Source organism: Streptomyces sp. CCM_MD2014 (assembly GCF_000772045.1).
GTDB lineage: Bacteria > Actinomycetota > Actinomycetes > Streptomycetales > Streptomycetaceae > Streptomyces > Streptomyces salinarius.
Window position 1 is genome coordinate 2057713 of record NZ_CP009754.1, and the last position, 56568, is coordinate 2114280.

Sequence of the window (56568 nt, forward strand, 5' to 3'; positions counted from 1 at the left end):
CGGCGAGTTCGTCACCCTCCTGGGCGCCTCCGGCTGCGGCAAGTCCACGCTGCTGAACCTGGTGGCCGGCCTGGACCGGCCCAGCGCGGGCGCCATCAGCACGGACGGGCGGCCCGCCCTGATGTTCCAGGAGCACGCCCTGTTTCCGTGGCTGACCGCGGGCAAGAACATCGAACTCGCCCTGAGACTGCGGGGCGTGGCCAAGTCCGAGCGCCGCGACAAGGCGGAGGAGCTGCTCGAACTCGTCCGTCTCAAGGGCGCGTACGGCAAGCGCGTGCACGAACTGTCGGGCGGGATGCGCCAGCGGGTAGCGATGGCCCGGGCGCTCGCGCAGGAGAGCAAGCTGCTGCTGATGGACGAGCCGTTCGCGGCGCTGGACGCCATCACGCGGGACGTGCTGCACGACGAGCTGACCCGCATCTGGCGCGAGACGCGGCTGTCCGTGCTGTTCGTGACGCACAACGTGCGCGAGGCCGTGCGGCTGGCCGAGCGGGTCGTCCTGCTGTCCTCGCGTCCCGGACGGGTGGCGCGCGAGTGGACGGTCGGCATCGAGCACCCGCGCCGTATCGAGGACACCGCCGTGGCGGAGCTGTCCGTCGAGATCACCGAAGAACTGCGTGGGGAGATCCGCCGCCATGGCCAGCACTGACACGACCCGCCCCGCGAAGGAGAGCGGCGATCTCGCCGGTCTGGAGGCGGGCCTGGACGCACTGGAGACGGTGCAGCAGGGACGCAAGCCCTTCCGGCAGACCTTCGTGGAGAAGATCCTGCCCCCGGCCGTCGCCGTGCTCCTGGTACTGGCGGTCTGGCAGGGCCTGGTCTCCTTCGGGATCGTCGACGACCCGACCAAGCTGCCCGCCCCCTCCGACGTGTGGGACGTGGTGCACCAGGCCTGGCTCCAGGGCGAGTTGCTCGGCTACATCTGGACCAGTGTCTCGCGCGGCCTGCTCGGCTTCTGCTTCGCGCTGCTCATCGGCACGCCGCTGGGCCTGCTGGTGGCGCGGGTGAAGTTCGTGCGCGCCGCGATCGGCCCGATCCTCTCCGGCCTCCAGTCGCTGCCGTCGGTGGCCTGGGTGCCGCCGGCCGTGATCTGGCTGGGCCTGAACAACTCGATGATGTACGCCGTCATCCTGCTCGGCGCGGTTCCCTCCATCGCCAACGGCCTGGTGTCCGGGGTCGACCAGGTCTCCCCGATCTTCCTGCGGGCGGGCCGCACCCTGGGCGCGACGGGGCTGAAGGGCACCTGGCACATCGTGCTGCCTGCCGCGCTGCCCGGCTATGTGGCGGGGCTCAAGCAGGGCTGGGCGTTCTCCTGGCGCTCGCTGATGGCCGCCGAGATCATCGCCTCGTTCCCGGACCTGGGCGTGGGCCTCGGGCAGCTGCTGGAGAACGGCCGCAACGCCAGCGACATGGCCATGGTCTTCGAGGCCATCCTGCTGATCCTGATCGTCGGAATCGCCATCGACCTGCTGATCTTCAGCCCGCTGGAGCGCTGGGTGCTGCGCAGCCGCGGTCTGCTGGTGAAGGGCTGAGGTACGCCATGTCCGCGCCGGTGCTTCTCGTCGTCGCCCACGGCAGCCGCGACCCGCGGCACGCCGCGACCGTGCACGCCCTGGTCCGCCGGGTGCGGGCACTGCGTCCGGACGTACGGGTGGAGACCGGTTTCCTGGACTTCAACGTCCCCTCCGTGCAGGGGGTGCTGGAGTCCCTGGAGACCGAGGGCGTGCGGGACGTGGTGGCCCTCCCGCTGCTGCTGACCCGCGCCTTCCACGCCAAGGCGGACATCCCCGCGGTCCTAGCGGCGGCGCCGCCGCGCCTGAGGATCCGGCAGGCCGAGGTGCTCGGTCCCTCGCCGCTGCTGCTGTCGGCGCTGGAACGGCGGCTGTACGAGGCGGGCCTGACGCCCGCCGACAAATCCTCGACCGGGGTCGTGCTGGCCTCGGCGGGGTCCTCCGACCCGGAGGCGATCGCAGTGATCGCTGAAATCGCGCGGGAGTGGCGGCACACCGGTTGGTGCGCCGTGCGGCCTGCGTTCGCCTCCGCATCCCTTCCGCGCACCGAGGACGCGGTCCGGCACCTGCGTGCGCTGGGCTGCGCGCGCGTCGCCGTCGCCCCGTACGTCCTGGCGCCCGGTTTCCTGCCGGACCGTATCGCCCGGGGCGCGGCCGGGGCGGACGTGCTGGCGGACGTCCTGGGTCCCGCGCCGGAGGTGGCGCGGGTCGTGCTGGAGCGGTACGACGCGGCGCGGGTGCCGGTGGCCCTGGCGGTCGGGGCCTGAGGCCTCCGGGGGCTCGTCAGGCGCGCGTCAGCTCCACCAGTTTGGTGACCGTGTTCCAGTTGCGGCTGGTGGCGATCAGTCCCTTGTTGACGCGGGGCTTGCCCAGGGCCTCGGCGAGCTTGGAGCGGCCGAGCCCGTCCGGTGCGTAGAGGTACAGGGCGCGGTCGCCGAGGCGGAACTCCTCCGGGTGGAAGGCCGGTGCGTCGATCGCCGCGAAGCGGTCCGCGTCGACCGGCGCGGAGAAGTAGGTGACGTGCAGCTGCCTGGCCTCCAGTTCGGCGGCCGGGAAGGGGCACGCCTCGACGACCCCCTTCAGATAGGCGTGGTTGCGCACGATCACGTCCACCGGGAAGCCGAACCGCTTCTCGATCGCCTCCGCCAGTTCCGCGGCCAGGGACTCCTCGCCACCGTGGTCGGACGCGAAGACGGCCTGTCCGCTCTGCAGATGGGTGCGTACGGCGTCGTGTCCGAGGGAGGTGAGCAGCGCGCGCAGGTCGGCCATCGGGACCTTGCGGCTGCCGCCCACGTTGACCCCGCGCAGCAGCGCCGCGTACATCGTCGTCATCCGCACACCATAGAACGGCCGTCGTGCCCCGTGGGGGCGGGCACGACGGCCGGGTCCGCGCGCCGGGCGCACGTGCGCGTCACTCTCGCCGATGCGGTGCGCGGGGTTCAACCACTACACACGCCTGTGACTTAATCAACAACTCTTCCCATAACTGCGGCGCGCCACCGAACCCTGATCGCGGCCCCTGGCAGCCCCCGGTAGATGTAAGGGGCCGGGATCCTCCTCAGCGGTGAGTGCGGCGGTACGGAGGGATGAGGGCGGCGCCGTCGCACGTCACCGGAGAGCACGACGCCACGGCCTTACGCGGCCCATACCTTCGAATCGCAAGGTGGCGGCAGGGGGCCGGCACCGCTCAGGAGGGGGCAGGCCGGTCATGCGGAACCAGGAGACACGGGTGCGGGGCATAGCAGCCCGGGCGGGAGGCTGGAGCGCCCGGCACCGATGGGCCGCCGTCGGGATCTGGGTGCTGTTCGTCGTCCTGGCGACGGGCCTCGGTTCGGCGGCCGGCCGGGTCGACGTCAAGGACAGCGACCAGATGGGCGGCGAGACGCACACCGCCGCCAGGATCGTCGAGGAGGCGGGGATCGACGAGCCGGCCAGTGAGTCGGTGCTGGTCCAGGCGAAGTCGGACGGACTGAAGGCCACGGACGCCGAGTTCCGGGCCGCCGTCGGCGCGGTCGTCACGGCGGTGGAAGAGACCGGGGAGGTCACGGGCGTCACCTCACCGTACGACGCGAAGACCATCTCGAAGGACGGCCGCAGCGCGCTGGTCCAGTTCGACATGCGCGGCGAGGCGGACACCGCGGGCGACCGGGTCGAACCGGTGCTGAAGGCGGTCGAGGGCGTCCAGAAGGAGCACGAGTCGCTGCGGATCGAGGAGATCGGCGGCGCCAGCATGATGAAGACGTTCGACGACGCCTTCGGCGACGACTTCAAGAAGGCCGAGTACTCGGCGGTGCCGGTGGCCCTCGGGATCCTGCTGGTGGCGTTCGGCGCGCTGGTGGCGGCGCTGGTCCCGGTGGCGCTGGCGATCACCGCGATCATCGCGACGATGGGCCTGATGGGTCTGGTCAGCCACTTCCAGCCGATGAGCGAGACCGCCAACTCCGTGATGCTGCTGGTCGGTCTGGCCGTCGGTGTCGACTACTGCCTGTTCTACCTGCGCCGTGAGCGCGAGGAGCGGGCCGCTGGACGGGACGCGCGGACGGCCCTCAGGATCGCCGCCGCCACCAGTGGCCGGGCGATCGTCGTCTCCGGCGTCACGGTGTGCGTGGCGATGGCGGGCATGCTGTTCACCGGCATCGCCGAGTTCGAGGCGATGGGCCTGGCCTCGCTGATGGTGGTCGCGGTCGCCATGGTCGGCTCGGTGACGGTGCTGCCGGCGCTGCTGTCCCTGCTGGGCGAGCGGGTGGAGAAGGGCCGCGTGCCGTTCCTGCGCCGGCGCCGGCCGAGCGGCTCGACGGGTGAGGGAAGCCGGTTCTGGACGGCCGTGCTGAAGCGCGTACTGGCCAGGCCGCTGCTCGCCGCCGTGGTCGCCGTCGGCGCGCTGCTGGCCGTCGCCGCGCCCGCCCTGGGCATGAAGACGCAGAACCTCACGCTGGACCAGGAGTTCGGCGACTCGCTGCCCATCGTGCAGACGTACAACCGGGTCAACGAGGCCTTCCCCGGCGGTTCCGACCCGGCCGAGGTGGTCGTGAAGGCCGACGACATCAACGCGCCCGAGGTGCGGGCCGCGCTCGCCGACTTCCGGGAGCGGGCGATCGGTTCGGGCGCCTCGCGCGGCCCCGTGGACATCACGGTGCACGACGAGCAGAACGTCGCGCTGGTGTACGTCCCGCTGGTCGGCGGCTCCGACCAGGACGAGGCGGGCGAGAGCCTGGACAAGCTGCGCGACGACGTACGGCCCGCGACGCTGGGCAAGGTCGACGGCGTCGAGGCCCCGATCACCGGTCAGGTGGCCGGCAACAAGGACTTCAACGACCAGCTCGTCGGGTCGGTCCTGCCGGTCTTCGCCTTCGTCGTGGTCTTCGCCTTCCTGCTGATGCTGCTGTCCTTCCGCTCCCTGACGGTCGCGATCACCTCGATCGTGCTCAACCTGCTGTCGGTGGGCGCGGCGTACGGCATCCTGGTCGCCGTCTTCCAGCACGGCTGGGGCGCCTCGCTGGTCGGCGCGGAGGGCGTGGGCGCCATCATCACGTGGCTGCCGCTGTTCCTGTTCGTGATCCTGTTCGGCCTGTCGATGGACTACCACGTGTTCGTGGTCTCCCGGATCCGCGAGGCCCGGCTGCGCGGGCGTTCCACCCGGGACGCGATCCAGCACGGCGTGGTCACCACGGCGGGGGTCGTCACCAGTGCCGCCGTCATCATGGTCGCGGTGTTCGCCATCTTCGGCACGCTGTCCATGCAGTCGATGAAGCAGATGGGCGTGGGCCTGGCGGCGGCGGTGCTGATCGACGCCACGATCATCCGGGGCGTCCTGCTGCCGGCCGTGATGTCCCTGCTCGGCGAGCGCAACTGGTACCTGCCGAAGTGGCTGCACCGGCTGCCGGACCTCACCCACGACGAGTCGCCCGAGGCGATCGCGCCGGCGGTGCGGGACGGCGAGCGCGGGGAGCGGGGCGAACCGGTCGGGGTCTGACCGGCACGGCGCCACACGACGGCCGCAGGGCCCGTCGGTTCCGGGGAACCGACGGGCCCTGCGCCGCGTGCTACCGGGTCAGCCGCGCGCGGCGGCCAGTTCGGCCTCGATGAGGTCGGCGGCCCGCCGGGTGCCGCCCTCCTGGGCCATCTGCGCCTGGGTCGCCTTGAGGCGCCCTGCCACCTCAGGGTCGTCGACCAGGGCGAGGGCGGCGGTGCGCAGCGCCTCGGCGGTGGCCTCCTCGGTCGGCAGCGTGCGGGCGACACCGAGGCCCTGGAGCATGTCGGCGTTGCCGAACTGGTCCGCGGCCTGCGGTACGGCGATCATCGGCGTGGCCGTCGCCAGGCCCTCCTGGCTGCCGCCGGCCCCCGCGTGGGTGACGAACAGGTCGGCCTGCTGGAGGATCGCCAACTGCGGCACCCACGTGCGTACTTCCACGTTGTCGGGTACGTCGCCCAGCTCGGCGGTGTCGATGTGCCGCCCGACCTGGAGCACGGTGTGCCAGCCGGGCAGCTCGCCGAAGGCCTTGACGCACTCCCGGTAGAACGCCGGCTGCTTGGTGAAGGCGGACCCGAGGGAGACGAGGACGACCTTCTCCGCGCCCTCGGGCCGTGTCCAGTCGCCCTCGGCGGTGCGGTCCCCCTGGCAGGCGCCGACGAAGGTGTACGCCTTCTCGTCGACCCGCTCGGCGTTGGGCTGGAGCGCCTTGGGGATCAGTACCAGGGAGCGGTCGGGGCGGCCGACGAACGGGTCGGGGTGGTCGGTGATCCCGTTCTCCTCCAGCCAGGCGTGGAACCGGGCGTAGTACGCCTGTCCGCGCTCGGTCTTCAGCGGCTCCTCCCACATCGGCTCGGCGACCTCCTGCTCGTATCCCTCCCAGGCGACCATGCAGGGTGACAGGGAGATGACCGGCACGTTCCAGCGGCGGCCGAGGACGCGGGCGGCGTAGGAGCCGATGTCGTGCAGGATCAGGTCGGGCTCGTCGCCCTCGTACGCCTCGGCGAGCTGCGGGAGCGCCTGGATCGCGTCGTCGAGGAAGGGCTCGACGTTGTCCAGCAGGGTGCTCCCCCACGCCTCCGGGTCGGCGTCGGGGCCGGGCAGCGTGCTGTTCCACAGCTTGGGTTCGGCGCCCGTCTCGGCGACCTTGTCCGCGAGGAGCGGCGGGATCGCGTACGTCACCCGGTGCCCTCGCGCGACGAGCTCGCGGATCACCTCCAGGCTGGGGTTCACGTGGCCGTGCGCGGCGATGGAGAACATGGCGATGTGGGCGGGTCGGCTGGTCATGCGACGACCGTACGCGAGACGAGACGTCTCGTGCAACTCTTTTCGGTTCATCTCCTGGGACTCCTTCGGGTTCATCTCCCGGGACCTCTTCCGGTTCATCAGGTGGGGCTCCTTCCGGTTCACGCCGTCAGCTCCTCGTGCAGCCGGAGCCAGCGGTCGGGCGCGACCTCGCCGACGAGCAGGGCGGGGTCGAGCCGGGCGGCACGGAACGCCGCGTCCACCCGGCGCCTCGGATGGGCGCGGCGCAGGGACGCGTGCAGCGAGCCGCCGACGCCCGAGAAGCCCAGTTCGACCAGGTCCGCCCAGCTACGGCGGGCGACGGGACCGGTGAGCAGCGGGGCGGGGCGGCGCTCGATGCGGAGGATGCCGGCGTCGACGCGCGGCGCCGGGCGGAAGCGGAGGCGGTCCACCCGGCCCACCAGCCGCCATGCGTGGTGCGGCCAGGTCAGGACCGTGAGCAGGGTCCAGCGGCCGTAGTCGCCGGTGCGTTTGCGGGCGTACTCGAGCTGGGTGATGAGGGTGGCGTCGGTGAGGGCGGGTGCGCTCAGGCACCAGTCGACGATGTCGGCCGTGCGCGAGAAGGGCACGTTCCCGGCGACCGAGAACGGCGTGCGCGGGGGCCGCGCGGCGAGGAAGTCGCCGAGGACGACGCGGACGTGCGGGCTGTGCGCGAAACGGGCGCGGAGTCCGGGGACGAGCCGGGGATCGATCTCGTAGGCGTGCAGTTCGCGGCTGCGGCGGGCGAGCGGCTCCGTGAGAGCCCCCTTGCCCGCGCCCACTTCGAGCACGAGCGGAGGGGAGGCGCGGTCGGGGGCGGCGAGCCGGGCGACGTGGTGCGCGGTGGCGCGGTCGGCGAGGAAGTTCTGCGAGAGCGTGCGGGCACGCTGGGTGGGGCGGGCCATGGCCTGCGGTCCTTGTCTTCCGTGACAGGGGGGAGAAGGGCAGCCGAAGGCCCTGACCGGAAGACGAAGGCAAAAAGGGAATGCGGAGGCTCAGCCCCGCCGCGCGCGCCCGGGACGCGTCGAACGCGTCCGGTGCGTCAGCGGCGGGGGGACCCCGGGCCGGTCAGGGCTCCGGGGCCACGACGCATCCTGATGGCGTACGTGCAGCCCCGGCCGAGACCGGAGTTGAAGATCGCGTTGAAAGCTGCCACGGACGCGACGTTAGGCGGGCGGGCACCCGGCGGGCAACCGGTTTTCCCGCGGCCCGTCGCGGGGTGGGCGGCGGTCAGCGCTGGTAGCGGGCGAGTACGAGGTTTCCGTCCTCCTCCAGTCTGTGGCGCAGTTCGTCCATGTCGATCGCTCCGCTGTAGTACTCCTGGAGCGCCGGTGTCGCCACCTTGTCCTTCCACTCGGCGTACCCCCGTACGGACTGCGCGGGCGCCGAGCGCAGGTGGGCGGCGAGGGCGGTGCCGGTGGCCCAGCCGCCTTCGGACGTGTGCAGGGCGGGGTCCTTCAGGGCCTGCTCTCCGGTGGGCAGCATCCAGTCGCCGAGGGCGAGACGCACCATGTTGTCCGGCTGGAGCAGGAAGTCGACGAAGGCCGCCGCCGCCTTCTTGTGCGGGCTGTCCTCGGCGATGGACAGGGTCTGCGGGCTGACGCCCTGGACGAGCCCGTCGGCGCCGGCCGGGGCGGGCAGCACCTGCCAGTCGAAGCCCTCGGGTGCCTGCTGCTCGATCTGCTGACGGTAGGAGAAGCCCAGCGGCACCATCGCGTACTTGCCCGCGAAGAAGCCGGGCAGCGTGTCGGAGCCGCCGCTGCCCAGGGTGGTGGGCGAGGCACTGTGGTCGGTCTCGACCTGGTCGTGGACGGTGCGGGGAACCACCTGGTCGCCCGCCTCGAAGCGGACGGTCACCTTGCCGTCGGCGCCCCGGTGGAACAGCTTGCCGCCGGCGGACAGGGAGAGGTTGAGCGTGGCGGAGACGGGCTCCTTCAGCGGCCAGGCCACTCCGTACGTGCCGTCGCCGCTCAGCTCCTTCGTCACCTGCCGGAACTCCGCCCAAGTCCAGGGGTGTTCCGGTGTCGGGATCCGCACGCCCGACTTCTTCAGCAGGGTGGCGTTGGCGATCAGCACCCGTGGTTCCTGGAGGAAGGGCACGCCGTAGACGCCGTCGCCGAAGGTGACCGTCTCCCAGCTGTGCCGCGGGATGTCCGACTTCAGCCGCGCGGGGAGCAGTTCCGTGAGGTCGGCGAGGTAGCCGCCGTAGGCGAAGTCGGCGAGGTCGTCGGAGGCGTCGTGGATGATGTCGGGCGCCTCGCCGCCCTCGAAGGAGGTGAGGAGCTGGTCGTGGACGCTGTCCCAGCTGCCCTGGACGTACTCGACGCGCACGTCCGGGTGGGTGGCGTTCCACTCCCGCACCAGTTCCTTGTTGGCCTGGACCGACTCGTCCTGCCAGGCCAGTGACTGGAAGCGGAGGGTGATCCGGCCGTCGTCGCCGTCGCCGCCCCCTCCCGCGCAGCCGGAGACCAGCAGGACGAGGGCGAGGAGCAGGGTGGTGGTCCTGGCGCGCATCAGCTCTTCACCGCCCCGGCGAGCATGCCGCCCGTGATCCGCCGCTGGATGAGGGCGAAGACCACCAGCGAGGGCAGCGTGGCGAGGAAGGCCGCCGCGGCGAGCGGTCCGAGGTCCGCGACGCCCTCGGCGCCGATGAAGTGGGTGAGGACCACGGGCAACGTCTGTTTCTCCGGCGTTTTGAGCAGGACCAGCGCGAAGAAGAACTCGTTCCACGCGGTGATGAACGCGAAGAGAGCCGTCGCCACGATCCCCGGCGCGAGCAGCGGCGCGGTCACCGAGACCAGGGTCCGCAGCCGCCCGGCGCCGTCGACCGCGGCCGCCTCCTCCAGCTCGCGCGGCACGGCGCGGACGTATCCGGCGAGCATCCACAGCGCGAACGGCAGCGACCACACGACGTACACCATCACCAGCCCGGCCACCGAGTTGATCAGGCCGAGGTTCTTGAGGACCAGGAACAGCGGGATGATCAGCAGGACGAAGGGGAAGGCCTGGCTGACCACGACCCACCCGGTGGCCGCCTTGGCCAGCCGGCCGCGGCGGCGGGCCATGACGTACGCCGTCGGGGTCGCGATCAGCACCGCGACCACGGCGGCGCCGAGGGCGGCGACCAGGGAGTTGAGCCCGGCGTGCAGCAGTGGCTGCTCGTCGAAGGCCTGCCGGAAGTTGTCGAGGGTGGGGTTCTCCGGGATCCAGGTGGGGTGCAGGCTCGCCAGCTCGCGCGGTGGTTTGAAGGCGATGGAGATCAGCCAGAGGAAGGGGAAGGCCAGGAAGACCAGGTACGCGAACAGCGCGGCGTACTGGCCCACACGGGCGCCGGTCGAGGTCCTCACGCCTCGTCACCTCCCTTGTCCCCGCCGCGGAGCCGGCCCACGAGGAAGACGGCCAGCAGCAGCGAGACGACCGCGACCATGACGCAGCCCATCGCCGCCGCGTAGCCGAACTGGCCGTAGCGGAAGGCCTCCTCGTAGGCGAAGAGCATGGGCAGCCGGGTGCGTCCGCCAGGTCCGCCGTTGGTGAGCACGTAGACCAGGGCGAAGGAGTTGAAGTTCCAGATGAGGTTGAGCGCGGTGATGGCGAGGGCGACCGGTCTGAGGGTCGGCCAGGTGACCGTCCGGAACCGGCGCCAGGCCCCAGCGCCGTCCACCGCGGCCGCCTCGTGCAGCTCGCGCGGGGTGTTCTGCAGTCCGGCGAGCAGCGCGACCGTGGTCTGCGGCATGCCGGCCCAGACGCCGACGACGATGACGGCGGGCAGTGCGGTGCCCAGGCCGCTGAGCCAGTCGTGGCCGTCGCCGAGGCCGAGGTCGCGCAGCGTCTCGTTGAGGATGCCCGCGTCCGTGTTGTAGACCAGCCGCCACATGATGCCGACGACGACCTCGGGCATCGCCCAGGGGATGATCGCGAGGGCCCTGGCCAGCCAGCGCAGCCGGAGGTTCTGGTTGAGCAGCAGGGCGAGACCGAACGCGAGCAGGAACTGCGGCACCGTCACCCCGACCGCCCACACCAGACCGATGCGGAACGACTCCCAGAACAGCGTGTCGTGCAGCAGGTCCCGGAAGTTCAGGGCGCCGATCCACCGGGTGGGCTCCGTGCGGCCCGACTGGGCGTCGGTGAACGCCAGCAGGATGCCGTAGAGCAGCGGTCCCACGCTGAGGACGAGGATCGGGATCAGCGCGGGCAGCACCAGGAACCAGGCGCCGTGGTCCGGTCCGCCCCGTGGGGCGTCCGGCGCGGGCGCACGGCGCGCCGGTCTCCTCGGCTCGGTCACCAATGTCACGCAATCAACCCCTTTGCGCTGCTTGAACGGGCCTCGTCATGGTCGTGAAGTGACCGCGTCCCGTCAAGAGGCCGCGTACACGCTCCCACCTGTGCGAATGCGACACTGGCCCCCGGCACGGCCGGAACGGGTACGGACACGGAGGCGCGAGGCGATGGACGAGGCACGGGCGCGGGAGGTGCTGGCCGCGGCGGGAGTGCTGCCCGGTGCGGCGCGGGAGGCGCGGCTGCTGGCCCTCGGCGAGAACGCGGTGTTCGCCGCCGGCGACCTGGCGGTCAAGGTGGGCCGAGACGCCGAACTCCTCGAGCGGGCGCGCCGGGAACTGGCCGTCGCGCTCTGGCTGGAGGAGGCCGGCGTACCGGCGGTGCGGGCGGCCGAGCCGGCGGCGCTGATCGTCGACGGCCACCCGGTCACCGTGTGGCACCGGCTGCCCGACCCGGTGCGGCCCACCGAGCCCAGGGACGTGGCCGCGCTGCTCCGGCTCGTCCACGAACTCCCCCTCCCCGCTTCCTTCGAGCTGCCGCCCCGCGAACTGCTGGGCGGTGTGGAACGCTGGCTGCGCCTCGCGGGCGACGTGATCGACCCCGCGGACGCGGCCTATCTGCGCGAGCGCCGGGACGGCTTCGCGTCGGCCGCCGCCGCGCTGACCCCGCACCTGACGCCGGGTCCCATCCACGGGGACGCGCTGCCCCGCAACGTGCACGTCGGCCCCGACGGGCCGGTCCTGATCGACCTGGAGACCTTCTCCGCCGATCTGCGCGAGCACGACCTGGTGGTGATGGCGCTGAGCCGGGACCGCTACGGGCTGCCCGCCGAGGCCCACGACGCCTTCACCGCGACCTACGGCTGGGACGTGCGCGAGTGGGACGGCTGCGCGGTGCTGCGCGGCGCCCGGGAGACGGCGAGCTGCGCCTGGGTGGCGCAGCACGCGCCGAGCAACCCGAAGGCGCTGGCCGAGTTCGAACGTAGGGTGGCGTCGCTGCGGGACGGGGATCCGACCGTGCGGTGGTATCCCTTCTGACGCGAGGTGCCTTCCGGCCCGGGAAGGTGCCCGGACGGCCGGCCGGGAACGGCTGACCCGGGCGCGCCGAGCCGGACCGGCGGACCCGGGAAGGATGGCTCAGACCCGCTCGTCGGCCGGTGCCCCGGACGGCTCGCGCAGCGGCCAGGTCCCGTCGACGACGGCCGTGGCGTCGCCCTTGCGGCGCAGGAAGCTCTGGAAGTCCGCCGCCCACTCGGCGTACCACTCGACCTGGCGGCGGTGCAGGTCCGCCGGGCCGAGGGCCGCGACCTTGGGGTGGCGGCCGGCTATCGCGCAGGCCAGCCGGGCCGCGGCGAGGGCGTCGGCCGTGGCGTCGTGGGCGGCGTCGAGCGGGACTCCGTACTCCCGGCAGACGGCTTCCAGGTTCCGTTTGCCCCTGCGGTAGCGGTCGACGGCACGGTCGATGGTGTACGGGTCGATGACCGGGGCGGGGTCGAGGCCGCCGAGGCGCTCGCGCAGGGACGGCAGCCCGTGGCGCCGCAGTTCGGCGGAGAGCAGGGTGAGGTCGAAGGCCGCGTTGTAGGCGACGACCGGGACGCCGGCCTTCCAGTGGTCCGCGAGGACTTCGGCGATGGCGTCCGCGACCTGGTCGGCGGGGCGGCCCTCACCGGCCGCGCGTTCGTTGCTGATGCCGTGGACCGCCACCGCGTCCGCCGGGATCTCCACGCCGGGGTCGGCCAGCCACTCCCGCCGGCCGAGCGGCTGCGAGCCCCTGACCTCGATCACGGCTCCCGTGACGATGCGCGCCTCGCGCGGATCGGTGCCCGTCGTCTCCAGGTCGAAGCCGATCAGCAGCTCGCGGTGCCAGCCCATGGGCGGTCCCCCTTCTTGGTGGTGCGTTCCCCCAGTGGTCTCCACCTTCCCATGGGCCACTGACAATCAGAGGATCGCATTCCGCTTACGCGCCCGTGGGCCACGTTCAGGACACCGGCCGCGAATCCGCCCACATCAGTTCGAACTCCTCACGATAGGTGGGGAAGAGTCCGCCTTCGTCGAGCCGGTCCGACTTCACCACCTTTCCGCCGTTGCGCCCGTTGCGCAGGACGAGCACCGGCGCCTCCATGCCGCGCGTGCGGCGCAGATAGGACTGCACGACCGCGATGCCGTCGGCGCCGTCCCCGTCGACGAGGTAGGCGGTGAAGCGGGGCGTCTCGTCGAAGACCTGGATCTCGAAGGCACCCGGGTCCCGCAGCCGGGCGCGCACCCGGCGCATGTGCAGGATGTTCATCTCCACCGCGCGGCTCAGCTCGCCCCGCTTGATGCCCAGTTCCCGCTCGCGGCGCTTGATCGCGCTGGAGGCCGGGTTCAGGAAGAGCAGCCGCACCCGGCCGCCGGCCTCGGCCATCCGCAGCAGGCGGCGGCCGGAGAAGTTCTGCACGAGCAGGTTGAGGCCGATGCCGAGGGCGTCCACGCGGCGGGCGCTGCCGAACAGGTCCTCGGCCGGGAACTGGCGCAGCAGCCGCACCCGGTCCGAGTGCACGGCGACCACGTCGGCGTAGCGGTCCCCGACCAGGTCCTCCACGGCGTCCACCGGGAGCCGGCGCGCGGACGGCACGTCGCTGCCCGCGCCCAGGACCTCGAGCAGCCGCGCGGAGGCCCGTTCCGCCTGGTTCAGGACCGCCTCGGACAGCGCCCGGTTGCGGGAGACGACGTTGCGGGTGACCTCCAGCTCGTCGAGGGCCAGTTCGACGTCGCGGCGCTCGTCCACGTAGGGCTCGAAGCAGGGCCAGTGCTGCACCATCAGCTCGCGCAGCTGGGGCAGGGTGAGGAAGCTGAGGACGTTGTCGTCGGCCGGGTCGAGCAGGTAGCCCTTGCGGCGGCTGACCTCGCGGACCGCGACCGCGCGCTGCACCCACTCCTGTCCGGCGGGTCCGGCGGCGGCGACCACCCAGTCGTCGCCGTGGACCGGTTCGTAGACCGGCCGCAGGACGGCGGCCACCACCGCGCGCAGCCGCTGCTCGACGAGGTTCAGCCAGATGTAGGCCCGGCCCGCCCGCTGCGCACGGGTGCGCACCTCGTGCCAGGCGTCGGAGTCCCAGTCCAGCTCCGGACCGATGGCGCCCGCGTTCATCGGCCGCGCCAGGGACACCGCACCGGGCGGGACGTCCGTGGAGTTCCCCTGATGACCCTCGTCACCAGGAGGCAGCTCCAGCCCTCCCGAGCCCACCCGAGTACCGCCTTCCGCTCCCCCGGACACTGCCGGGGACACCCCGTCCCAACGATCAAGGAAGGGTACTCCGCCGACGGTCCGCGGTGCAGCCCGATGGACGGGCCGGTTTTCACCAACCTCCTTGGTCCACGGGCGTGTTCCACCGCGGCTCACACCGGGGGGTGAGCGGTTTCATAGCGGTGACGCGGCCGGGTGGCGCGACGACGGCTCCGCACCCCTCGCAGGGGCCCGCGCTGAGGGAACGCCTCCTGGGTGGGTAGGAGGACGTACGTGCTAGGTGGTCGCCTCACTTTCGGGGAGACTTCCGGGGGACTCGGAGCCAAGGCGTCCGCAGCGGCGCCCCACACCTGAAAGAGTCGTGCTCATGCAGGTCTGGCCTGGAGAGGCGTATCCACTGGGTGCCACGTACGACGGCGCCGGCACCAACTTCGCGGTCTTCACGGAGGCCGCCGACCGAGTAGAGCTGTGTCTGCTGCACGACGACGGCTCGGAGACGGCGATCGAGCTGCGGGAGAGCGACGCGTTCGTCCGGCACGCGTACGTGCCGGGCGTGATGCCGGGGCAGCGGTACGGGTACCGCGTGCACGGCCCGTACGCCCCGGAGCGCGGGCTGCGCTGCAACAGCGCCAAGCTGCTCCTCGATCCGTACGCGCGTGCGATCAGCGGGGCGGTCCAGTGGGGCGAGGAGGTGTACGGCTACCACTTCGGCCAACCCGAACGGCGCAACGACCTCGACTCGGCCCCCCACACGATGACGTCGGTCGTCGTCAACCCGTACTTCGACTGGGGCGACGACCGGCGCCCCCGTACGGAGTACCACCACACGGTGATCTACGAGGCCCACGTGAAGGGCCTGACGATGCGGCACCCGGGCCTCCCGGAGGAGCTGCGCGGCACCTACGCGGCCCTCGCGCACCCGGCGCTCATCGAGCACCTCACCGGGCTCGGGGTGACCGCGCTGGAGCTGATGCCGGTCCACCAGTTCGTCAACGACCACCGCCTGGTGGACATGGGTCTGAACAACTACTGGGGCTACAACACGGTCGGCTTCTTCGCCCCGCACAACGCGTACGCCTCCTGGGGCGACCGCGGCCAGCAGGTGCTGGAGTTCAAGTCGGCGGTCAAGGCGCTGCACGAGGCCGGGATCGAGGTGATCCTGGACGTCGTCTACAACCACACCGCCGAGGGCAACCACCTGGGCCCGACGCTGTCCTTCAAGGGGCTGGACAACCCCTCCTACTACCGGCTGGCCGACGACCCCCGCTACTACATGGACACCACGGGCACCGGGAACTCGCTGCTCATGCGGTCCCCGCACGTCCTTCAGATGATCATGGACTCGCTGCGCTACTGGGTCACCGAGATGCACGTCGACGGCTTCCGTTTCGACCTCGCGGCCACCCTGGCCCGGCAGTTCCACGAAGTGGACCGGCTGTCGTCGTTCTTCGACCTGGTGCAGCAGGACCCCGTGGTCTCCCAGGTGAAGCTGATCGCCGAGCCGTGGGACGTGGGCGAGGGCGGCTACCAGGTGGGCAACTTCCCGCCGCTGTGGACCGAGTGGAACGGCAAGTACCGGGACACGGTGCGGGACCTGTGGCGGGGCGAGCCGCGCACGCTGGCGGAGTTCGCCTCCCGGCTGACCGGGTCGTCCGACCTCTACCAGGACGACGGGCGCCGCCCGCTCGCCTCGATCAACTTCGTGACCTGCCACGACGGCTTCACCCTGCACGACATGGTGGCCTACAACGACAAGCACAACCACGCCAACGGCGAGGACAACCGGGACGGCGAGAGCCACAACCGCTCCTGGAACTGCGGCGTCGAGGGCGACACCGACGACCCGGCGGTGCTGGAACTGCGGGCGCGGCAGATGCGCAACTTCATCGCCACCCTCCTGCTCTCCCAGGGCGTCCCGATGATCAGCCACGGCGACGAGTTCGCCCGCACCCAGCGGGGCAACAACAACGCCTACTGCCAGGACAACGAGCTGGCGTGGGTGGCGTGGCCGGAGGACGACCCCGACCTGCTGCGGTTCACCCGCGCGATGGTGTGGCTGCGCAAGGACCACCCGGTCTTCCGCAGGCGCCGCTTCTTCCACGGGCGCCCCGTGCAGGGCACCCACGACGAGCTCTCGGACATCGCCTGGTTCACCCCGGAGGGCGCGGAGATGACCCAGCGGGACTGGAACTCGGCGCGGGCCTCGGCGCTCACGGTGTTCCTGAACGGCAACGCGATCTCCGAGCCCGGCACCCGCGGGGAGCGCATCGCCGACGATTCGTTCCTGCTGATGTTCAACGCCTCGCCGAAGCCGCTCGACTTCGTGGTGCCGGTCGACCACGGCCGGCAGTGGGAGGTGGTCGTCGACACCGCCCTGACGGAGGGGGTGCCCGCGGGCACGGGCCCGAAGGTGCAGGCCGGCGACCGGCTGACCCTGCTGGACCGGAGCCTGACGGTGCTGCAGCGGCCCGTGTAGGGCCCGGGCCGGGGCCGGCCTCCTGCATCCGTGCAGGGGGCCGGTGACAGGAATGGCGGCGGGGCGGGTACACAGCTTTCCATGACACCTGAGCGACCCGACCCGGTGCCGTCCCCGGCCTCCCCCGCCCCCGCCGCCCCTCCCTGGGCGCCCGTCCCCTCGGCCACCTACCGGCTCCAGCTCCAGCCGGACTTTCCCTTCGGGGCCGCCGCCGCGGCGGTGCCGTATCTGGCCTCGCTCGGCGTGTCGCACCTGCACCTGTCCCCGGTCCTGGAGGCGGTCCCGGGCTCGCCGCACGGCTACGACGTCGTCGACCACGCGCGCGTGCGCGCCGAACTGGGGGGCGAGGAGGGGCTGCGGGCGCTGTCGCGCACCGCGCGGGAGCACGGTCTGGGCCTGGTGGTGGACATCGTGCCCAACCACATGGCGATGTCGCCGCGCCACAACCACCCCCTCTGGGAGGTGCTGCGCGAGGGTCCCGGGTCGCCGTACGCGCGGTGGTTCGACATCGACTGGCAGGCGCAGGGCGGCCGGGTGCTGCTGCCGGTGCTGGGCGGCCCGGTCGGCGAGGTGCTGGGCGACCTCCGGGTCGACGGCGACGTGCTGCGCTACCACGAGCACGCCTTCCCGCTGCGGGACGGCACCGCGGACCTGCCGCTGCCGCGGCTGCTGGACGCGCAGTGGTACCGCCCGGTGTGGTGGCGGCTGGCCCGTACCGAGCTGAACTACCGGCGCTTCTTCAGCATCTCGGAGCTGATCGGCGTCCGCGTGGAGGATCCGGAGGTGTTCGAGGCCACCCACGGGACGGTGCTGCGGCTGCTGCGCGAGGGCGTGGTCGACGGCCTGCGCGTCGACCACCCCGACGGCCTCGCCGACCCCGATGCCTATCTGGAGCGGCTGCACGAGGCCAGTGGCGGCCGGTGGACGGTGGTGGAGAAGATCCTCGCGGACGGGGAGCGGCTGCCCGCCGCCTGGCAGGTCGCCGGCACCACGGGGTACGACGCCCTGCGGCACGTCGACGGACTGTTCGCGGACCCCGCCGGGTACGGGCAACTGCTGGACGAGTACCGCCGGTTCTCCGGTCCCGGGCCGGACCGGGGCGGGGACTGGGCGGCGACGGTGCGCCGCGCGGCGTACGAGGTGCTCGGGCACGAGCTGGCCGCCGAACTGGACCGGCTGACCCGGGTCGCGCACCGCCTGTGCGCCACGGCCCCGGACCTCGCGCTGCGCGACCGGGCGCCCTGGGCACTGCGCACGGCGCTGCGCGAGCTGCTGGTGCGCATGGAGGTGTACCGGCCGTACGCGTCGGTGGACGCGGCGACGGTGGTCACCGAGGAGGCCGCGGCCGAGGCCCGGCTCGTCTTCGCGGTGCCCGAGGAGGCCGGCGCCGTGGACGTCGTACGGGACCTGGTCCTGGGGCGGTACGGCGACGGGCCCGAGCACGTGGAGTTCCGGACGCGGTTCGCGCAGACCGCGTCGGCGCTGCGCGCGAAGTCGGTCGAGGACACGGCCTTCTACCGCTACGTGCCGCTGCTGTCGGCGACCGAGGTGGGCGGCGACCCCGGCAGGCCGGCCGTGTCGGCCGGGGAGTTCCACGCGTACTGCGCGCGCGTGCAGCGCGACTGGCCCGCGACGGGCACGGTGGTCTCGACCCACGACACCAAGCGCAGCGCCGACGTGCGCGCCGCGCTGGCGGTGCTCACCCAGTGCCCGGCGCGGTGGGCGGACGTCCTGGCACAGGCCACGGAACTCGCCCGGACGGGCGGGGAACCGCTGGACGGACAGGTTGCCTGGGCGGCCTGGCAGACGGTGTTCGGTCTGGGCCCGGCGGACGAGGAGCGGGTGCGGGAGGCGCTGCTCAAGCACGTGCGCGAGGCGGGCCTGCACACGAGCTGGACGGAGCAGGACCCCGCGTACGAGGAGGCGGTGGCCCGTTTCGTGGCGTCGGGGCCGTGCGGCGCGCCGGGCGAACGGATCGCCGCCCTGCGCAAGGCGCTCGAGCCGCACGTCCGGGCCAACGTCCTCGGCACGGCCCTGGTCCATCTGACCATGCCGGGGGTGCCGGACCTCTACCAGGGCACCGAGCACGAGTACCGGGCACTGGTGGACCCGGACAACCGCCGACCGGTGGACTTCCCCTCCGCCGGGGCCGGCGGCGCGGGCGTGGGCATCGGGGAGCGGGGGGAGAAGGCGGCGGTGACCCGGGCGGCGCTGGCGCTGCGGGCACGGCGGCCCGGCGCCTTCGGCGACGCGGCGGCGTACGCGCCGCTGTCCGCCGAGGGCCCGGCGGCGGAGCACTGCGTGGCGTTCGCCCGCTCCGGCGAGGTCGTGACGGCGGTGACCCGGCTGTCGCTGCGGCTGGCGGAGGCGGGGGGCTGGCGCGGCACGACGCTGGCGCTGCCGCCCGGCCGGTGGGCCGGCGTTCTGGCGCCGGAGCGGGAGTTCGCGGGGCACGTGCGCGTGGCGGACCTGTTCGCGGACCTGCCGGTGGCGCTGCTGGAGCGGGTGGATGCGGCGGAGCAGTAGAAGGGCGGCCGAGCTGTGAGGGGCGGCGGAGGGGCGAGGGCCGCGAGGACGCGGCCCGCGGGTCCGGGCGGACCGGGTCAGTCCCGGTGCATGGGCACCGCGGCCTCGGTCTCCCGGCCGGGACCGCCCGCGCGGGAGCCCGCGCCGGGACGCCGCCCGGCCAGTTCGAACGCGGCGAGTACGACCCGCGTCTGGTACTCCACCTGGCGCCCGACCGGTATCCACTGCGCGGCGCAGCCGTCGCGGTAGTCGGCGCAGCCCTCGTCGACGATCCGGTCCAGCTCGGGCAGGACGTCCGCCGGATCGCCCCCGGTGCGGGTGACCAGCTGGTGCAGCAGTCCCGCGGTCCGCAGGGACAGGCGCCGTCCGGCCAGCCGCAGCGCGACGAGGTGGGACGTGTTCATCGGCGGCAGTGAACGGCCCGTTCCGTCGTCGGTGTCGGGGTCCCACGCGTCGGCGAGCCGGGGGCAGACCAGCAGGTAGTCGTCGACCGGTGCGAGCAGGTGCGCCGCCTCCGGCACGGTGGCGAGGTGGGGCCTGAGGCGGGCCAGGACGCGGTGCAGGCGCCGGGTGTCGTGGCGCAGGGTGCTGCTCACGGTGCGCAGCACGGCGTCGCGGTCGGCCGGGGGCGAGCCGTCCGCGACGGCCGCCACGCCCCACATGGGTGCCTCGACGACGGCGGTGACCGTGCCGTAGCGGCGCGGGTGGCACCAGGTCGAGTCGACGGCGGCCTCGGTGATGGCCGCGGTGAAGTCGCCGCGGCGGGGCGGGGGGATGCGGTAGACGGCGGGACCCAGGTCGGGCCAGTACAGGGTGTCGTAGGCGCCGAGCTCGCGGGGTACGGCGAGCCGGGCGGCGATGTGGGAGATGCGCTGGGCCAGGCCCGGCAGGTCGTGGGTCAGCTCGACGAAGCCGCCGCCGACGTCCACACCGTGCAGGGAGCACTGCAGGAAGGGCCGCAGCTCCTCCTGGAGGGCGAGCAGGGTGCGGGTCTCCGGGAGCGTGGCGCGGTCCGGACCGTCGGGCAGCCACTCGGGCTGTTCCAGGAAGCCGGGCCGGAAGAAGTTCCGGGCGTAGCGGCCCAGGGTGTAGGGGCCGGTCAGCCAGCCCTCGTTGCGGCGCAGCCCGTCGGGGTCGGCACACAGCAGCAGGTTCCAGGTGGCGTCCGCGCCGTCGGTGAGCCGGGGGTCGGCCACGGCCCGCTCGGCCAGCCGCAGGGCGGTGGCGCCGCCCACGGGTTCGTTCGCGTGCGGTCCGGCGACGACGAGGACGTGACGGCTGCCGTGGCCGACGGACAGCAGCAGCAGCGGATGGCCCGCGCGGGAGGTGCCGACGCGGCGCAGCCGGGCGTGCCGGGGATGCCGGGCGACGAATGCGGCGGCCCGGGCCCCCAGCTCGTCCACGGTCGGGTAGCGCAGGAGGGGCGGCAGGGCACACCTCCACGAAGCGGTCCGTCGGTTCACCTGGTGTGCGCGGTGTACGCACAGTCAGTCACGAGTTGGGGGGTACGTCAACACCGCGAAAAGCAAAGAGGATCCGGGCCCGGTCAGTTCGCCGACAGGCGGAAGGTCATCCGGCCGAAGCCGATCTGGTCGCCCTCGCGGACGACGGCCGCGCCGATGACCCGCCGTCCGTTGACCGTGGTGCCGTTGGTGGAGCCCAGGTCGCGCAGGACCCACATGCCGCCCTGCCGGCTGAGCTCCGCGTGCACGCGGGAGACCGTCTCGTGGCTCAGCCGCAGCCCGCTCGCCGGGTCGCGCCCTATGCGCAGCGGATGGCCGGCGCCGGGGTGGGGCAGCAGCAGCTTGGGCAGCCGCTCGGCCCGCCACGCCCGGCCGAGCCGCACGCCGAACCCGGACACCGCCGACACGGTGCCGAACACCATCCGCGACAGCCTGCTCTCGGTGTGCAGGTCGGCGGTGAGCACGGCCAGCTCCTCCACGCGGCGGGCGGCGAGTGCCAGTTCCATCCGGCGGACGAACGTGTCGTGCGACAGGCGCCCCATGGCGACGCCGTCCCGCAGCACGCTCAGCGCCTTGTCGCGCTCCGCGTCGGACAGCCGCGCGGGGTACGTGTGGAACTCGAAGGACGACGTCACGCAGCTGATTGTCGGTCAGCGGCGCCGAAGAGTCCAGAAAACGGCACCCCGTCCTCGCGCGCGTGCGGCACGACACTCGCCGCGAGCCGGGGCAATCCCCAGCGGAACGATCTCTTATGCAGGACCATGTACGGGCTACATCACGGTGAGCAGACGAAGGGGAACCGTCCGTGCAGTTCGAGGTGTGGGCACCGCAGGCCGGCCGGGTGACGTTGCAGTGCGACGGCGCCACGCGCGCGTTGGAGCGCGATCCGGAGCGGCCGGGGTGGTGGTGCGGTGAGGCTCAGGCGCGGGACGGCTCGCGGTACGGCTTCGCGGTGGACGGCGGGCCGGTGCTGCCGGACCCGCGCTCGCGCCGCCAGCCGGACGGCCCCGACGGGCTGAGCGCGGTCGTCGACCACGGCCGGTACGCGTGGCGGGCCCGCTGGGCGGGGCGTCCGCTGCCCGGTGGCGTCCTGTACGAGCTGCACGTGGGGACGTACACCCCCGAGGGCACCCTCGACGCCGCCGCCGAACGTCTCGAGCACCTGGTGCGACTGGGCGTCACGCACGTCGAGCTGATGCCGCTGTGCCCCTTCCCCGGGCGGCACGGCTGGGGGTACGAGGGGGTCTCGCCGTGGGCGGTGCACGAACCGTACGGCGGGCCCGAGGCGCTGAAACGGTTCGTCGACCGGGCCCACGAACTCGGCCTCGGCGTGGTGCTGGACGTGGTGCACAACCACCTGGGCCCGTCCGGCAACCACCTGCCCGCCTTCGGCCCGTACTTCACCGACACCCACCACACGCCCTGGGGTGCCGCCGTGAACCTGGACGCGCCCGGCTCCGACGAGGTGCGGGCGTATCTGGTGGACAGCGCGCTGGCCTGGCTGCGGGACTACCGGCTCGACGGGCTGCGCCTGGACGCGGTGCACGCCCTCGTCGACACGCGCGCGTGCCACTTCCTGGAGCAGCTGTCGGCCGCCGTGGACGGCCTCGCGGCCGACCTGGACCGGCCGCTGTTCCTGATCGCCGAGTCCGACCTCAACGACCCGCGGATCGTCACCCCGCGCGCGGAGGGCGGTCTGGGGGTGCACGCGCAGTGGAACGACGACTTCCACCACGCGCTGCACACCGCGCTGACCGGGGAGTCTCAGGGCTACTACGCCGACTTCGCACGCGATCCGCTGGCGGCGCTCGCCAAGACGCTGACCCGGGGGTACTTCCACGACGGCACCTACTCCAGTTTCCGGGGCCGCTCGCACGGCCGTGCGCTGGACCGCGGCCGCACGGCCGCGCACCGGCTGACCGGCTACAGCCAGACCCACGACCAGGTCGGCAACCGCGCCCAGGGGGACCGCCTGGCGTCCCTGGTGTCCCCGGGTCTCGCCGCCTGCGCGGCCACGCTGACGCTGACCGCGCCGTTCACGCCGATGCTGTTCATGGGCGAGGAGTGGGCGGCGGGCACGCCGTGGCAGTTCTTCACCGACCACACCGACCCGCAGCTCGCCGAGGCGGTGCGCAGCGGCAGGCGGCGGGAGTTCGCCGCGCACGGCTGGCGCGAGGAGGACGTGCCCGACCCGCAGGACCCGGCGACGCGCGAGCGCTCCTGCCTCGACTGGTCGGAGCCCGAGCGCGAGCCGCACGCGCGCGTACTGGACTGGTACCGGCGGCTGATCGCCCTGCGCGCCGAGCAGTCGGACCTGACCGACCCGGACCTGGCCGACACCCGGGTGGCGTACGACGGCACGGCGCGCTGGCTGGCCTTCCGGCGCGGCGACATCCGGGTGGCCGTCAACCTGGGCATCGAACCGGCGGCGATCCCGCTGGGCAACCGCCCCGCGCGCGTGCTGGCGGCGTGGGAACCGGTGGAGGGCCCGGGCGAGAACGGGGTACTGCGCGTGCCGGGCGAGTCGAGCGTGGTGCTGGTGCAGGAGTGAGCGCGGGACGCGGGGCCGTCAGACGGCGTCGTCCGGACCGGTGCCGTCCGGGGCGGTGTCGTCCGGGGCGGTGTCGTCCGGGGCGGTGTCGCGCAGCTCTGTCACGCGTTCCAGGAGGATCGGTTCCCAGGCGCGTCGCAGCCGGGTTCTGAGCAGGGGCAGGGACGGGCGGCTGCCGGAGCCGTCCTCCAGGGCCCGGGCGAGCCTGACGACGGCGTCGCAACGGGCCAGCCACAGGCCCCGCAGGCAGGGCCGGGCTCCGTAGCCGGCGAGGGTGGCGGCGCGGACGGCGGCCGGTGAGCCGACGGACAGGGCGAGGCCGGCGATGTCCTCGGCCGGGTCGCCGAGGACCGCCTCGCTCCAGCCCAGGACGCCGCGCACCCGGCCGTCGGCGCTGACGACGAGGTGGTCGCCGGTCAGCCCGTGGTGGACGAGGACCACCGCGCCCGGCTGGACGCCGAGCTGGGCCGCCGCCTCCCGGGTGAGCCGCTCCGGCCGCGCGGTGTCGAACTCGTCGGCCGAGGCGAGGCGGCGGGCGGCGCGCTCGGCGGACTGCCGCAGGGTCTCCAGGGCGCGCGGAGCCGCCCGCGGCACGCCGAGCGTCTCGGCCTGCCGCAGGGGCACCTCGCGCAGGCCGGTGAGCAGCGCCGCGAGGTCCGCCTCGCCCAGGGCGGACACGGCGTGGTCCTCACCCGACCCTCCGGCCACCTTGGCGTCCAGCGTGTAGGTGAGGCCCGGGGCCCACTCGCCGTGCGCCACGCTGTTCGGCAGCGTGACCGGGACGTGGGGCCGGACCAGTTCGCGCAGGCGCAGTTCGCGGCGTCCGCGCACCGCTGCCTCCCGGTCCGTGGCCAGCCGCAGGACGTGCCGGGCGCCGACCCACCACGTGCCGGGTTCGCCGGCCTCGGCGACCGGCCGCACGTCGGGCTCCGTGTTGCCGCCCAGCAGGGAACGGACCAGTCGGCGGACGGTGTCCGCGGTGGGTGTCGGTGCCTGGGTCATCTCGCGCCGTCGTCTCCCGGGTCTGCCGCGGTCTTCGGGGTCCGTCCGGCACCGGTCACTCGACCAGGACCAGCTCCCGCGTGGTGTCGTTGAACCGCCTGCCACCGTCCTCGGTGACGGTGACGATGTCCTCGATGCGTACCCCGAACCGGCCGGGCAGATAGACGCCCGGCTCCACGGAGAAGCACATGCCGGGCTCGAGGGGCTGCTCCTCCCCCTCGATCATGTACGGCGGCTCGTGGGTGGTGACGCCGATGCCGTGCCCGGTGCGGTGGATGAAGTACTCGCCGTACCCGGCGTCGGCGATGACGGCGCGGGCGGCCCGGTCGACGTCCTGGCAGGCGGCGCCGGGCCGCACCGCCCGGAAACCGGCCTCCTGGGCCTCGCGGACCAGGTCGTGCACCCGGCGCTCCTCGTCCGTGGGCTCGCCCACGTGGACGGTGCGGGAGGTGTCGGAGCCGTAGCCGTCCTTGAGGCCGCCGAAGTCGAGGACGATCATGTCCCCGTCCTCGATGACGCGGTCGCCGGCCTCGTGGTGGGGGTTGGCGCCGTTGGGGCCCGAGGCGACGATGGTGAAGTCGACCTGGGAGTGCCCGAACCGGCGCAGCAGGCCGGCGAGGTCGGCGGCCACCTCGGACTCCCGGCGTCCGCCGAAGCGGACCTTCCGGACCTCCTCGAAGGCGGCGTCCGCGGCCGCGCCCGCCGCCGCCAGCAGCTCCAGCTCCGCCGTGTCCTTGACGGCGCGGAGCATGGGCAGCGCCTCGGTGAGGGAGGCGTAGGACGTGCCGGGCAGGGTGCGCTGGAGGGCCAGCAGGTGCATCGCCCAGGCGTTGTCGCTGATGCCGAACCGTCCGGACCCGTCGAGGAGGGCGGCGGTGGCCGCGTAGGGGTCCTTGCCGTCGGTCCAGTCGCGCAGGGTCAGGGCGGGCGCGCCGGCCGCCTTCCCGGCGTCGGGGGCCTCCAGCGTCGGGACGACGAGCACCGGGTCGCGGCCGGGGGCGAGGACGAGCAGGGTGAGCCGTTCGGTGTCCGCCGTCGGCGCGTAACCGGTGAGCCAGACCAGATCGGGGCCCGGGGCCACCAGGAGCCCGGCCAGCCCCGCGTCGGCGGCCGCACGCGCGGCGCGTTCCATGCGGGCCCGGTAGTCGTCGGCGGTGAAGGGGACGGCGGGCCTGCTGCCGGTCATGCGCGCCTCCCGGGGCGGAAGAGTGAAGGGACCACGGGCAGCATCCTGCCCTCAGGACGGGGGCGACGCGAGCCGATTGGCGTTGATCCCCCCTCGCCGCTAATGGTTGGATGGCACGCAAGCATTAACATCGGGGGCGTTGCGGTCCGGGCGCCCGGAGGAGGGCCGGCACCATGCTCGTACTCGCGCACATCAGCGATCTGCACCTGGACGGAAGCCCGCGGGCCACGGAGCGCGCCGAGCGGGTGCGCGACCGGCTGTGGCGGCTGCCGGGGCGGGTGGACGCGCTCCTGGTGACCGGGGACATCGCGGACCACGGCACCGAGGCGGAGTACGAGGAGGCCGCTCGCATCCTGGGACTGCGTGACGGCTCCGCGCCGTTCCCCGTGCTCACCTGCCCGGGCAACCACGACAGCCGCGCTCCCTACCGCAAGGCCCTGCTCGGCCGCCCCGCCGCCGACGGCCCGGTCAACGGCATGCACGTCTTCGACGGCGGCGCGGTCCTGATGTGCGACTCCAGCATCCCGGGCAGCGACGAGGGGGAGCTGGACGAGGAGACGTACGGCTGGATCGAGGCGTCGCTCGACGGACTCGACGGCGGCCGGCCGGCCTTGCTCGCCTTCCACCACCCGCCCGCGGCCCTGCACCACCCCCTGCCCGACTCCTACCGGCTGCGCCACTCCGGGCGCCTGGCCGCGCTGCTGGCACGCAGGCCGGGGATCGCCGGGCTGATCACGGGTCATGCCCACACGCCCGCGGCCACCGTGTTCGCCGGGCGGCCGCTGGCGGTCGGCCCCGGGGTGACCTGGACGCTGCGGCTGCCCTGGGAGGGCGATCAGGTCGCGGACCGGGACGCGCCGGTCGGGCTGGCCTACCACGTGCTGGACGACGCCGGCCGCCTCACGAGCCACTTCCGCACGGTCACGTGACGACGCCCGGTACGGCCGTCAGCTGCTGGTAGCCGCCGCTCTTGTGGCGCACGGTGATGTTGACCTCCTTGCCGGGCTCGGCGCGGGCCACGGCGCGGGCGAGATCGGCGGCCGAGTCGACACGGGCCGTTCCGAAGGCCAGCAGCACGTCGCCCCGCACCAGACCCGCCGCGTACCCCGGACCCGGCACGTGGACGCCCACGACCCGGGCCCCGGGCCTCTCGTCGTCGACGGCCTCCACGCCGAGCGTCGCGCCGACTGGCGCCGCAGAGGGGGACGCCTCGGACGAGGGGCCCGCCGGGGCGGCCCGCGTGTCCGTCCCCCTGTCCGTCCCGGCTTCCCCTCCCTTTCCTCGCCCGTCTCCGGCTGCCCCGCCGGGTCCCGGCGCACCCGCCTGCCGCTGCAGCTCGGCCAGTTTGCTCATGCCGATCACCGTGGCGCCCACCGTGCCGAGCCCCACGCCCGCGAGGACGAGGACGGTGGCGGTGAGCACACCGAGCAGCACGGTGACGAGCCGCCGGCGGCGGCGCCCGGCGCGGGGCCGCGCGCCCGTGTCGGGCTCGGTGCCGGGCCCCGGGTCCCGGCCGGGCATCGGCTTGGGACGCAACGCTGTCTGTTCCATGGATCGCCTCCGGCAGGTGCTCTACCCGGCGCATCGGCGCGTGACGAGCCACGAAAGAGTGAGACTGAACGTCGGTCAGGGCGTGGGAACGGGGCTGCTCCCCGGCACCGGGACCGGCATGGACTGCACGGGCGCGGCCGGAATCCGGTCCGGCAGGAAGCCGTGGGTGCGGCTCGCCAGGTACTCGGCCTTGTAGCGCGGGACGTTCCGGTGCCAGTTGAGGATGCCGGCCATCCAGTTCTGCAGGTCGGTGACGTAGCCGTGCATGATGGCCCGTGCCTCCTCCGACAGCTGGAAGTCGTCGTAAACGACGGGGAGTTCGTGCGCCACGACGTGCTCGAACTGGCGCATCCGCTGGTTCATCAGGTCCTGCACGACGCCCAGGGCGGCCGGGTAGTCGACGCCGAAGAAGTTCTGCACGACGAGGACCGCGTTGTGGATCTCGCCCTCGTACTCGATCTCCTTCTGGTAGGAGAAGACGTCGTTGAGCAGGCAGGCGTAGTCGATCGCCGCGTTCTCCAGGGAGCGGACGGGACCGCTGCGGTAGACCTCGGGCGGCACCGCCGGGCCGTGCCCCGCGCGGCACAGGCCCAGGGTGAGGTCGGACCCGAAGGTGGCGCGCCGCATCTCCAGGTAGTCCACGGGGTCGGGGACGCGGTTCTGGATCTGGTTGGACAGCTCCCACACCCAGGCCTCGGTCATCGTGTCGACGGCCGTCTTCAGCGGGCGCCGCTCCTCGGGCGTCATGCCGGCCGTCGTGCGCGCCCACAGGTCGATCAGGGAGCGTTCCATGGCGTTGACGGGCGGCGGGACGGGCTCGCCGTCGAGCGGCATGCAGGCCGACAGGCGGGCGGTGGTCAGCCGGGCGGCGGCGAGGTCCCGGCGGTGGCCGTAGACGAGCGGGTAGTAGTCGTCGCCGTAGGTGCCGAAGGCCAGCCAGCCGGAGGCGAGGTCGAGTTGGTCCTGGGTGGCGTCCGGGTCGAGGCCGGCGGCGCACAGGGGGAGGTCGCAGCTGGCGAGCTTGTCCTCGTCCCAGACGCCCTCGCTGAGCATCCCCATCCGTGCGCACCATTCGAACAGGTGCCGCCGCGCTCCCTCGAGGGCGGGGCTCAGCTCCAGCGGGTAGGGCATGCGGATGTCGGGGATGATCGACGGGCCGACCTTCCGGAAGGGCACGTTGGTGTAGGGGCGGGCCCGCTGGGCGACCGCCGTGGCCAGGAGCGCGCCGACGTCCGCGGCGGAGGTGCCGGGGCCGGTCAGCGCCTGCCAGCCCGCCGCCGGACGCTCGCCCTTGTTCATGTAGCGGCTGGAGCGCATGTGCCATTCGTGGCCGCCGGACTGCCAGTCCTGCAGCCCCTTCGTGTACGCGGCGACGGCGGCGAGCTCCGGCGGGGTCAGGCCGTTCTCCAGGGCCACGGCCGGCACCTCGGTGAACGCGGTGTGCTCGAACTGGTGCAGCCGGGAGGTGAGGACGTCGTTGACCAGCTCGGCGGCCTCCTGGGTGGTGCAGCCGAAGAAGGTCTCCAGGACCAGGACCCCGTTGCTCAGCTCGCCCTCGTCCTCGACCTCCCGCTGGTAGGAGAAGAGGTCGTTGCGCAGGTGCACGGCGTCGGAGAACGTCTCCATGAGCACCCTGAGCGGCCGGGACCCGGCGACGGCGGCGGGCACTTCGGCGGTCGCGTACTCCACGAGCCCGGCCGACCAGGGGGCGCCGCCCACCTTGCGGCGCATCTCGATGTACTCGACGGGGTTGGCGACGCGCCCCTCGTTGATGTTGGACAGCTCCCACATGGACTCGTTGAGCAGGTGCTCGGTGGCGACGGCGAAGCGGCGGCGCCAGTCGGCCGACATCGCGGGCACCGTGCGGGTCCACAGGTCGGCGAGGCCGGCCTCGACCGGGTTCTCCGGCTCGGGCATCTCCGTGGCGTCGTCGAGCGGCATGAACAGGGGGAGCCGGTCCAGGTGGGCCTTGCCGGCGAGGCGGTCCTGGCTGCGTTTGAACTTCTCCAGGAAGTGGTCGTCGAAGAAGAAGACCCACACGTACCAGTCGGTGATGAGGGAGAGCGCCGGCCCGTCGCAGTCGGGGTGGGTGTAGGCGCACAGCAGGCCGTAGTCGTGGGCGTCGAGGTCGGACTGCTCCCAGACCCCGGATCCCTCCAGCATGCCCATCTCGCGCGCCCACGTCGTCGAGTGGGCGCGGGCCTCGTCGAGATGCGGGTTGAGCCGCGCGGGATGCGGCAGGTAGAAGTGCGGGAGTCGGAAGGGCTGTTGCGTCATGGCCGGGCACTACCCATGGCCCTCCGGGGGCATCCACCGGGCGACACATGATCACACCATCGCGTGAATCAGCCCGGAATGCGGGAACTTCTCCCCCGGTCCTCGCTCAGCGCCTGACCTGGATCAGCGCGTGTGTCCCGCCCGTTCGCCAGCGCCGCTCGCCGCTCGCCTCCAGCGCGGCCTCGGTCTTCGCGTCGAGCCCGGTGACCACGTCGGACTTGAGGGTGCGCAGCGCGGCGACCGGGCCGGGGAAGTACGCGGTGACGTCCGCGAAGGAGGTGGTCGGCGGCCACCACCGGTCGCCCACCAGGCGCCGGTAGTTGAGGTCTCCCTTGAGGACGGTCACGGTGGCGGCCGCGAAGTCCTCTCGCAGGTCCCCGGGCATGTCCGCGTACGGCAGCGGGGCACACGAGAAGGGGTGGGCGCGGACGCCGATCCGGCCGTCGGTGAGCGCGGTCCACAGCCGCTCGCCGTGCCCGGCCGCCGTACCGCCCGCGGCGACGAGCCGCCGCAGGGCGTCGAGCACGTCGGTGGGCGTGGCGTCGGAGACGTAGTACGGGTACGGCTTGACGTGCAGGACGACCCGGTCGACGCGGCCCTCGGCGAGGAGGTGCGAGATCAGGAGCAGGTCGGGGACGAGTTCGCGGCCGGCGTTGTCGGCGACCAGGCACAAGGTGGCCGGGTCCCGCCGTGAAGCTCCCCTCCCGCGGGCCGGGAGCAGGGACCACAGGGTGTCGCTGTCGTCGGCGACGAGGGGTTCCGCCTCGCCCCGGGGGCCGGCGCCCCGGTCGGAGAGGCGGAAGCCGAGGTCGGCGCGGTTGCCCCAGAGCGAGCCGTGCAGCAGGGCCCGGCCGCGCTCGTCGGCGGGCAGTTCGTCGAGCGCGGCGAGTTCCTCGTCCGTCTCCGGCGCGTCGAGTTCGGCGAGCTTCGCGGGCCGGAACGGGTCCACGCCCTGCCAGGGGCCGGGGCCGAAGTAGCCGACGGCGTCGAGGAGCCGGCGGTAGAAGTGGCTCTCGGCCCACAGCCAGGGCACGTCGTACCAGGAGCGGCCGGCGTACGCGTCCATGCCCCAGTGGGCCCAGCGGTCCCGGTCGCGTCCGGTGGGGTCGGCCGCGGCGGGCAGCGGTTCGACCACGCCGTCGGCGCAGCTCTCGAGCAGCGCGTCGAGCGCCTCGCACCGGCCGGGGTCGAGGGGGAAGGCGTCCCGCACCTGCCGCACGATGGCGGGGTGCCGCTCGGCGAGCACGCCGTGCGGGAAGGACCCGGGTTCGTTGCCGAGGATGACGGGGGCGGGCACGGACGGGGTGTCGGGCATGCACGTCACCGTACCGGTCGGACCACGCCCGGCTCCGTACCGCTCGGACCGCGCCCGGCTCCGTACCGCTCGGACCACGCCCGGCTCCGTACCGGTCAGGCCGCGCCCGGCTCACGTTCCAGGCGGGACGCGAGGGTCACGTAGCGGGCGCGCCGGGTCACCGGGACCATGCCCCGGATCAGGACGTACCACATCCCCGCGAGGCGGCGGGGCTCTCGCTCGGCCGGTTCGAGGGTGCGGCTCACGACGCGGGTGCCGACGATGGAGCAGACGAGGGTGTGGGCGACGGAGTCGACGTCGAGGTCCGGGTGCACGTCGGACTGCCGCACGGCGTTCAGCAGCCGTGCCGTGGCGATCTCCCGCCACTCGGTGAAGGGGTGCGGCAGCGGCGGCCGCACCGGGACACCCGCCGTGGCGAGCCGCAGCCCGGCGCGCAGCACCGGTCCCTCGTCGCAGAGCCGGGCCATGCCGAAGGTGAGGCGCATCAGCGTCTCCAGCGAGGAGTAGCCCCGGCCGTCCAGGTCCTTCGCCAGCCGGCGGGAGGCACGGGACTGCATCTCCATGATGGCGTGGGCGAGGTCTTCCTTCGCGGCGAAGTGGAAGTACAGGGCGCCCTTGGTGACCCCGGCGTGGGCCACGATCTCGCTCAGGCTCGTCGACTCGTAGCCGTGGCGGTCGAACAGGTCGGCCGCGGCACCGATGATCGTCGCGCGGGTCTGCTCGGCGCGTAGCTGCCTCGCCATCGGCTGAACTCTCCTGGGCTGGAACTCAACAGACCGTGCCGCCTGTCTTAACCCCCTGTACACGATAACTCAATGACTAACTGTCCGTCAGATCCGCCTCGGTGCGGCCGCCGTACACCGCGGCCACCGCGGCGCGCACACTGCCGGCACCGCGCGGCATACCGCCCGGCATTCCGCTTCGGCCCGCTTTCGCCGCCCCGATCATCACGATGCGGCACCGACAACTGACAACGGTTCGCTGGTCACTTGACTACCAGCGGTCACACACGGTTTGCTCCGGCCAGGCGAGTTTCACCCGGTTGACGCACCGACCCGCTGATCCGGGCCACCTCGCTCCGTTCCTCCTGCTCGGCCGCACAGCGAGGTGCCCCCGCCCCCATGAGTACAGCTCCCCCGCCCTTCCGCTCCTCCGCGCCCCTGCGCATCGCGGCCCTCGCGACCGCCGTCTGTCTGCTGGGGGCCGGCTGCTCCGCCCTCGGCGGGGACGAGGACGGCTCGGCGGCCAACGCCGCGGGCGGGCCGGGCGGCGAGCGGATGAAGATCGTGATGGTCACCCACGGCGGTGAGGGCGACGCGTTCTGGGACCGGGTGCGCAAGGGAGCCGAGGCGGCGGCCGCCAAGGACGGCGTCGACCTCACCTACGCCGGTGACGCCGACACCGCCGACCAGGCCGACCTGGTGCGGGACGCCGTCCGCGACAAGGCCGACGGCATCGCCGTGACGCTGGCCAAACCGCAGGCGATGAAGGCGCCGGTCGCCGAGGCCAAGGCGGCCGGGATTCCCGTGGTCGGCCTCAACTCCGGTATGGACGCCTGGCGTTCCACCGGGCTCCTGGAGTACTTCGGGCAGGACGAGAGCGTCGCGGGACGGGCCGTCGGCGACAAGCTGAACGACCTGGGGGCCAAGCACGCCCTGTGCGTCATCCACGAGCGCGGCAACGTCGCGCTGGAGGCCCGCTGTGCGGGGGTGAAGAAGTCCTTCGAGGGCGAGACCGAGATGCTCTACGTCGAGGGCACCGACATGAAGGCGGTCGGCGCTGCGGTCACGGCCCGGCTGCGGCAGGACACGAGCATCGACGAAGTCGTCATGAACGGAGCGGCGTTCGCCCTCACCGCGGTCGAGTCCGTGGACGAGGCGGGCAGCAAGGCGCACGTCGCCACCTTCGATCTCGACGAGGACCTGGTCGCCGCCGTCAAACGCGGGGACGTCCAGTTCGCGGTGGACCAACAGCCGTACCTCCAGGGCTATCTCGCCGTGGACGCGCTCTGGCTGTACCGCACCAACGGCAACGTCAGCGGCGGCGGGGTGGCCCCCGTGCTGACCGGCCCGGCGTTCGTGACCAAGACGAACGCCGACTCGGTCGCCGAGTTCGCCGCGGGCGGCACCCGGTGACCGGGTCCCGCGGCCGACGGCGTCCGCCCGTGTCCGCTTCCCTTCCCCACCTGATCGCCTAGGACGACGATGTCTGCACGCAAGACACGGAAGACGCAGGAGACACGGGAGACGCCGGCGGGGCGGGAGACGCGGAGAGCGCGGAGGACAGGCGTCCGGCGCCGTCTCGGCTCCATACGTCTCTCCCTGATCCTCCTGGCCCTGGTGCCCGGCGTCACCCTCGCGGCCGTGTGGGGCGTCACGACGGTCCAGATCTTCTCGGAGGGCCTGCGGCTGCGCGCGCAGACGGAGTTGAGCCGCGACACCGGGGCCATGGGCACCGAGGCCACCCTGGCCCTGCAGAAGGAGCGCAGTCTGTCGGCCGCCTGGCTGGCCGCGCCGGACGGCGACCGTGCGGCGCTGGACGCGCAGCGCAAGAAGACGGACGAGGCGGTGGCCCAGCTCGTGGGCCAGTCGGACGCGATCGAGAGCGCTCCCGACCGGATCTCGGACCGGCTGTACTCGGTGCTCGGCTCGGTGGGCAGCCTGGAGTACTACCGCAACCAGGTGGACGACCCCAGCGACATCACCGCCGAGCAGGCGCTCGACCAGTACACCTCGATCGTCGACGAGCAGATCCACGCCTTCCAGGAGCTCTCCCAGGTCGACGACGGGGACCTCACCTCCCAGGCGGGTCCGCTGGTCGCCCTGGAGCACGCCGCCGAGCTGGTCTCCCAGGAGGACGCCCGGCTCACCCTGGCCTGGCCGTCCGACCGGATGGACGAGGAGCAGTGGAACGGCTTCGCCCAGCTGGTGCACACCCGCCGCTGGCTGGTGCAGGACCAGATCGTGCCCTCCCTGACCGGCAGCGCGAAGACCCAGACCGAACGCATCCTCGCGAGCTCCGAGTGGAAGTCCCTGCAGGACGTCGAGGACCAGGTGCTCGAGGCCCGCTCGGCGGGCGGCAACGAGCGGATCGACCTGCCGGACGCGCGGCAGCGCTGGAACACGGCCTTCGCGTCGATCTCCACCCAGTACGCCCAGCTCGTCCGGCAGCAGACGGACGGCCTCCTCGACCGCAGCGCCGAGGAAGCCCGGGGTCTGCTGATCAAGGCCGGCGTCCTCAGCGCGGGCGGGCTGATCGCCCTGGTGCTCTGCGTCGTCATGTCCTGGCGCATCACCCGCTCGCTGTCCCGGCGGCTGCGCGGGCTGCGGCTGGCCACCCTCAGGCTGGCGGAGGAAAGGCTGCCCGACGTGGTGGCGAGGCTGGAGCGCGGCGAGAAGGTCGACGTGGAGTCGGCGACGCCGCCGCTCGACTACGGGCGGGACGAACTCGGCCAGGTCGCACAGGCGTTCAACACCGCGCAGCGCACCGCCGTGCACACAGCCGTCGAACTGGCCGACACCCGGCGCGGGTTCCAGAAGGTGATCCTGGGCATCGCCCGGCAGAGCCAGAACCTCGTCAACATGCAGCTCGGCAAGCTGGACGCCCTGGAGCGCGAGCACACGGACCCCGACATCCTCAAGGGCCTGTACGAACTGGACTCCACGGCGAGCCAGTTGCGGCGCTACGAGGAGAACCTCGTCATCATCAGCGGTGAGCAGCCCCGGCGCACCTGGCGCGAGCCCGTGTCGCTGGTGGACATCCTGCGCAGCGCCGTCGGCGAGGTCGCCGAGTACCAGCGGGTGGAGCTGCACGCCGACGAGGAGGTGGCGCTCGCCCCGCCCGCGGTGGCCGACGTGATCCACCTGCTGGCCGAGCTGATCGACAACGCCACCTCGTACTCCCCCGCACCCAACCCGGTCGGGGTGCGGGCGGCGCTGGTGGCCAAGGGCCTGGCGGTCGAGATCGAGGACCGCGGGCTCGGCCTGTCGGAGGAGGACTACGCCTCGTTCAACGCCCAGTTGGCGGTGGCTCCGCAGTTCGACGTGGTGGCGCTCGCCGACGACCTGCGGCTCGGCATGTTCGTCGTGGCCCGCCTCGCGCACCGGCACGGCATCACGGTGACGCTGCGCCCCTCCCCGTACGGCGGGACGACGGCGATCGTGCTGATCCCGCACGACATCGTGGTGCGGGAGCCGGTCGGCGGGGCGGACGACAAGGGCGTCACGGCGGACGTCCTCACACCCGAACCGGTCGGCGTGTCCGCCTCGTCCGCCGCGTCAACCCCGTCCTCGGGGCCGGGGACGGACCCGGCCCGCGGCGGGCGGCCCGTGCGGTCGTCGCGTCCCGCACCCCCCGGCCGGTCCGCGGTCGCGGCGGGCGCCCCGGGCGGCTCCCGCAACGGTTCGTCCCACGGCGACGAACACGGCGGCCTGGCCCCGCTGCCCCGCCGGGTGCCGCAGACCAGCCTCGCCGCCGAGCTGCGCGACGAGGACCCCGGCGTCCCCCGGGACGGCGCCGGCGGCGCGGGCGACGACTACGAAGACTTCACGGCCGAGCGCGCCGCCTCGTCCCTCGCGGGCTTCCAGCGCGGCACGCTGCGGGCCCAGACCGACCCCGACCCCGACACGGACGCCACGGACACGGACACCGGAACCGGCACCGGCACCGGCACCGGCACCGGCTTGCCCGTGCCCTCCTCCGCCTCCGCCGCCCCCTCGACTCCCCCCGCCGACCGCCGACCGCCGACGAAGGACACCCGATGACCCGACCCTCCCCCGCCACGCACACCGAGCTGGACCAGTTGCTCACCGGACTCGTGGAGCGGGTCGCCGACGTGAACCAGGCCGTGGTGCTCTCCGAGGACGGACTGGTCGTCAGCAAGTCCACCGGATTCCTGCGCGACGACGCCGAGCGGCTGGCGGCGACCGCGTCCGGCCTGATGAGCCTCAGCAAGGGCGTCAGCATGGACTTCCGGGGCGGACCGGTGCGCCAGGCGCTCATCGAGATGGCCAACGGCTACCTGATACTCACCTCGGCCGGCCCCGGCGCGCACCTGGTCGTGCTCACCGGGCCGAACGCCGACGTCGGTGTGGTGGCGTACCAGATGAACATGCTGGTGAAGAAGATCGGCGAGCATCTGAGCGCGGCCCCGCGGACCACCGCCGGCCCCGGCGAGTGACGTGACCGGAGGCGACGCGGCCGGCCGGCTCGTACGGCCGTTCACCCTGACCGGCGGCCGGACCCGGCCCAGCCGCGCCGACTTCACCCTCATCACGACGGTGACCGCGGTCGAGCCGCAGCCCACCCGGGCGGCCCGCCCGCAGCCGGAGCACCTGCGGATCCTGCGCCTGTGCGCCGAGCCGGTCGCCGTGGCGGAGATCGCGGCCCGTCTCGACCTGCCGGTGAGCGTGGTCGTGATCCTGCTCTCGGACCTGCTGGAGGCCGGCCGGATCACCGCCCGGCCGCCGCACCTCGTCTCCCGCGCCACTCCCGACCTGGACCTGCTGCAGAAAGTGAGGGACGGCCTTGGCCGGCTCTGAGCGCGTCGCCGACACGGCGCCCACGGCATCCGCACGCTCCACCGCGCCCGACGCGGTGAAGATCCTCATCGCGGGCGGTTTCGGCGTCGGCAAGACCACCATGGTCGGGTCGGTCAGCGAGATCGCCCCGCTGCGCACCGAGGAACCGCTGACCACGGCGGGCCTGGGCGTCGACGACCTCGCCGGGATCGAGGAGAAGCGGGCCACGACCGTGGCGCTGGACTTCGGCCGGATCTCCATCGGCCGGGACCTGGTGCTGTACCTCTTCGGTACGCCCGGTCAGCAGCGGTTCTGGTTCATGTGGAACGACCTGGCGATCGGGGCGCTCGGTGCGGTGGTCCTGGTGGACGTGCGCAGGCCCGAGTCGAGTTTCGCCGCGATCGACTTCTTCGAGCGGCGGGGTATTCCGTTCGTCGTCGCGGTCAACGGCTTCCACGGCCGGCACCCGTACCCGGCGGCGGAGATCCGCGAGGCCCTCGCGCTGCCGGAGCACGTGCAGGTGCTGCTGTGCGACGCGCGGGAGCGGGCCTCCAGCCGGGACGTCCTCATCGCCCTGATCGACCAGCTGATCGACGCCGCGACCGGGGCCGCGGCGTCGTGACGGCGGCCCCGGCGACGGCTCCGGTCAGCCGAGACCCGCGGACTCGAGCCACTCCTTGGCGACGTCCAGCGGGTCCTTCTTGTCCAGCTGGACCTGCGCGTCGAGGTCGAGGAGCGTCTTGGTGTCGAGCTTGGCGGAGACCGCGTTGAGCGTGGCCACGCCCTCCTTCGACAGGCCGTCCTTGTTGACCAGCGGGGTGACGTTCGCGTAGCCGAAGAGGTTCTCCGGGTCCTTCAGGACGACGAACTTCTCCTTGATGATGGTCGGGTCGGTGGTGAAGACGTCCGCCGCCTGCACGGTGTTCTTGGTCAGCGCCGACTGGGTCAGCGGCCCGCCCGCGTCGAGCGCCTTGAACGACTTGAACTTCAGCCCGTACACCGACTCCAGGCCCTTGAGCCCCTGCTGCCGGGTCTGGAACTCGGGCGAGCCGCCGATCACCAGCTCCGGTGCGACGTCCTTGAGGTCGGCGAGGGTCGACTCGGCGGTGAGGCCGTGCTTCTTCGCCGTCTCGGCGTTGACGCTCACCGAGTCCTTGTTCTCGGCCGGCGACGGCTCCAGCAGCGTCAGCTTCTCGTCGAGCTTGGCCTTGACCGCCTCGTTCACCGCCGCGGCGGACTTCTGCTCGGCCTTCGGGTCGAGGTAGGCCAGCAGTGACCCGTTGTACTCCGGCAGCACCGTGACGGACCCGTTCTTCATCAGGCCGTACGTGGTCTCGCGGCTGCCTATGTTGTGCTTGTAGGTGACCTTGAGGCCTTTGGCCTTGAGGGCCTCCCCGTAGATGTCGGCGAGCAGGGTGCTCTCGGCGAAGTTGTTCGAGCCGACGACGACGGTGCCGGCCTCCGCCTTCTCGCCCGCCAGCGGATTGTCGGAGGTGTCGTCGGAGTCGGAGGAACAGCCCGCGAGCAGCGCCGCCGCGGCGGTGAGCGCGACGGCGGCCGCGCCGGTGTGCCTCGTCCTGGACCTGCTGCTCTTGGCGGTGAAAGTCATCCGTCGATCCAAACGAGCCGCTTGCCGATCAGTCAAGACCGGCCCGGTCACGGTTTCTTCACCGGCGCGCGGGCTCAACGCCTGCGCACCCCCGGCGACACGACGAACCGTCCGGCCGCCCAGAACACCGCGAGGGTGACGAGCGCCAGCAGGGCGACCAGGGCGGCGCCGCCGACCACCTTCTCGTAGTCGCGCTGGTAGAGCCCGTCGATGATGTACCGGCCGAGCCCGCCGAGACTGACGTAGGCGGCGATGGTCGCCGTGGAGACGACCTGGATGGCGGCCGAGCGCAGTCCGCTGAGGACCAGCGGGAGGGCGACGGGCAGTTCGACCCGGAAGAGGATGCCGGTCTCGGTCATGCCCATGCCCCGCGCCGCGTCCACCGGAGCGGGGTCGAGGGAGCGGACGGCCTCGTACGTGGTCACCAGGATCGGCGGGACGGCGAGCACCACCAGCGGGATCATCACGGGCAGCAGGCCGATGCCGACGACGACGGCGATCAGCACCAGCAGACCGAAGCTGGGCAGGGCTCGGGCGGCGGTGGCGACGAAGGCGACGGCGTTGCCGCCACGCCCGGTGTGCCCGGTCAGCAGCCCGACGGGCAGCCCGATCGCGGCGGCGAGGCCGAGGGCCATCAGCGTGTACTGGACGTGCTCCACGAGGCGGGTGGGGATGCCGTCGTAGCCGTGCCAGTGGGCACCGTCGCTGAAGAAGGCGTTGACGAAGTTCAGGACGTTCACTTGGCGGCCGCCTCCTGGGGCTCGGGCCGCGCGGCGGCCTCCTTGGGGCGTTGCCGCCTGCCCCGCGGCATCCACGGGGTCAGCAGGTTGCGGACCAGGACGAGGACCGCGTCGCACAGGATGGCCAGTACGGCGGTGGTGAGGACGGAGTTGACCGCCAGTTCCGGCCGTCCGTACTTCTGGGCGTCCGCGAGCAGGTTGCCGAGGGCGCCCTGGTTGCCGATGAGGGCGCCGACGCTGACCAGGGAGATGCTGGAGGCGACGGCGACCCGCAGTCCGGCCAGGATGGCGGGCACCGCGATCGGCAACTGCACCTGGAGATAGCGCCGTACCGGTCCGAAGCCCATGGCCGTGGACGCGGCCAGCGTCTCCTCGGGCACCGACCTGACGCCGTCGACGATCGCCGGGACGAGCACCACCAGGCTGTACACGGCCAGCGGGATCATCACCGTCAGTTCGGTCTGGCCGGTGTAGTCGATGAGGACCACGAAGACGGCCAGCGACGGGATGGCGTAGAAGACGGTCGTCACGCCGAGCACGGGCGGGTACAGCCAGCGGAAGCGCACGCACAGCTGGGCGAGCGGCAGCGCGGCGAGCAGTCCGGCCAGCACCGGCAGCAGCGCCTCGCGCAGGTGCAGGCCGATCAGACCGAAGTACGTGTTATCGAGGTCGCTCGGGATGTCGAAGAAGCCGTTCACGGGGCGACCTTCGTGACGTCCGCGGGCTCCTCGGCCGTCCGCTCGTCGCCGGGGCTCCCCGCACCGTGGGCGCTGCGGATCGCCTCGCCGATGGTCTGCTGGGAGACGACACCGATGACCCGCCCGTCGGCGTCCACGGCGACGGCCCAGCCGGTCGGCGAGAGCACCGCGCAGTCCAGGGCGGCCCGCAGCGAGTCGGTGCCGGGCACGAACGGCCGCCCGCAGGACAGCAGTGGCCCGGCCGCGAGGTCCCCGGCGCTCAGGCCGCGCGGCTCGGCCCAGCCCAGCGGCCGCCCGTCCGCGTCGGTCACCAGCAGGTGCGGGGCGCCGTCGGCGGCGGCGAGCCGCTCGGCGCCGGCGTCGGCGCGTACGACCGGGCCGCGGGTCAGCTCCAGGCCGGCCGAGGAGAAGAAGGAGAGCCGCCGGATGCCGCGGTCGGCGCCGAGGAAGTCCTCGACGAACGCGTCCGCGGGGTCGGACAGCAGCTCGGCGGGCGGTGCGAACTGGGCGAGCCGGCCGCCGGTGCGCATCACCGCGACCATGGTGCCCAGTTTGATCGCCTCGTCGATGTCGTGGGTGACGAAGACGATGGTCTTGCCCAGTTCGTCCTGGATGCGCAGGAGTTCGTCCTGAAGTCCCTTGCGGACCACGGGGTCGACGGCGGAGAAGGGCTCGTCCATGAGCAGCACCGGCGGATCGGCGGCGAGCGCCCGCGCCACCCCGACGCGCTGCTGCTGGCCGCCGGAGAGCTGGTACGGGTACCTCTTGGCGAGGGAGGCGTCCAGCCCCACCCGTTCCATCAGTTCCGCCGCCCGCTCGCGGGACTTCTGCTTGCCCCGGCCGAGCATGCGGGGCACGGTGGCGATGTTGTCGAGGATCGTCCGGTGCTGGAAGAGCCCGGCGTTCTGGATGACGTACCCCATCGACCGGCGCAGCGTGGTCACGGGCTGCCGCTGGAGGTCCTCGCCGTCGAGCAGGATCGTCCCCTCGCTCGGCTCGACCATTCTGTTGATCATCCGCAGGGTCGTGGTCTTGCCGCAGCCCGAGGGGCCGACGAGGACCGTGATCGAGCGGTCGGGTATCTCCAGCGACAGCCGGTCCACCGCCACGGTGCCGTCCGGGTACCGCTTGGTGACTGAGTCCATCCGTATCAAAACGCCGAATACCCTTCGGGACTGGCAGAAGCTGCCCGCTCCGGCCGCGGTCGGTGGGGCCGTCGCCGGTCGAGTGTAGACGGCTGCTGTGCGGGGCCCCCGTTGCTCCGGGGCGACTCCTTCCCGCTGCTCGGGGGTTCACACCGGAAACCTTTCCCGACCTGTCGGTCACCTGTCGGTCTGCTGTCGATCGGGCAACGACGGCCTCCGTTCCCTGGGGTGCGGACGGCCGGTGGCGCAGTATGGGCGGGTGGAGAAAGTACGCCTGCTCGTGGTGGACGACGACCCGCCCATCGCCGACCTCGTGGCCACCGTCGCCCGCTACGAGGGCTGGGAGGCGGTCACGGCCAACTCCGGTGAACAGGCGCTGCGTCTGGCCGCCGCGTTCCGCCCGGACATCGTGGTGCTCGACCTGATGCTGCCCGACGTCGACGGCTTCGGGGTCCTGGACCGGCTGCGCGGGGCGGGCACGATGGTGCCGGTGGTGTTCCTCACGGCGCGCGACCGGGTGGCCGACCGGGTGGCGGGGCTGACCAGGGGCGGGGACGACTACCTGGTCAAGCCGTTCGCGGTGGAGGAGTTGATGGCCCGGCTGCGCACCGTGCTGCGGCGCAGCACCGGGCCGGGTTTCCAGCGGTCGGTGCTGAGGGTGGCGGACCTGGTGATGGACGAGGACGCCCGCGAGGTGCGCCGCGGCGAACGGCGGCTGTCGCTGACGCCGACCGAGTACGAGGTGCTGCGCTACCTGATGCGCAAGTCGCCGGCCGTGCTGACCAAGGCCCAGATCCTCGACCACGTGTGGGAGTACGGCTTCGGCGGCCGGTCCAACGTCGTGGAGCTGGTCGTCAGCCGGCTGCGCCGCAAGCTGGAGGCCGCGGACGGCACGGGCGGGCCGCTGATCGAGACGGTGCGGGGTTTCGGCTACGTGATCCGGCAGGCGGCCGGGTGATACGCCGGTGGTGGCGTGCCTACCGCGGGCTGCGGCTCGGCACCCGGCTGGCGCTGGGGCTCGGGGCGCTGTCGCTGGTGGTGTTCGCCGTGGTCGGCACGGTGCTCACCGCGTACATGCGGGAGTACCTGGAGCGTCAGCTCGCCGACCAGATGAAGCTGGTGCAGGTGGTGCAGTCCAAGGACGCGGCGGCGCACGGCACGGTCGAGCGCAAGCCGTACTACGGCTGGTACACCGCCGTCTACGACGTGTCCGACGGCTCGGCGGACCTGCGCACGCCCGCCGAGGTGCCGGCGGACAGCAGGGCGCTGACCGCCCTGGCGCGGACCATGGCCCGCTCGGACGAGGACCTCACCCGCACGGTGCGCATCGGCGGGCACGGCCCCTATCTGCTGCGGGCCTGCGAGGTCGAGCCGGGGGTGGTGCTGGTGAGCGCGGCGCCCCTGGGCGACGTGGAGGACACCGTGGAGCAGCTGATCACGGTGCAGGTCGTCGTCTTCGGGCTGGCGCTGGCGGCCCTGGTGGTGTTCGGGCGGCGGATGCTGCGACGCGGTCTGAAACCGCTGAGCGACATGGCGAGCACGGCCCACGGCATCGCCTCCCACGACCTGACCGAGTCGGCGGCACGGCTGCCGCTGCGGGCCGACGGGCGGGACGGCGGCAAGGAGGTGGCGGAGCTGCGGACCGCGTTCAACACGATGCTGGAGCACATCGACGCGTCACTGGCGGTCCGTGCGCAGGCCGAGCAGCGGCTGCGCCGGTTCGTCGCGGACGCCTCCCACGAGCTGCGCACCCCGCTGATGTCCGTGCGCGGTTACGCCGATCTCTTCCAGTACGCGGCGGCCAACGCCCCCGGGGAGCGCGAGCGGCACCTGGCCCGGCTGCGTGCCGAGGCGGCCCGGATGGGGGTGCTCCTGGACGACCTGCTGCTGCTCGCCCGGCTGGACGCGGCCGAGGTGGAGGCGCCGCTGCGGTGGGAGGAGGCGGACCTGACGGAGCTGGTGCGACAGGCGGCCGAGGCCTTCCGTGCCGCCCGCTGCGACCATCCGCTGACGGTGACGGTGACGTCCGGGACGGGGCCCGTGCGGCTGCGCATGGACCCGCAGCGGATCCGGCAGGTGCTGGACAACCTGCTCACCAACGCGGCCGTGCACACCCCGCCCGGCACCAAGGTCTCGGTCGCGGTCTCCGCCGCGTCCGGGGCGGCCCGGGTGTCGGTCGCCGACGCGGGGCCCGGCGTCCCGGCGGCCGACCGGGACCGGATCTTCGACCGCTTCTACCGCGTCGACAAGGCCCGCAGCCGCGACCGGGGCGGCAGCGGGCTCGGGCTCGCCGTCGCCGCGTCGCTGGCGCGGGCGCACGGCGGGACGATCGAGCTGGGCGGCGAGCCGGGCACGACGGTGTTCACGCTCACGCTGCCGACGGGGCCCGCGAAGGCCGCGGACCGGTGAGGTTCCTCGGCCGTGCCGCCGCCGGGCCCGCACGCGGAACGCGCGGGTTCGGCGGGGACCCGCCTTCCGTCGTCACCCCCGGCGGGGCTCGGGGGCGCCGGCGTCACCCCGCCCGGGCGGGGAACCTGGTCGGTAAGGTCTCACCTCATGAATTCCCCGCATGTGGTGTTCTACCGGAACATGAACCTCGGCCACGCCGGCAGCCCGGACCGGGCGACGCTCGAGGGCGCGCTGTCCGCCGCGGGGGCCCGCGGGGTGAGGTCGTTCCAGACGAACGGCACGGTGCTGTTCGACGCGGACGACCCGCTGGGCGTCGTGGCCGAGGCCGCCGAGACCCTGGAATCGGCGTGCGGCTACACCGAGCCCGCCCTGGTCCGCGGCCTCGGCCTGCTGATCGACGTGCTCGACGGCGGCCCGTTCGACGGCCACGAGGACAGCCGCACGTACCGCAAGACCTTCACGTTCTTCGACGGCGGCCGGCCCGTCGGGCTGAAGCTGCCGTGGACGAACGCCAGGGACGACGTCGACATCGTCGAACTGCGCGAGGGCCTGGCGCTGAGCCTCGTCCGCAAGGAGAAGTCGAACGCGGGCAGCCCGACCGCGGAGATCGAGCGCCTGTTCGGCGTGCCGGCCACCACCCGCACGCTGGGCACCGTCGAGCGGCTGGTGAAGGCCGCGGGCCGGGGCTAGGTCATGGTCCACCCGACGCGTCCGGGCCCTGCCACGGGCCCGGACCGCCCGGCTCAGCCCTCGGCCGGGGCCAGCCGCAGGGAGATCGAGTTGATGCAGTACCGCTGGTCGGTCGGGGTCGGGTAGCCCTCGCCCTTGAAGACGTGCCCGAGGTGCGACCCGCACCGGGCACAGCGCACCTCCGTGCGGACCATCCCGTGGGAGCGGTCCTCGACCAGCTCGACCGCGTCGGTGTCCTTCGGGTCGTAGAAGGACGGCCAGCCGCAGTGCGACTCGAACTTGGTCGTGGAGGTGAACAGCTCGGCACCGCAGGCGCGGCAGGAGTAGACGCCCTCGGTCTTGGTGTCGGTGTACTCACCGGTGAAGGCCGGCTCCGTGGCGGCCTCGCGCAGCACGGCGTACTCGGCCGGGGCCAGCTCCGCCCGCCACTGCTCGTCCGGCTTCTCGACGTCGTACGACATGAGTCCTCAGCCCCTTACTTCGACAGCTCGTCCAAAATGCGCGGTCCGAGGTCGGTGACGTCGCCCGCGCCCATGGTGAGAACGAGATCACCGGCCTTCGCCATTCCCGCGACCAGCGCGGGCGCCGCGTCCTTGTCGTGGACCGAGGTGACGTCCGCGCCCGCGGCCCGGGCCGCCTCGATGATCAGTTCGCTGGTGACGCCCGGGATCGGGTCCTCGCGGGCCGGGTAGATGTCGAGCACGACCGAGGCGTCGGCGAGGGCCAGCGCCTGGCCCATCTCCTTGCCCAGCTCCTGGGTGCGGGAGAAGAGGTGCGGCTGGAAGAGGACCAGGATGCGGGCGTCGCCGACCGCGGCGCGCATGGCCTCCAGGTCGGCGGTCATCTCCGTGGGGTGGTGCGCGTAGGAGTCGACGACCTGGACTCCGGCCGCCTCGCCCTTGAGCTGGAGGCGCCGCTTGACGCCCGTGTAGGCGGCCAGCGCGGGGGCCAGCTCGGCGGCGGGGACGCCGAGGGCGGCGCCCGCGGCGAGGGCGGCGACGGCGTTGTGGGCGTAGTGGCGGCCGGGGACGGAGACGGCGAAGGTCAGTTCGGCCCCGTCGAGGACGACGGTGACCTCGCTCTTCAGGCCCTGCGGGACGACCGACAGGATGCGCACGTCGGCGTCCTCGGACTCCCCGTACGTCACGGTGCGCACCTTGCCGGCCAGCCGGCGGGTCAGCTCCCGGGCGCCCTCGTGGTCGGCGGCGATCACCAGGGTGCCGCCGGGGACGATCCGGTCGGCGAAGGTCTCGAAGGACGCGTAGATCTCGTCCATCGAGGCGTAGTTGGCGTGGTGGTCCAGCTCGACGTTGAGGACGATGGAGACCTCGGGGGCGTACTTGTGGAAGCTGCGGTCGCTTTCGTCCGCCTCGGCGACGAAGATCTCGCCGTCGCCGTGCAGGGCGTTGGAGCCGGGGGCGTCCAGGTCGCCGCCGATCGCGTACGAGGGGCTCAGGCCCAGCTCGGACAGGGAGACCGCCAGCATCGAGGTGGTGGTGGTCTTGCCGTGGGTGCCGGCCACGGCGATCGGGCGCAGCCCGTTCATGAGGGCGGCGAGGGCGTCGGAGCGGTGCACGACCGGGATGCCCAGCTCGGCGGCGCGGGCCAGCTCGGGGTTGTCCTCGCGGATGGCCGAGGAGACGACCACGCAGCTCGCGTCGTCGGCGAGGTGCTCCGCCGCGTGTCCGATGTGCACGGTGGCGCCCAGCGCGCGCAGCGCCTCGGCGGTCGCGGACTCCTTGGCGTCGCTGCCCGCCACGGCGGCGCCGCGCTGGGCGAGGATCTTGGCGATGCCCGACATTCCGGCGCCGCCGATGCCGATGAAGTGCGGTCGGTCCATGGCGGTAGGAAGGCCGGGTGCCATGCGCTGTTCTCCCAGGGTGATCCGTGCGTGATCCGTTGACGGGCGCGCCCCCTCGGCGGGGGCGCGGCACCAGCCTATGCCTTGCTGTGCGAGAAGAGTTTCAGGACCGGTACGCCGACCTTGTGCCGGGCCCTGGAAGCCCAGTCCCGGTGGAAAAACTCCTCCACGTAGTGCGGATCGGTCAGGACGATCACCTCGTCGGCCGCGATCTCCCCGACCAGGGCCTTGAGCTCGTCCAGCGGATGGTTCTCGATCAGCCGGCCCTCGGCCCGGGCGCCGGACGCGCGCAGGGCGGCGAGGGACACCTCCAGGGCCCGTTCGCCCACGCTCTGCGCCTCCCGGCCCTCCGGGGTCTCCCCCTCCCGCACGGCGTCGTCGAGCTCGCCGAGCGCGACGTCGTCGATGGCCCGCAGCAGGCGGTCCGCCTGATCGCCGCGCGGCTGGAGCAGCACGTGGAAGGCGACCTGCTCGTCCCCGTGCAAGGTGGTGACGAACTCCACGTCGGCGGACGTCAGGGCCTTCTCGATCATCAAAACGCTTGTGAACACCAGGCGCCCCTTCTCCTTCGAGGGCCCGTGGGCCCACCCTCCGTAGGCCGGAAACGGACCCTGCGGAAACCATCCTGCCCCGTGATCGCACGGGTACTGCCGGAATCAGTGTGCCCGGCGGAGGCTAAACGGAACGGGAGATTCCGCCGATTCCCGGATGTGCGGTAACGACCGAACTGCTGTCCGGTCGTCGCCGTCCACTCGTGCCCGGGATCGTCCTAGTCACGCCGGTAACGACTGAAGAGGAAACCTTCCTCCTCCAGCAGGGACGCCAGTGCGAACCGCCGCGGGACCTCGACCGCCGGTCCGCCCGCGATCCGCTGCGCGTTCCCCGCGGTCAGCATCGGGGAGACGGTCAGGCACAGCTCGTCGAGCACCCCGGCGGCGACGAACTGCCCCAGCAGCCGCGGACCGCCCTCGGTCAGCAGCCGGGTGTGCCCCAGCTCCGCGAGCGCCGTGAGGGCACGGGCCGGGTCCACACCGACGCCGTCCCCGGCGGTCACCACCCTCGCCCCGGCCTTCTCGGCGGCGGCGATCCGGTCCGGGGCCGCGGCGGCTCCGGTCAGGATCAGGGTGGGTACGGCCGGGGAGGTGAACAGCGGCAGCGAGAAGTCCAGCTCCAGGCCGGCGCTGACCACGGCGATCGCCGGCACGGGTGCCTGGCCGGCTGCCCGCCGGGCCTCGGCGAACTCCGCCCGCGCGCGGGCCGGGCGGTACCCCTCCTGCCGTACGGTCTCGGCCCCGGCGATCACCACGTCCGCCAGCGCGCGCAGGGTGCCGAAGATCCGCATGTCGGCCGCGCTGGAGATGGGCTGGGAGCGGCCGTCGTGCTGGGCGGCGCCGTCGAGGGTGGAGACCATGTTGGCCCGCAGCCACGTCCCCCGCCGCCCGTCCGGCTCGGGATAGGCGTAGGCGGCGGCCAGCTCGGCCAGGCTCCACTCCCGGTCGGCCCCGTCGGAGCCCGGGCCGGCTGTCTGATCGGTCACAGGGGGCAGGGGGAACAGGCGTCGCATGGGGTGCAGTGTTCCACGCCCCCGCCACCCCAACCGCGCAGGCCGACGCCCTGGACGACGCGGGCCGGCCCTCCCGGAGGCCTCGCCCGGGGCGGCCCGGGACAGCGCGCCCTCCTGGCCGCCCGTCGGCCGACCGCCCGCCGCCTGCCCACGGGGAACAGGCGTCGCATGGGGTGCAGTGTTCCACGCCCCCGCCACCCCAACCGCGCAGGCCGACGCCCTGGACGACGCGGGCCGGCCCTCCCGGAGGCCTCGCCCGGGACGGCCCGGGACAGCGCGCCCTACTGGCCGCCCGTCGGCCGACCGCCCGCCGCCTGCCCACGGGGAACAGGCGTCGCATGGGGTGCAGTGTTCCACGCCCCCGCCACCCCAACCGCGCAGGCCGACGCCCTGGACGACGCGGGCCGGCCCTCCCGGAGGCCTCGCCCGGGGCGGCCCGGGACAGCGCGCCCTCCTGGCCGCCCGTCGGCCGGCCGCCCGCCGACCAGGCCCATGCCGCCCCCGCCCCCTGCCCACCATGCCCAGGTCGCCCCCGCCCCCTGCCGATCAGACCCAGGTCGCCCCGCCGCCTGTCCACCGGCCCCGCGCCCGGCCACTCGACCGCGCCCCCGGCCACTCGACCGCCGGTCCGCCCACCGCGCCGCGGCGGCCTCCTGCCGCGCCACGGCACCCGTGCCGCCCGCCGTGTCCAGGCTCCCGCCCGCCGTGTCCACGCTCCCGGCCGCCGCCCAGGCGGCGACGAGGCTTCCCGGGCAGGCCCTACCATTGAGTACCGTGTCGTCCTCCTCCGCCTCCGTTCCCGCCCCGATAACCGGGACGGCTCCGGCCACGGTCTCCCTGTGCGCCCGCGAGCCCCACGTCCCCGCGGACCGTCTGGTCGCCGAGATGGTGCCCCCGCCGCGTTTCGACTCGGTGCGCTTCAGCACGTACATCCCGGACCCGAACCAGCCCAGCCAGAGCGAGGCCGTGCGGGTCCTGGAGGGATTCGCGAGCGGGCTGGGCGAGGCTCCCGGCGCGGCGGGCGGCAGGCGCGGGTTCCTCGGGTTCGGCCGCGGCAAGGCGCCGAAGGCCCCGGCCGGCCCCCGCGGCGTGTACCTCGACGGCGGCTACGGCGTCGGCAAGACGCACCTGCTGGCCTCCCTGTGGCACGCCACCCCCGCCGAGCCCTCCCGCAAGGCCTTCGGCACCTTCGTGGAGCTGACCAACCTCGTCGGCGCCCTCGGCTTCCAGCAGACCGTGCGGACCCTGTCCGGGCACCGCCTGCTGTGCATCGACGAGTTCGAGCTCGACGACCCGGGCGACACCGTCCTCGTCTCCAGCCTGCTCGCCCGGCTCGTGGAGTCCGGCGTGGCGCTCGCCGCCACCTCCAACACGCTGCCCGGCAAGCTCGGCGAGGGCCGCTTCGCGGCGGCCGACTTCCTGCGCGAGATCCAGGGCCTGTCCGCCCACTTCCGCGCCCTGCGCATCGACGGCGAGGACTACCGCCACCGCGGCCTGCCCGAGGCCCCGGCGCCGTACTCCGACGAGCAGGTGACCCGTGCTGCACAGGCCACCGAGGGCGCGTCCCTGGACGGCTTCCCCGCCCTCCTCGACCACCTCGCCCGCGTCCACCCCAGCCGTTACGGCGCCCTGACCGACGGCCTCACGGCCGTGTGCCTCACCGGGGTGCGCCCGGTGCCGGACCAGTCGACGGCGCTGCGGCTCGTGGTGCTCGCGGACCGGCTCTACGACCGCGAGGTGCCCGTCCTGGCGTCCGGACTGCCCTTCGACCGGCTGTTCAGCGAGGAGATGCTGAAGGGCGGGTACCGCAAGAAGTACTTCCGGGCGATCTCCCGGCTCACCGCGCTGGCCCGGGACGCGGCCCGTCTCGTCGACGCGGCCTGAGAACAGTCCGTTCGCGCCAACCCACCCGCGATTTTCAGGCTCTCTTCGGCCCGTAACGTCACGTTAACCCTGCAAAGCCCTTTGCAGGGTTAACGTGTTTCTTGACCATGCATTGACCATTCGTTGACCGCGCATTGGTCCGGTCATGCCGGTGCACCGACCGCGCACCGGCAGCCGGTTGAGGCGTGAAGTGCCTGGAGGGGGGTCACATGTTCCTGCGCGCGACGCCGCGGACACGGCTTCCGCTCCTCGCCGCCCTCCTGGTGGCCCTCCAGTTCTTCGCTCCGTCGGCATCCTTCGCAGTAGCGCACACGAACCGTGATGTCATGGCCAACGCCCAGCCCGGAGCCGTCCTCTCCGGCCCGGCGTCGCACGAAGAGCGGGTCACCTGCCACCACACCGGCCGGCCGGGCCACCCCCACGGACCCGCGCGCGTCCGCGACCGGCACCGCACCGCCGCCGCTCCCCAGCCCGAGCCACCCGAGCGCCCGCTCCCGCACCGGCCCGCCGCGGCCGTCGGTGAGCCCCTCGCGTCCGGCACGGCGGCCCACCACCGGTCCAGACCCGCGACGGACCACTCCCCCGCGTCACTCCAGGTCTTCCGCTGCTGAGGACGGGCCGGCACATCCCCGCCTCTGTCCCGCCCGTCCGACGCGCCCCCACGCGCGCCAGGAGGAAAACCGCATCATGCAACCCCTCATCGACAACGCCCGTACGTTCGGACAGCGCCCTGAGGAGTTCGCCGGGCACGCCCAAGGCCAGTCGCCCGAAGTCCTGTTCATCGCCTGCTCCGACTCCCGGGTCGTCCCCGCCCTGATCACCGGCGCCCGGCCCGGCCGGCTCTTCGAGCTGCGCACCGCGGGCAGCATCGTCCCGCCCCACGACTCCGGGCACCCCTCCGGCGAGGCGGCCACCATCGAGTACGCCGTCCAGGTGCTCGGCGTCAACGACATCGTGGTCTGCGGCCACTCGCACTGCGGGGCCGTCGGCGCACTGGTGCGCGGCGACGACCTGACCGCCGTACCCGCCGTGCGGGACTGGCTGGCGCACGCGGCCGACGAGCCGAAGCCCTGCGATCCCGCCGACCCGACGGTCGCGGAGGCGGTGCAGCACCACGTACTGGCGCAGCTGCTGCGCCTGCGCTCCTATCCGTGTGTCGAGAAGCGGCTGGCGGAGGGCCGGCTGCGGATGCACGGCTGGTACTACGAGGTCCACACCGGTCTCGTGCGGCAACACCGTGCGGACACCGACGCGTTCGAGACCCTGTGAGCGCCGGCATGTCACTCACAGCCGACCGGAACCGGAAGTTCCCGCACTGGCGGCAGGACCTCGCCGCCTCCCTCGTCGTGTTCCTGGTCGCGCTCCCGCTGTGCGTGGGCGTGGCCGTCGCCTCCGGTGTCCCGGCCGAACTCGGCCTGGTCACCGGCATCGTGGGCGGCCTGGTCACCGGACTCCTGCCGGGCAGCAGCCTCCAGGTGTCCGGCCCGGCCGCCGGACTGACCGTGCTGGTCTTCGGCGCGGTCGACCAGTACGGGCTGCCCGCGCTCGGCGTGATCGTGCTCGCCGCCGGGGTCGTCCAGCTCGTGATGGGCGCCCTGAAGCTGGGGCGCTGGTTCCGGGCGATCTCCCTGTCGGTCGTCGAGGGCATGCTGGCCGGCATCGGTCTGGTGCTCATCGCCGGTCAGCTCTACTCGGCCGCCGGTCTCCAGGCGCCCGCCTCCGGCGTCGACAAGCTCACCGGCCTGCCCGGGGCCGCCGCCGACGTGCTGGGCAGCACGGAGGCGCTCACCTCGCTCGCCCTCGGCGCCGGCACCGTCGCCGTGATGGTGCTGTGGAAGCGGCTGCCGAAGCGGGCCCGGACCGTGCCGGGCGCGCTGGCCGCGGTCGGCCTGGCCACGGCGGTCACGGCGGCGTTCGGCCTGTCGGTCGCGACCGTCGAGGTGAGCGGCCTGCTGGACGTGATCCAGCCGCCGGGCGCCGACGCCTTCGGCGAGCTGGCGAACGTGGGCTTCCTCGGCACGATCGTCGCCTTCACCCTGATCGCCTCGGCCGAGAGCCTGTTCAGCGCCGCGGCGGTGGACCGGCTGCACAACGGGCCGCGCACCCAGTACGACAAGGAGCTGATGGCGCAGGGCGCGGGCAACACGGTGTGCGGCGTGCTCGGCGCTCTGCCGATGACCGCGGTCATCGTGCGCAGCTCGGCGAACGTCGGGGCCGGTGCCCGGACCAAGGCGTCCCGGGTGCTGCACGGCGTGTGGCTGCTGCTGTTCGCGGCGCTGCTGCCGTCCGCGCTGGCCCTGATTCCGCTGCCCGCGCTGGCGGGCATCCTGGTGCACGCGGGCTGGAAGCTGATCCCGTTCCGCGGGCTCGTGTCGCTGTGGCGCGGGCACCGGGGCGAGGCGCTGATCCTGGTGGTCACGGCGGTCTCGATCGTCGCGGTCAACATGTTCGAGGGCGTGCTGATCGGCCTGGCCCTGTCCGTGGTCAAGACCGCCTGGGAGGCCTCGCACCTCAGGATGGAGACCGTCGACAAGGGCGCGGGCCCCGTCCAGGTCCACCTGACGGGCAACGCGACCTTCCTGCGGCTGCCGAAGCTGCTGGAGAGTCTGGAGGCCCTGCCCCAGGACCGCCCGGTCGAGCTGGACCTGTCGGGTCTGCACCACCTGGACCACGCCTGCCGCACGGCTCTGGAGAACTGGGCCGAACGGCACAGCGCCACCGGCACGGACCCGGTGAGGGTCACGAACGCGCAGAAGGCGGGGGTGTAACGCCACGACCCCGTCCGGCACTTCCCGCGCGCCCCCGCGGGAAGTGCCGGACGGCTCCGTGTCCGCCCGGTCCGGCGGTGACACGGGCTACACGCGTGGTTCCCGGGACTCCTGGCAGGTGATAGACACAGCGGGGTCACAGTCCTGTCCGCCAGCAGGAAGGTTTCCCCATGTCCGCAACCCGACGCCAGGTGCTGGCCCGTACCGGAGCCCTGGGCGCAGGCATCGCCTTCACCGGCGCCCTCTCCGAACTCTTCGCCGGCACCGCCGCCGCCCAGCCCGGGGGTCGCAGCGGCTACGGTCCCCTCGTCCCCGACCCCGACGGCCTGCTCGACCTGCCCAGGGGCTTCCGCTACCGCGTGCTCTCCCGCGAGGGCGACGAACTGCGCTCCGGCGAGGGCCCGGTGCCCTCCAACCACGACGGCATGTCGGCCTTCCCGGGCCGTTCCTCCGGCAGACACGGCCACGCCCACACCTACCTCGTCCGCAACCACGAGAACCGCGCCAACGGCCGCGTCCCGGTTCCCACCGTGGAGGGCCTGACGTACGACCCGGAGGGCAAGGGCGGCTGTACCGCGCTGGCGCTGGACTCCCGCAACCACGTCCTGTCCGAGCGGGTGGCGATCGCCGGTACGGCCGTCAACTGCGCGGGCGGGCACACGCCCTGGAACACGTGGCTGACCTGCGAGGAGACCGAGGACAAGGCCGGCACCAACGGCTACACCAAGGACCACGGCTTCATCTTCGAGGTCGACCCGGTCGACCCGCACCGCACCGGCGCCGTCCCGCTGACCGCGATGGGCCGCTTCCAGCACGAGGCGATCGCCGTGGACCCGCGGCGCGGTGTCGTCTACGAGACGGAGGACGCCTTCGAGCGGCCGTTCGGCCTCTTCTACCGGTTCCTGCCCCAGAAGCCGCTCGGCGGCCGGGGCTCGCTGCGGGCGGGCGGACGGCTCCAGGCGATGCGGGTGCCCGGCGTGCCCGACCTCTCCTCGATCCAGGAGACGGGCGCGACCTTCGACCGCATCGAGTGGGTGGACGTGCCCGACCCGCTGGCCGCCGAGACGCCGATCCGCTTCCAGGACTTCGGCCGGGGCGGCATCACCCACGCCCAGAAGCTGGAGGGCTGCTACTGGGGCGGGCGGAGCGTGTACTTCGTGTCGTCCTTCGCCCACAGCGACGAGGGCTCGGCCGCCGACCACTTCGGCCAGATCTGGCGCTACGACCCCGAGCGGCGCCGGCTCACCCTGGTGATCGTCTTCGGCCCGGACACCGACGTCCAGCTGCCGGGCGAGTCCCCGGACAACATCTGCCTCGCCCCCAGCGGCGGCCTGATGGTCTGCGAGGACGGCAACGGCGCCCAGCACGTCTTCGGCGTCACCCGGCGCGGGGAGGTGTACGCGATGGCCCGCGGCGCCCAGAACATCGGGACGGAGGAGGAGCCCGAGTGGGGTGAGTTCGCCGGTGTCACCTTCTCCCCCGACGGCGACACCATGTACGTCAACTGCTACACGCCCGGCACCACCTTCGCCGTGACGGGCCCCTGGCGCAGGTAGCGGCGCGGGCGGGGCGCGAGCCGTCCGGTCACTGAAGCCGCGACCTTGGGGTACCCGGGCCGCATGACTCAGAACGTGCAGGTCAACGGCTCGTACTGGCTTCAGACGGCACCGGGCGGCGCGCCCCGCCCCGCGCTCGCGGAGGATCTCGACGTCGACGTCGCCGTGATCGGCGCCGGCGTCGCGGGTCTCAGCACGGCCTGGGAGCTGGCGCGGACCGGGCGGAGCGTGGCGGTCCTGGAGGCCGGGCGGGTCGCCGCCGGAGTCACCGGGTACACCAGCGCCAAGCTGACCGTCCAGCACACCCTGGTCTACGACAAGCTGCGCCGCACCCGCGGCCCGGAGGGCGCCCGGCTGTACGCCCGCTCGCAGTCCGAGGCGATCGAGCGCGCCGCCGGGATCGTCGCCGAGCTGGGCATCGACTGCGAGTGGGAGACGCGCGACGCGTACACGTACGTCCGCGATCCGGGCCGCGTCGACGAGGTGCGGGCGGAGGCGGCCGCCGCGAAGGAGGCGGGGCTTCCGGCGTCGTTCGTGACGGAGACCGGGCTTCCGTTCCCGGTGGCGGGCGCCGTGAAGGTGACCGGACAGGCCCAGTTCCACCCCCTGAAGTACCTGCGGGCCCTCGCCGCCGACCTGGAGGCGCTCGGCGGGCGGATCTTCGAGGACACCACCGTCCAGGGCCTGGACGAGGGCGAGCCGTGCCGGGTGAAGACCGAGGCGGGAGCGACGGTCACCGCCCGGGACGTCGTGGTCGCCACGCACTACCCGATCTTCGACCGTGCCCTGCTCTTCGCCCGCCTCTCCCCGCGCCGCGAGCTGGTCGTCGCCGGGACCGTCGAGGCGGACCGCGACGTGGACGGCATGTACATCACGCCGGAGGAGAACACCCGCTCGGTGCGTACGGCGCCCCTGGACGACGCCGGCCGCCGCCTGCTCGTCGTCACCGGGGAGCACTTCACACCGGGCACCGGCGACACCCGGGAGCGCTTCGAGACCCTGGCCGCCTGGGCGGACGAGCACTTCCCCGGTGTCGAGCGCACGTACGCCTGGGCCACCCAGGACATCGACCCCACCGACACCGTGCCGATGGTGGGCCCGCTGCACCCGGGCGCGCACCACACGTACGTCGCCACGGGCTTCGGCGGCTGGGGGCTGAGCGGCGGCATGATGGCGGGCCGGCTGCTGACCGCGCAGATCTCCGGCGAGGAGTGCGCGTGGAGCGGGCTGTACGACCCGCGCCGGCTGCGCACGGCGGTGCGCGAGGCGCCGGCGCTGCTCAAGACGCAGGCGGAGGTGGCCCGGCACTTCGTCGGCGACCGGCTGCGGCCCGTGCCCCCGGTGGACGCGCTGCCGCCGGGCGAGGGCGCGGTGGTCCGGGCGGGCGGCGACCGGCTCGCCGTCTACCGGGACGAGGAGGGTGCGCTGCACGCCGTCTCGGCGCGCTGCACCCACCTGGGCTGCCTGGTCGGTTTCAACGCCGCCGAGCGCGCCTGGGAGTGCCCGTGCCACGGCTCCCGCTTCGACACGGACGGCAAGGTGATCGAGGGCCCGGCGACGAAGCCGCTGGAACGGCGGGACATCTGACACCGGGGTCTGAGCCGGGAGGGTGACCGAACCGGCACGTCAGCCCACATAGTCATACAAACAGAACATCCCACCCATACGTTCGTACGGTGATCTCTCTCGTACGACGCGCGACCGCGCTCTGTGCCCTGGGCGCCGCCCTCACCGCCTGCGGAACCACCGGTGCCGGGCAGACCCCCCGTCCCGCGCCCTCGGCCGCCGCCCCGTCCCCGTCCCCTTCCCGGACGCCCACCCTCGCGCCCGGCCCCGGGGGCCTGACCCCCGTCTTCGAGCACGGCCCCCGCGCGGACGGCACGACGGGCGGCACGAAGGACGGCAAGACGGTCGCCCTCACCTTCGACGCCGACATGACCGCCGACCAGGGGCCGCGGGCGGCCGCGGGCGAGCGGTTCGACAACCCGCGGCTGATCGCGACGCTGCGGAAGCTGAAGGTGCCGGCCACGGTCTTCATGACCGGCCGCTGGGCCGAGGAGTACCCCGCCGAGGCCCGCTCCATCGGCCGGGACCCGCAGTTCGAGATCGCCAACCACTCCTACAGCCACTACGCCTACACCGACGACTGCTACGGCCTGCCGACGGTCGCCGAGGCCGACATGCGCTCGGACCTGGAGCGCGCGTACACCGCGTTCGAGAAGGCCGGTGTACCGAACCCGATGCCGTACTTCCGCTTCCCCGGCGGCTGCTACGACGACACGGCCCTCAGGGAACTGTCGGCCACCGGGGTCACCGCCGTGCAGTGGGACGTGGTGAGCGGGGACGCCTTCGCCACGGACGCCGACGCGGTGACCCGGCAGGTCCTCGACGGGGTGCGGCCGGGTTCGGTCGTCGTCATGCACTGCACGCGCAGCGCCGCCCCGGTGACCGAGGAGGTGGTGCGGGCGGTCGTGCCCGAGCTGCGCCGCCAGGGCTACCGCTTCGTGAAGGTCTCGCAGCTGATCGGCGCCGCGAACGGGCGCGCCTGACGTTCCGCGCCGACGTCCTACGCTGGAGACATGAGCAGCGACCACGACCAAGGCCCGGACGCCTCCGGCCCCGGCTGCGAGCCCGGCGGTTACTCCCTGATCGGCACGGCGCCCCGGCCGCCCAGGGCCGACGGCCCGCCGTACGCGGACTGCGTCCTGTGCCGGGAGCCGACGGAGTACCCGGAGTCGTACAAGGGCATCACGCTCTGCCCGGTCTGCGAGTGGCAGGAGGCGCAGCGCACGGCCTGCTCAGGCTGACGACCTGCGCGAGCTGAGCGCACAGGCCGCGGCGACGGCGGCTATGGCGACGAGCGCCGCCACGGCCAGCGGCAGCAACGGCAAGGTGACCGTGCCCGACTTCGACCCCGTGACCAGGCCGCTGACCGCCGCCCGGGCCGGGGAACCGGAGGCCACCAGCGCCAGCAGGGCCGCCAGCAGCAGGGCGGGCACGGCGCGGCCGGGCGAGCGCAGCACCGGCCAGGCGGTGAGCGCGCCGACGGCGGTGCCGAGCAGGGCGCACACCAGCGCGGCGAGCAGTCCGGCGCCGCCCGCCGGGAGCAGCGGCACCCGCGTGCCGCGCCCGGTGCCGACCGGGTCGCTGATCAGCGCCACGACGACGGTCGCCGCCGCGCCCAGCACCGTCGCGGCGGCCAGCGCCACGAGCACGGCGGCCAGGTGGGCCCGCGCGGGACCGCGCGCCGCCGACACGCAGCCCCGCGCGGCGGGCGGCTCGCCGGTGACGCAGATCCGCACCAGCCAGGCCGCGACCGGCAGCAGCATGGCCGCCGCCCAGCCCAGCGAGTCCAGCACCGGCTGCCCGCCCTGCACGCCGATGCCGAGGGCGGCGGCGTACAGGACGACGGGGGGCAGCCAGCGCTGGGAGCGCAGCAGGAGCGCTGCCTGGTAGCGCAGGAGAGCGGTCATCGGCGATCCTCCGGGGCGTGCACGCTCACCACGTGCCAGG

Annotated in this window: 51 protein-coding genes (2 of these 51 cut by a window edge); 25 read left to right on the forward strand and 26 right to left on the reverse strand. The window is 73.2% G+C overall.

The genetic code is table 11. From position 1 onward, the window contains the following. The 3 genes in view from NI25_RS08955 to NI25_RS08965 are tightly spaced (at most 8 nt apart) and all read left to right on the forward strand, a layout consistent with a single transcriptional unit that may run on beyond the window. On the forward strand, positions 1–649 hold the 3' portion of the coding sequence (locus tag NI25_RS08955) for an ABC transporter ATP-binding protein (RefSeq protein ID WP_061441941.1). 146 nt of this gene lie to the left of the window's left edge; only the last 649 of its 795 coding nucleotides appear in the window; its start codon lies beyond the left edge, outside the window; the stop codon is at positions 647–649. Beyond that, complete coding sequence (locus tag NI25_RS08960; RefSeq protein ID WP_061441942.1) at positions 636–1532, forward strand: ABC transporter permease; 897 nt, start codon at positions 636–638, stop codon at positions 1530–1532. The genes NI25_RS08955 and NI25_RS08960 overlap by 14 nt, the downstream gene beginning before the upstream one ends. A gap of 8 nt (positions 1533–1540) precedes the next feature. Beyond that, the gene (locus tag NI25_RS08965) at positions 1541–2278 is read left to right on the forward strand and encodes a sirohydrochlorin chelatase (protein WP_061441943.1); all 738 of its coding nucleotides are present in this window, start codon (positions 1541–1543) and stop codon (positions 2276–2278) included. Positions 2279–2294: 16 nt separating this feature from the next. On the opposite strand, the gene NI25_RS08970 is transcribed toward NI25_RS08965, so the two are convergent. Continuing rightward, positions 2295–2843: a DUF1697 domain-containing protein gene (locus NI25_RS08970; protein WP_061441944.1), complete on the reverse strand. Its 549-nt coding sequence runs from the start codon at positions 2841–2843 to the stop codon at positions 2295–2297. A 376-nt stretch (positions 2844–3219) separates the two neighbouring features. Here NI25_RS08970 and NI25_RS08975 point away from each other — a divergent pair, with 376 nt between their 5' ends. Next, a complete protein-coding gene (locus tag NI25_RS08975; RefSeq protein ID WP_061441945.1) occupies positions 3220–5484 on the forward strand; it encodes an MMPL family transporter in 2265 nt (754 codons plus the stop codon). Between the two features lie 78 nt (positions 5485–5562). Here the strand turns inward: NI25_RS08975 and NI25_RS08980 are convergent, their stop codons facing one another. From NI25_RS08980 to NI25_RS09000, 5 genes are all read right to left on the reverse strand, one after another. Beyond that, positions 5563–6819 (reverse strand): glycosyltransferase, encoded by a 1257-nt coding sequence (locus NI25_RS08980; protein ID WP_061446835.1) that lies wholly within the window; start codon positions 6817–6819, stop codon positions 5563–5565. 68 nt (positions 6820–6887) lie between these two features. Continuing rightward, positions 6888–7670, reverse strand: coding sequence for a 23S rRNA (adenine(2058)-N(6))-methyltransferase Erm(O) (gene erm(O) / locus NI25_RS08985; RefSeq protein ID WP_061441946.1), 783 nt, complete (start codon positions 7668–7670; stop codon positions 6888–6890). A gap of 325 nt (positions 7671–7995) precedes the next feature. Further along, positions 7996–9279, reverse strand: coding sequence for an ABC transporter substrate-binding protein (locus tag NI25_RS08990; protein ID WP_107071670.1), 1284 nt, complete (start codon positions 9277–9279; stop codon positions 7996–7998). Further along, entirely contained in the window at positions 9279–10112 is an 834-nt protein-coding gene (locus tag NI25_RS08995; RefSeq protein ID WP_061441947.1) for a carbohydrate ABC transporter permease, read from the reverse strand. Before NI25_RS08995 ends, NI25_RS08990 begins: the two co-directional genes overlap by 1 nt. Continuing rightward, on the reverse strand, positions 10109–11056 hold the full coding sequence (locus NI25_RS09000) for a carbohydrate ABC transporter permease (RefSeq protein ID WP_061441948.1): 948 nt from the start codon (positions 11054–11056) through the stop codon (positions 10109–10111). Before NI25_RS09000 ends, NI25_RS08995 begins: the two co-directional genes overlap by 4 nt. A gap of 154 nt (positions 11057–11210) precedes the next feature. Between NI25_RS09000 and NI25_RS09005 the strand changes: the two genes are divergently transcribed. Beyond that, positions 11211–12077, forward strand: a complete 867-nt coding sequence (locus NI25_RS09005; protein ID WP_061441949.1) for a phosphotransferase enzyme family protein — start codon at positions 11211–11213, stop codon at positions 12075–12077. Between the two features lie 99 nt (positions 12078–12176). Here the strand turns inward: NI25_RS09005 and NI25_RS09010 are convergent, their stop codons facing one another. Together NI25_RS09010 and NI25_RS09015 are read right to left on the reverse strand one after the other, a co-directional pair. Further along, positions 12177–12911 (reverse strand): 3'-5' exonuclease, encoded by a 735-nt coding sequence (locus NI25_RS09010; RefSeq protein WP_061441950.1) that lies wholly within the window; start codon positions 12909–12911, stop codon positions 12177–12179. 106 nt (positions 12912–13017) lie between these two features. Then, a complete protein-coding gene (locus tag NI25_RS09015; RefSeq protein ID WP_061441951.1) occupies positions 13018–14265 on the reverse strand; it encodes an SAV2148 family HEPN domain-containing protein in 1248 nt (415 codons plus the stop codon). A 367-nt stretch (positions 14266–14632) separates the two neighbouring features. Between NI25_RS09015 and glgX the strand changes: the two genes are divergently transcribed. Continuing rightward, positions 14633–16741 (forward strand): glycogen debranching protein GlgX, encoded by a 2109-nt coding sequence (gene glgX, locus NI25_RS09020; protein ID WP_061446837.1) that lies wholly within the window; start codon positions 14633–14635, stop codon positions 16739–16741. A gap of 81 nt (positions 16742–16822) precedes the next feature. Beyond that, complete coding sequence (gene treY / locus NI25_RS09025) at positions 16823–19267, forward strand: malto-oligosyltrehalose synthase (protein ID WP_061441952.1); 2445 nt, start codon at positions 16823–16825, stop codon at positions 19265–19267. 77 nt (positions 19268–19344) lie between these two features. Here treY and NI25_RS09030 read toward each other — a convergent pair whose 3' ends face one another. Beyond that, a complete protein-coding gene (locus NI25_RS09030) occupies positions 19345–20670 on the reverse strand; it encodes a M14 family zinc carboxypeptidase (protein ID WP_061441953.1) in 1326 nt (441 codons plus the stop codon). A 143-nt stretch (positions 20671–20813) separates the two neighbouring features. Next, positions 20814–21365, reverse strand: coding sequence for a DUF1707 and FHA domain-containing protein (locus tag NI25_RS09035; protein WP_061441954.1), 552 nt, complete (start codon positions 21363–21365; stop codon positions 20814–20816). A gap of 170 nt (positions 21366–21535) precedes the next feature. Here NI25_RS09035 and treZ point away from each other — a divergent pair, with 170 nt between their 5' ends. Further along, complete coding sequence (gene treZ, locus NI25_RS09040) at positions 21536–23281, forward strand: malto-oligosyltrehalose trehalohydrolase (protein WP_061441955.1); 1746 nt, start codon at positions 21536–21538, stop codon at positions 23279–23281. Between the two features lie 18 nt (positions 23282–23299). On the opposite strand, the gene NI25_RS09045 is transcribed toward treZ, so the two are convergent. Together NI25_RS09045 and NI25_RS09050 are read right to left on the reverse strand one after the other, a co-directional pair. Then, positions 23300–24283, reverse strand: a complete 984-nt coding sequence (locus NI25_RS09045; RefSeq protein WP_061441956.1) for an aminoglycoside phosphotransferase family protein — start codon at positions 24281–24283, stop codon at positions 23300–23302. 55 nt (positions 24284–24338) lie between these two features. Further along, a complete protein-coding gene (locus NI25_RS09050) occupies positions 24339–25469 on the reverse strand; it encodes an aminopeptidase P family protein (protein ID WP_061441957.1) in 1131 nt (376 codons plus the stop codon). 173 nt (positions 25470–25642) lie between these two features. Between NI25_RS09050 and NI25_RS09055 the strand changes: the two genes are divergently transcribed. Continuing rightward, positions 25643–26398 (forward strand): phosphodiesterase, encoded by a 756-nt coding sequence (locus tag NI25_RS09055; protein ID WP_061441958.1) that lies wholly within the window; start codon positions 25643–25645, stop codon positions 26396–26398. Here the strand turns inward: NI25_RS09055 and NI25_RS09060 are convergent. The 4 genes from NI25_RS09060 to NI25_RS09075 form a co-directional block, all read right to left on the reverse strand. Then, positions 26391–27020, reverse strand: coding sequence for a PDZ domain-containing protein (locus NI25_RS09060; protein ID WP_061441959.1), 630 nt, complete (start codon positions 27018–27020; stop codon positions 26391–26393). The genes NI25_RS09055 and NI25_RS09060 overlap by 8 nt on opposite strands. 75 nt (positions 27021–27095) lie before the next feature. Beyond that, on the reverse strand, positions 27096–29297 hold the full coding sequence (gene cyc2, locus NI25_RS09065) for a germacradienol/geosmin synthase Cyc2 (RefSeq protein ID WP_061441960.1): 2202 nt from the start codon (positions 29295–29297) through the stop codon (positions 27096–27098). Between the two features lie 106 nt (positions 29298–29403). Then, a complete protein-coding gene (locus NI25_RS09070; RefSeq protein ID WP_061441961.1) occupies positions 29404–30612 on the reverse strand; it encodes a damage-control phosphatase ARMT1 family protein in 1209 nt (402 codons plus the stop codon). 95 nt (positions 30613–30707) lie between these two features. Further along, a complete protein-coding gene (locus NI25_RS09075) occupies positions 30708–31355 on the reverse strand; it encodes a ScbR family autoregulator-binding transcription factor (RefSeq protein WP_061441962.1) in 648 nt (215 codons plus the stop codon). 378 nt (positions 31356–31733) lie between these two features. Here NI25_RS09075 and NI25_RS09080 point away from each other — a divergent pair, with 378 nt between their 5' ends. The 5 genes from NI25_RS09080 to NI25_RS09100 all read left to right on the forward strand — a co-directional run bounded on the left by NI25_RS09080 (position 31734) and on the right by NI25_RS09100 (position 36753). Next, a complete protein-coding gene (locus NI25_RS09080; protein ID WP_061441963.1) occupies positions 31734–32747 on the forward strand; it encodes a substrate-binding domain-containing protein in 1014 nt (337 codons plus the stop codon). A gap of 69 nt (positions 32748–32816) precedes the next feature. Beyond that, the gene (locus tag NI25_RS09085) at positions 32817–35375 is read left to right on the forward strand and encodes a nitrate- and nitrite sensing domain-containing protein (protein WP_078884565.1); all 2559 of its coding nucleotides are present in this window, start codon (positions 32817–32819) and stop codon (positions 35373–35375) included. Further along, positions 35372–35791, forward strand: coding sequence for a roadblock/LC7 domain-containing protein (locus NI25_RS09090; RefSeq protein WP_061441964.1), 420 nt, complete (start codon positions 35372–35374; stop codon positions 35789–35791). The genes NI25_RS09085 and NI25_RS09090 overlap by 4 nt, the downstream gene beginning before the upstream one ends. A gap of 1 nt (position 35792) precedes the next feature. Beyond that, entirely contained in the window at positions 35793–36152 is a 360-nt protein-coding gene (locus NI25_RS09095; RefSeq protein WP_061441965.1) for a DUF742 domain-containing protein, read from the forward strand. Beyond that, on the forward strand, positions 36139–36753 hold the full coding sequence (locus NI25_RS09100; protein ID WP_199560857.1) for a GTP-binding protein: 615 nt from the start codon (positions 36139–36141) through the stop codon (positions 36751–36753). Before NI25_RS09095 ends, NI25_RS09100 begins: the two co-directional genes overlap by 14 nt. A gap of 24 nt (positions 36754–36777) precedes the next feature. Here NI25_RS09100 and NI25_RS09105 read toward each other — a convergent pair whose 3' ends face one another. From NI25_RS09105 to NI25_RS09120, 4 genes are all read right to left on the reverse strand, one after another. Further along, the gene (locus tag NI25_RS09105) at positions 36778–37740 is read right to left on the reverse strand and encodes an ABC transporter substrate-binding protein (protein WP_061441966.1); all 963 of its coding nucleotides are present in this window, start codon (positions 37738–37740) and stop codon (positions 36778–36780) included. Positions 37741–37814: 74 nt separating this feature from the next. After that, positions 37815–38480, reverse strand: coding sequence for an ABC transporter permease (locus tag NI25_RS09110; protein ID WP_061441967.1), 666 nt, complete (start codon positions 38478–38480; stop codon positions 37815–37817). Continuing rightward, entirely contained in the window at positions 38477–39178 is a 702-nt protein-coding gene (locus tag NI25_RS09115; protein ID WP_061441968.1) for an ABC transporter permease, read from the reverse strand. Before NI25_RS09115 ends, NI25_RS09110 begins: the two co-directional genes overlap by 4 nt. Next, positions 39175–40332, reverse strand: coding sequence for an ABC transporter ATP-binding protein (locus tag NI25_RS09120; RefSeq protein ID WP_199560861.1), 1158 nt, complete (start codon positions 40330–40332; stop codon positions 39175–39177). Before NI25_RS09120 ends, NI25_RS09115 begins: the two co-directional genes overlap by 4 nt. Positions 40333–40582: 250 nt before the next feature. Between NI25_RS09120 and NI25_RS09125 the strand changes: the two genes are divergently transcribed. The 3 genes from NI25_RS09125 to NI25_RS09135 all read left to right on the forward strand — a co-directional run bounded on the left by NI25_RS09125 (position 40583) and on the right by NI25_RS09135 (position 43422). Continuing rightward, positions 40583–41281, forward strand: a complete 699-nt coding sequence (locus NI25_RS09125; protein ID WP_061441970.1) for a response regulator transcription factor — start codon at positions 40583–40585, stop codon at positions 41279–41281. Continuing rightward, positions 41278–42732 carry a sensor histidine kinase gene (locus NI25_RS09130; protein ID WP_061441971.1) on the forward strand — a complete coding sequence of 485 codons (1455 nt, stop codon included), beginning with the start codon at positions 41278–41280 and terminating at the stop codon, positions 42730–42732. The genes NI25_RS09125 and NI25_RS09130 overlap by 4 nt, the downstream gene beginning before the upstream one ends. Positions 42733–42879: 147 nt before the next feature. Continuing rightward, on the forward strand, positions 42880–43422 hold the full coding sequence (locus NI25_RS09135) for a DUF1697 domain-containing protein (RefSeq protein ID WP_078884566.1): 543 nt from the start codon (positions 42880–42882) through the stop codon (positions 43420–43422). Positions 43423–43475: 53 nt separating this feature from the next. Here NI25_RS09135 and msrB read toward each other — a convergent pair whose 3' ends face one another. The 4 genes from msrB to NI25_RS09155 all read right to left on the reverse strand — a co-directional run bounded on the left by msrB (position 43476) and on the right by NI25_RS09155 (position 46847). Then, a complete protein-coding gene (gene msrB, locus NI25_RS09140) occupies positions 43476–43883 on the reverse strand; it encodes a peptide-methionine (R)-S-oxide reductase MsrB (protein ID WP_061441973.1) in 408 nt (135 codons plus the stop codon). Between the two features lie 14 nt (positions 43884–43897). Beyond that, a complete protein-coding gene (gene murC / locus NI25_RS09145) occupies positions 43898–45286 on the reverse strand; it encodes a UDP-N-acetylmuramate--L-alanine ligase (protein ID WP_061441974.1) in 1389 nt (462 codons plus the stop codon). A gap of 74 nt (positions 45287–45360) precedes the next feature. Then, positions 45361–45834 (reverse strand): indole-3-glycerol phosphate synthase, encoded by a 474-nt coding sequence (locus tag NI25_RS09150; RefSeq protein ID WP_199560863.1) that lies wholly within the window; start codon positions 45832–45834, stop codon positions 45361–45363. Positions 45835–46052: 218 nt separating this feature from the next. Next, entirely contained in the window at positions 46053–46847 is a 795-nt protein-coding gene (locus NI25_RS09155; protein WP_061441976.1) for a pyrimidine reductase family protein, read from the reverse strand. Between the two features lie 774 nt (positions 46848–47621). Between NI25_RS09155 and zapE the strand changes: the two genes are divergently transcribed. The 8 genes from zapE (at position 47622) to NI25_RS09195 (ending at position 55862) form a co-directional block, all read left to right on the forward strand. Then, positions 47622–48731, forward strand: a complete 1110-nt coding sequence (gene zapE, locus NI25_RS09160; RefSeq protein ID WP_199560869.1) for a cell division protein ZapE — start codon at positions 47622–47624, stop codon at positions 48729–48731. 209 nt (positions 48732–48940) lie between these two features. After that, positions 48941–49342: a hypothetical protein gene (locus NI25_RS09165; RefSeq protein ID WP_061441978.1), complete on the forward strand. Its 402-nt coding sequence runs from the start codon at positions 48941–48943 to the stop codon at positions 49340–49342. 76 nt (positions 49343–49418) lie between these two features. Further along, complete coding sequence (locus tag NI25_RS09170) at positions 49419–50000, forward strand: carbonic anhydrase (RefSeq protein ID WP_061441979.1); 582 nt, start codon at positions 49419–49421, stop codon at positions 49998–50000. An 8-nt stretch (positions 50001–50008) separates the two neighbouring features. Then, positions 50009–51499 (forward strand): SulP family inorganic anion transporter, encoded by a 1491-nt coding sequence (locus NI25_RS09175; RefSeq protein WP_061446840.1) that lies wholly within the window; start codon positions 50009–50011, stop codon positions 51497–51499. A gap of 170 nt (positions 51500–51669) precedes the next feature. Next, entirely contained in the window at positions 51670–53055 is a 1386-nt protein-coding gene (locus NI25_RS09180) for a PhoX family protein (protein ID WP_061441980.1), read from the forward strand. 63 nt (positions 53056–53118) lie between these two features. Further along, a complete protein-coding gene (locus NI25_RS09185) occupies positions 53119–54642 on the forward strand; it encodes an FAD-dependent oxidoreductase (protein ID WP_061441981.1) in 1524 nt (507 codons plus the stop codon). An 89-nt stretch (positions 54643–54731) separates the two neighbouring features. Further along, positions 54732–55604, forward strand: a complete 873-nt coding sequence (locus NI25_RS09190; protein ID WP_061441982.1) for a polysaccharide deacetylase family protein — start codon at positions 54732–54734, stop codon at positions 55602–55604. A gap of 30 nt (positions 55605–55634) precedes the next feature. Continuing rightward, positions 55635–55862 (forward strand): hypothetical protein, encoded by a 228-nt coding sequence (locus NI25_RS09195; RefSeq protein ID WP_061441983.1) that lies wholly within the window; start codon positions 55635–55637, stop codon positions 55860–55862. Here the strand turns inward: NI25_RS09195 and NI25_RS09200 are convergent. Next, a complete protein-coding gene (locus NI25_RS09200; RefSeq protein ID WP_061441984.1) occupies positions 55854–56528 on the reverse strand; it encodes a hypothetical protein in 675 nt (224 codons plus the stop codon). The two genes, NI25_RS09195 and NI25_RS09200, sit on opposite strands and share 9 nt — an antisense overlap. Beyond that, positions 56525–56568, reverse strand: partial view of an ABC transporter ATP-binding protein gene (locus NI25_RS09205; RefSeq protein WP_061441985.1) — the final stretch only. The gene runs 811 nt beyond the window's last position; 44 of the gene's 855 nt are visible here — the last part of the coding sequence; its start codon lies off the right edge, out of view — the gene reads right to left on this strand; its stop codon occupies positions 56525–56527. Before NI25_RS09205 ends, NI25_RS09200 begins: the two co-directional genes overlap by 4 nt.

Coding starts and splice junctions, on each gene's coding strand:
- NI25_RS08960 (WP_061441942.1), top strand. CDS start 636: ATGGCCAGCACTGACACGACCCGCCCCGCGAAGGAGAGCGGCGATCTC.
- NI25_RS08965 (WP_061441943.1), top strand. CDS start 1,541: ATGTCCGCGCCGGTGCTTCTCGTCGTCGCCCACGGCAGCCGCGACCCG.
- NI25_RS08970 (WP_061441944.1), bottom strand. CDS start 2,843: ATGACGACGATGTACGCGGCGCTGCTGCGCGGGGTCAACGTGGGCGGC.
- NI25_RS08975 (WP_061441945.1), top strand. CDS start 3,220: ATGCGGAACCAGGAGACACGGGTGCGGGGCATAGCAGCCCGGGCGGGA.
- NI25_RS08980 (WP_061446835.1), bottom strand. CDS start 6,819: ATGAACCGAAAAGAGTTGCACGAGACGTCTCGTCTCGCGTACGGTCGT.
- NI25_RS08990 (WP_107071670.1), bottom strand. CDS start 9,279: ATGCGCGCCAGGACCACCACCCTGCTCCTCGCCCTCGTCCTGCTGGTC.
- NI25_RS09005 (WP_061441949.1), top strand. CDS start 11,211: ATGGACGAGGCACGGGCGCGGGAGGTGCTGGCCGCGGCGGGAGTGCTG.
- NI25_RS09010 (WP_061441950.1), bottom strand. CDS start 12,911: ATGGGCTGGCACCGCGAGCTGCTGATCGGCTTCGACCTGGAGACGACG.
- glgX (WP_061446837.1), top strand. CDS start 14,633: ATGCAGGTCTGGCCTGGAGAGGCGTATCCACTGGGTGCCACGTACGAC.
- treY (WP_061441952.1), top strand. CDS start 16,823: ATGACACCTGAGCGACCCGACCCGGTGCCGTCCCCGGCCTCCCCCGCC.
- NI25_RS09045 (WP_061441956.1), bottom strand. CDS start 24,283: ATGACCCAGGCACCGACACCCACCGCGGACACCGTCCGCCGACTGGTC.
- NI25_RS09050 (WP_061441957.1), bottom strand. CDS start 25,469: ATGACCGGCAGCAGGCCCGCCGTCCCCTTCACCGCCGACGACTACCGG.
- NI25_RS09055 (WP_061441958.1), top strand. CDS start 25,643: ATGCTCGTACTCGCGCACATCAGCGATCTGCACCTGGACGGAAGCCCG.
- NI25_RS09060 (WP_061441959.1), bottom strand. CDS start 27,020: ATGGAACAGACAGCGTTGCGTCCCAAGCCGATGCCCGGCCGGGACCCG.
- cyc2 (WP_061441960.1), bottom strand. CDS start 29,297: ATGACGCAACAGCCCTTCCGACTCCCGCACTTCTACCTGCCGCATCCC.
- NI25_RS09070 (WP_061441961.1), bottom strand. CDS start 30,612: ATGCCCGACACCCCGTCCGTGCCCGCCCCCGTCATCCTCGGCAACGAA.
- NI25_RS09075 (WP_061441962.1), bottom strand. CDS start 31,355: ATGGCGAGGCAGCTACGCGCCGAGCAGACCCGCGCGACGATCATCGGT.
- NI25_RS09080 (WP_061441963.1), top strand. CDS start 31,734: ATGAGTACAGCTCCCCCGCCCTTCCGCTCCTCCGCGCCCCTGCGCATC.
- NI25_RS09085 (WP_078884565.1), top strand. CDS start 32,817: ATGTCTGCACGCAAGACACGGAAGACGCAGGAGACACGGGAGACGCCG.
- NI25_RS09090 (WP_061441964.1), top strand. CDS start 35,372: ATGACCCGACCCTCCCCCGCCACGCACACCGAGCTGGACCAGTTGCTC.
- NI25_RS09105 (WP_061441966.1), bottom strand. CDS start 37,740: ATGACTTTCACCGCCAAGAGCAGCAGGTCCAGGACGAGGCACACCGGC.
- NI25_RS09135 (WP_078884566.1), top strand. CDS start 42,880: ATGAATTCCCCGCATGTGGTGTTCTACCGGAACATGAACCTCGGCCAC.
- msrB (WP_061441973.1), bottom strand. CDS start 43,883: ATGTCGTACGACGTCGAGAAGCCGGACGAGCAGTGGCGGGCGGAGCTG.
- murC (WP_061441974.1), bottom strand. CDS start 45,286: ATGGCACCCGGCCTTCCTACCGCCATGGACCGACCGCACTTCATCGGC.
- NI25_RS09155 (WP_061441976.1), bottom strand. CDS start 46,847: ATGCGACGCCTGTTCCCCCTGCCCCCTGTGACCGATCAGACAGCCGGC.
- NI25_RS09165 (WP_061441978.1), top strand. CDS start 48,941: ATGTTCCTGCGCGCGACGCCGCGGACACGGCTTCCGCTCCTCGCCGCC.
- NI25_RS09170 (WP_061441979.1), top strand. CDS start 49,419: ATGCAACCCCTCATCGACAACGCCCGTACGTTCGGACAGCGCCCTGAG.
- NI25_RS09175 (WP_061446840.1), top strand. CDS start 50,009: ATGTCACTCACAGCCGACCGGAACCGGAAGTTCCCGCACTGGCGGCAG.
- NI25_RS09180 (WP_061441980.1), top strand. CDS start 51,670: ATGTCCGCAACCCGACGCCAGGTGCTGGCCCGTACCGGAGCCCTGGGC.
- NI25_RS09185 (WP_061441981.1), top strand. CDS start 53,119: ATGACTCAGAACGTGCAGGTCAACGGCTCGTACTGGCTTCAGACGGCA.
- NI25_RS09195 (WP_061441983.1), top strand. CDS start 55,635: ATGAGCAGCGACCACGACCAAGGCCCGGACGCCTCCGGCCCCGGCTGC.
- NI25_RS09200 (WP_061441984.1), bottom strand. CDS start 56,528: ATGACCGCTCTCCTGCGCTACCAGGCAGCGCTCCTGCTGCGCTCCCAG.